Source organism: Erythrobacter sp. SN6-5, from assembly GCF_057364945.1.
The window spans coordinates 1938732-1996057 of record NZ_CP200282.1; the positions used below are offsets into that span (position 1 = coordinate 1938732).

The window sequence follows — 57326 nt, forward strand, 5'->3', positions numbered from 1 at the left end:
ATGTTCCAAGGGCGTGCGACAACGCGCTACTCCACCTCTTCAACGATCGAGCAAGCGATCACCGATGCGGACGTCGTGGTTGGCGCCGTGTTGATCCCCGGCGCCAGCGCCCCGCATCTGGTCACGCGCGAAATGCTGGGCTTGATGAAGAACCGCGCGGTTCTGGTGGATGTTGCGATTGACCAAGGCGGCGCGTTCGAAATGTCAAAGCCGACCACGCATGAGGCCCCGACCTATGAGGTTGATGGGATCATTCACTACTGCGTTGCCAATATGCCCGGCGCGGTGCCGCTCACGTCGAGCTATGCGCTTAACAATGCGACCCTGCCATTTGGATTGGCGCTGGCGAACAAAGGCGTTGCTGCTTGTGAAGAAGACCCGCACCTCGCGACCGGTCTGAATGTGCATCAGGGTAAGATTGTGAACCAAGCGGTGGCGGACAGTCTCGGCTTCTAATTCAGGCTTGCCGACGGGCTGGGGCCGTCAAGATTTGACCTTCGCCAGAGGCTGTGAGGACTTGCAAAAAGCTGAACATATGCTGCCGTGAATCCTATGTTTATTCTGGATCAGAACGACCATTTAAGCGTTGGATACACGAAGCATGTCTGACTATGGTCGCGGCGCACGGAGGGGATTCAACTCCCCAGACGCTAAGCGGTTCTAAGGAGGTGGTAAATGAAACATTTCAACACCGCACCACAGGTTCGCGAAGTGAACTTGGACGCAGAGTTGGATACTCATATCGCGCCGGTAACGACCAGCGACAAGATTGCCTTTGCATTTGTCAAAATGCTGCGGTTCTTCGCCGACAAGTTCTTTGCAAAACGATATGGCCACCGAGCGGTGGTGCTGGAGACTGTCGCCGCTGTGCCTGGAATGGTGGGTGGCCTGTGGCAGCACCTAAAGGCGCTACGCTATATCCGCGATGATGAGGGTTGGATCCGCACTTTGCTCGAGGAAGCAGAGAACGAGCGGATGCATCTGATGACCTTTATCAAGATCGCTGCTCCCAATCGGTTTGAGCGCGTGCTGATCATGGTGACGCAGCTGATCTTCTACAATTTTTACTTCTGGCTTTACCTGTTCGCGCCGCGCACTGCGCACCGCGTGGTCGGCTATTTCGAAGAAGAAGCGGTCATTAGCTACACCCAATATCTGGCTGAAGTTGATGCAGGGCGGCATGACAATGTGCTTAGCTCCGCAAATCGCTATCGACTACTGGCAATTGCCAGAAGATGCGCGGCTGCGTGATGTGATTATCGCCGTTCGCGCTGATGAGGCGGAGCATCGCGACGTCAACCACGATTTTGTGACTGTGATCGACCGCAAGCGCGCTGATTGATCTGAGCGCTTGACGCGGCGACCGTGCTGGTGTTGCGTCCTTCTCGATTTGACCGAGAGAGACGCACCATGAAAACCAGAGCCGCCGTTGCATTCCAGCCCAAGCAACCGCTTGAGATTGTAGAGCTAGATCTGGAGGGCCCAAAGGCGGGTGAAGTCCTGGTCGAGATTATGGCGACTGGGATTTGCCACACCGATGCCTACACTTTGGACGGGTTGGATAGCGAAGGCCTGTTCCCGAGCATTTTAGGCCATGAAGGCGCTGGCATTGTGCGAGAGGTTGGCGCGGGCGTGACATCGGTTGTACCCGGCGATCATGTCATTCCGCTCTACACGCCGGAATGTCGGCAGTGCAAAATGTGCCTGTCTGGCAAGACCAATCTGTGCAGTGCGATCCGCGAGACGCAGGGCAAAGGCTTGATGCCCGATGGCACCTCGCGCTTCAGCTATAAAGGCGAGGCGATTTACCACTATATGGGATGCTCGACCTTCTCTAACTTCACCGTTCTGCCGGAAATCGCGGTCGCCAAAATTCGTACCGATGCACCGTTTGAAAACGCGTGTTATATCGGTTGTGGCGTGACGACAGGCGTGGGCGCAGTCACCAATACGGCGCAGGTGAAGCCGGGCGATAATGTCGTCGTGTTCGGTCTTGGCGGCATCGGCCTAAACGTGATCCAAGGTGCAAAGATGGCTTAGCGCAGACCGGATTGTCGGCGTGGACTTGAACCCCGCTAAACGTGAATGGGGCGAGAAGTTCGGCATGACCGATTTCGTAAACCCCAAAGAGACATCTGATGTGGTGAGCCATTTGGTGGAAATGCTGGACGGCGGCGCAGACTATTCGTTTGATTGTACCGGCAATACGGATGTCATGCGGCAGGCATTGGAATGCTGTCATAAGGGCTGGGGCACCAGCATCGTCATCGGTGTGGCGGAAGCGGGGAAGGAGATTACCACGCGCCCGTTTCAACTGGTGACAGGGCGCAATTGGCGCGGTTCCGCCTTTGGCGGAGCGAAGGGCCGGACCGATGTTCCGAAGATCGTCGACTGGTACATGCAGGGCAAAATTGCGATCGATCCGATGATCACTCACACGTTGACGCTGGAGGAGATCAACAAAGGCTTTGACCTGATGCACTCTGGCGAGAGCATCCGAAGCGTGGTGCTGTATTGATGGGGAGTGAAACCCCGAGCAAGGTGAATCTGGCGGACAAGTTTGCGCTTTTCGAAGAGACATGGGCGCCGCGAATTGTTGCGCACTATGGCGGTCATGAAATCCGCATCGCTCGTGCTGAAGGTGAGTTTCCTTGGCACTCGCACCCGGACAACGACGAATTGTTCCTCGTGATAGAAGGAGAGCTGTGTATCGATTTTCGTGATCGCACTGAGCGGCTTTCTGCTGGAGATTTGCTTGTCGTACCGCGAGGCGTTGAACATCGTACTCGCACCGAAAATGAGCAGGCCAAGGTGCTGATCATCGACCCGAAGGGCACAGCCAACACCGGCGATGAGGCAACGGCTTTCACTCCGATCGAGGTTTGACGATTTGAAAGAACAGCGGCGGTGTTATCGCCGCGCTCTTAAGTAGGAAAGTGGCTTTAGACCGCCACGACCTTCTGCTCGATCGCGCCAAAGATCGAATGGTTGTCCTTATCGCGCATTTCGATCTTCACGCTGTCACCGCCCCGCATGAAGCGCGTTGTCGCCTCGCCATTTGCAATCGTTTCGATCATGCGGATTTCCGCGATGCAGCTGTAGCCAAGCCCACCTTCAGCAACCGGCTTACCTGGGCCGCCATCTGCGCCCTTGTTGCTGACGGTGCCGGAGCCAACGATAGAGCCGAGCACACAGACTGCGGGTCTTGGCCGCATGGGCGACCAATTGCGCGAGGTTGAACGTCGCATCTCTGCCTGCTTCCGCTCGGCCAAATGCCTCGCCATTGTAGTCGACCATCAGCGGCAGATGCACGAGGCTATCGGCCCATGCGTCGCCGAGTTCATCCGGTGTCACCGCAACCGGTGAGAATGCACTGGAAGGTTTGGACTGGAAGAAGCCAAAGCCCTTGGCGAGCTCACCTGGGATCAGCCCGCGTAGGGACACATCGTTTACGAGCATGATTAGCTTGATATGGCTGCACGGCCTCCTCCGCCGACACGCCCATTGGCACATCATCGGTTACCACGGCGATCTCGCCCTCCATATCACAACCCCATGCCGGATCGCCCAGCGGGATGTTGGCGCGCGGCGGCAGGAAGCTGTCAGAGCCGCCCTGGTACATTAGAGGATCGGAGTAGAAGCTTTCTGGAACTTCTGCACCGCGCGCTTTGCGCACCAACTCAACGTGATTGATGTAGGCGCTGCCATCGGCCCATTGGTAAGCGCGCGGTAGCGGCGAATGCGCCTCACGCTCGTGAAAGCGTTCGCATGGAACGGCTTGATGCTCGACATCGGTGGCGAGCACTTCCAATTGCGGGGCAATCCGTTCCCAATCATCAAGTGCCGCCTGCATGGTCGGTGCGATGTACCCCGCCGCACAGCAGCGCGTGAGATCCTTCGACACAACGACCAATTTACCATCGCGGGTGCCATCATTGAGCGTTGCTAGTTTCATGCGGAATTCTCCGGGTTGTCGGGTTGATTGTCTGGGTGGGCGCGTTGGAATGCAGGCAAGGCAAGGCACGCCGCCTCAATCCGTGCGATGTGCCCATGTGCATCAACGTCGTATTTGAAGCGTCGCGCGTTGTAGACTTGCGGCAGCAGCACTGTCTCAAACAGGCCCGGCGCATCGAGCAGGAATTCGCCTGTATCAAGCTGAGCCAATCGCGCCTCGACTGGTTCCAGCGTGCGCGCCAGCCAGTGGCGATACCACGTGTCGATGGCTTCTTGCGATTGTCCGTATTCGTTCTTGAGGTACTTCAAGACCGGCAGGTTGAGCGGCGCGTGCAGTTCTGTCGCGATGGCATAGGTCAGTTCACGCACGGTATAGCGTGCCTCAATATCGCCCGGCATCAGCGGTTTGTCTGGATAGGCCTCGTCTAGCCATTCTAGCAGAGCCATACTCTGCGCGCGGTCGCGGCCATCAGCCTCTAGCATGGGCACAGAGCCGAACGGATTGCGGCTAGTGAATGCCTCACCCTTTTGCTCAGAAGCGAGCAAGTTCACGGGCACACTCTCGTAGCCGAGACCTTTCAACTCCAGCGCAATGCGCAGGCGGTAGCTGGTGGAGCTGCGGAAGTAGCCATGCAACTTCACGGTGTTTTGTCCTCGGCGAGATCGAGCCACCCACACCCTCCACCCTTCCACCCGGATGGTATCCCGGCAGGCTCCGGGGGAAGGGTGGAGGGTGTGGGTGGTGCAGCCATCATGACTAGAACGCCGCTATGCCGGTGATCGCGCGGCCCAGGATCAGCGCATGGACATCATGCGTGCCCTCGTAGGTGTTGACCGTCTCTAGGTTCACAGCGTGTCGGATCACCTGGTATTCTTCCGAGATGCCATTGCCGCCGTGCATGTCGCGCGATTGGCGCGCAATGTCCAAAGCCTTGCCGACATTGTTGCGTTTGACGATGCTGATCATGTCTGGCGCGAACCGCCCCTCATCTATCAGGCGGCCGACGCGCAGGCTCGATTGCAGGCCCATGGCGATATCGGTCATCATATCAGCCAGCTTCTTCTGGAACAGCTGCGTTGCCCCCAAAGGCTTCCCAAACTGCTTGCGATCAAGGCCGTACTGTCGCGCGGCATGCATGCAGAATTCCGCTGCACCCATCGCTCCCCAGCTGATGCCGTAACGCGCGCGGTTGAGGCAGCCGAACGGTCCCTTAAGACCCTGCACATCGGGCAGCAAAGCGTCGGCGGGCAGCTTCACATCGTCCATCACGATCATACCGGTGGTCGATGCGCGCAGGCTGATCTTGCCTTCGATCTTGGGTGCGGACAGCCCCTTCATTCCCTTTTCAAGCACAAAGCCACGAATGCCGCCGCCATGCTCTTCGCTCTTGGCCCAAACGACGAACACGTCGGCAAAGGGCGAGTTCGAGATCCAAGTTTTGGAGCCATTGATGACGTAGCCATCTCCGTCCTTCTTCGCGACGGTCTTCATTCCCGCCGGGTCGGATCCGGCGTCTGGCTCTGTCAAGCCAAAGCAGCCGATCAGCTCACCAGAGGACAGGCCGGGCAGGTACTTGCGCCGCTGCTCCCCTGATCCGTATGCGTAGATCGGGTGCATCACTAGGCTCGACTGGACGCTCGCCATAGAGCGATAGCCGCTGTCCACTCGCTCAATCTCACGCGCGATCAGGCCGTATGCGACATAGCTTGCGCCAACGCCGCCATATTCCTCCGGGATGGTCGCGCCGAGCAACCCAGCCTGACCCATCAGCGGGAACAGCTCTGGCGCGGCGGTCTCATTGCGATAGGCCTCAATCACGCGCGGCTGCAGCTCACTCTGCGCGAAGGCATGGGCGCTGTCGCGGATCATCCGCTCGTCTTCGGTCAGCTGCGTTTCGAGATCGAAGGGATCTTCCCAATTGAAGGGCGCCATTCCGGCCATTAGTTACTCCTGAAACCAGTTGAGAGGGTCTTTTGCAGGCTTCGCCGCGTCCTGCAAGTTTTGCTTTGGCCGTTTTCGGCTTTGGAACACATACGCCTTTTTCAAATGTGTGACTTTTGAAATTATCACCTGTTTATCAGAGGCTTGGAGGCGATCCACTGTTGCAATGTGTGACTTTTGGAAAATGAGCATGTTCCATGCTGTTTTGGCGTCCCTTGGTACACTAGGCACGATCCCCGCTGTAGGACAGCTTTGCGCCCCTCGCACCACTATGCAGGCGGCCTGTTCGCGACCAGATCATCGACGACGCTAGGGTCCGCCAATGTCGAGGTGTCACCCAGGCTGCCCATATCATTCTCAGCAATCTTGCGCAGAATCCGCCGCATGATTTTGCCGCTGCGTGTCTTAGGCAGGCCAGGGGCAAATTGCAGCACATCTGGCGTCGCAATCGGGCCGATTTCCTTGCGCACCCATTGCACCAGTTCGCGGCGTAAATCTTCGCTATCGTCAGTGCCTGCATTGGTCGTGACATAGGCGTAGATACCTTGCCCCTTTACGTCGTGCGGCATGCCAACCACAGCGGCTTCTGCGACCAGTGGATGCTCGACCAGCGCGCTCTCCACCTCGGCGGTGCCCATGCGGTGGCCAGAGACATTGATCACATCGTCGATCCGGCCCGTGATCCAGTAATAGCCATCTTCATCACGGCGGCAGCCATCGCCGGTGAAATAATAGCCGGGATATTGGCTGAAATAGGTGTCAAAGAAACGTTGATGATCGCCGTAAACGGTGCGCATTTGCCCGGGCCAACTGTCGGTGATCACGAGCGCGCCAGAGGTCGCCCCTTCCAGAATATTGCCCTTTTCTGCATCGACCAGAGCGGGTTGTACTCCAAACATTGGCGTGCTCGCGCTGCCGGGTTTTAGTGCAGTTGCGCCGGGCAGGGGAGTGATCATCGCGCCCGCCGTTTCGGTCTGCCACCAGGTGTCGACGATTGGACAGCGGCGTTCGCCGACGACGCGGTGATACCAGTCCCAGGCCTCTGGATTGATTGGCTCTCCAACGCTGCCCAGCAGGCGGAGCGAGGAGCGATCCGTCTTCGTCACAAACTCATCGCCTTCGCGCATCAGCGCGCGCAGAGCAGTGGGCGCGGCGTAGAAAATCTCAACCTTGTGTTTGTCGATGACGTTCCAGAACCGCGAGTGGTCGGGGTAGTTCGGCACGCCTTCGAACATGACTTGCGTCGCGCCATTCATCAGCGGTCCGTAAACGACATAGGAATGCCCGGTGACCCAGCCAACATCGGCGGCGCACCAATAGATGCTACCCGGTGTATAATCGAACACATATTCATGCGTCATGCTGGTCCAAACGGCATAGCCGCCAGTGGTGTGTAGCACGCCTTTCGGCTTTCCCGTGGAGCCTGAAGTGTAGAGAATGAATAGCGGATCCTCCGCATCCATGACCTCCGTCTCGCACTGGTCGCTCGCCGCACTAATGGCGTCATGCCACCAGATGTCGCGACCCCCGCTAAAGCCGACATCGCCGCCAGTGTGCTTAAGCATGATGACCCGGCTGACATCGACCTTTTCAAGAGCTGCATCGACATTCGCTTTGAGTGGGACTTTCTTGCCGCCGCGCAGGCCTTCATCAGCGGTCAGAACGATATCGGATTGGCAATCCGAAATGCGGCCCGCGAGCGCATCTGGAGAGAAGCCCGCAAACACCACCGAATGCACCGCGCCGATGCGCGCGCAGGCGAGCATCGCAATTGCGGCCTCTGGCACCATGGGCAGATAGATGGTGACCCGATCGCCTTTTTTGACCCCGTTGGATTTCAGGACATTGGCAAAGCGGCAGACTTCTCGGTACAGCTCTCGGTAAGTGAGGGTGCGCCCCGGCGTACTGGGATCATCAGCCTCCCAAATGATTGCCGCAGTGTCGCCGCGCTCTGCCAAATGCCGGTCGAGTGCGTTGACACAAATATTGAGCTTTCCGCCGAGGAACCAGCCAATGCGGAAATCGTCTTTGTGATAGCTTACGTCTTTGACTGTTTCGAATGGCGCGATCCAATCGATCCGCTGCGCTTCTTCACGCCAGAAACCGTCAGGATCGCTGATCGAACGGGCGTAGTGAGATTGATATCTGGCTGCGTTGAATTTTGCGTTTGTCGCCCAATCATCTGGTACCGGAAACAGGTCTTGGCTCACGTATCACTCTCCGTCTTTTGTGACGAACAGGGATAAGCGATGCGAAGGCGCGTGGGAAGCGCCGCTTTAGCGCATGCGCAATTATTGGTCTTCGAGGACCTTGACCACCGCCCGCAATATTTCATTGGGCGGGCAAGGTTTCAGCAGGGTCGTTGCCTCAGGAAACCGTTCTTTCACTTCGTCGCGAGTGAACTGGCCAGAGTGGAAGATGATCGGCACGTCTTCGTCGCGCAATTTCTGCGCGAGTGGATAGACCATGCCATCGTCCAATTGCACATCCAAGATCGCAAGGTCAGGCTTGTCTTTCTGAAATGAAAGCATGGCCGAAGAAATATCGGTGTGCGGACCGGCAACTTCGAACCCGGCTTCTTGCACCGTTTCGCAAAGGTCAAAGCCGACGATCTCGCTCGTCTTCAGCGACCAAAATCCGTGCCTGCGTCATTGCCTTCTCCAGCGTTGCATATTCCTATGTAACACAGATTGGGCAAATGTTTCCTATTTATTTCAACCGTTTTGGCCGAACTTTCCGGAAAAGCCCGCTTCATCGCCCGCAGCTAGCAGCTTGGCCTGTTCGACCCAGCTATCACGGCGAATGCGTCCTCTGAAGCGATCGAGCTTCTCATCGACGCGGTCGATATCAGCCTCGTCCCAGCTGGCGATCTCGGCAAATGTTGTCACTTCAAGAGTGTTTAGCAGGCCAGCGAGCTTTGGTCCGAGGCCTTTGATCTGGGTCAAATCATCCGCCGCTGCCGCTGCAGGAGTGGGCGCAGGTGTTGTTGTTGTTGTTGTTGTTGTTGGAGTGGGGGCAGGTGAAGGGGCCGCAGGGGCCGGTGCAGCCGCAGGCTCGGGCGTTTGTTCCGCCTCGGGCAGTTCCACGCCTGTCTCTTTGGCGGCGGCATTGGGGGCATCGATCAATGCTTGATTGCGCGCAGCGGGCGCAGCGCCTTCATCCAGAACATCTTTTGTGTCTTTGTCGACAACCGATGCCTTACGGTTCGCCGACAGCCAGAAGAAGGCCAATAGCAAGACCACAATGGCGACAATCAGAATGTAGGGCCAATTGGCCTCAAAGAACTCAGGTGTCATCTCTCAATCCCATGATTTGTCAGTTTGCCCGCACGCCATAGCAGCGACACGCGCCGCATTCCAAGCAGACATCATAAGTTTTGAGGACGCTGTGGCCGTCAGCCGCCTTTCATGCTGCCTGCAAGCGCGTTTAGGCGGATGAATTCCTGCCGCCAATAATCGTCCTGGGAGCCAGCAAGCGTCTCGATATCGCTGTGGCCGAAGCCTTTCATGAGAGTGTCGCCGCGCAGCAATTGACCGTAGGCGGCAACGGCGCTGGCAAAGGCGAAGTCGCCAGACGGCTGTTTCGCTTGCAGCAGCTCGCTGCGCTGTACCAAGCGTTCAATCAGACGAGATTTTTTCCCATCGGGCAGTTTATAGCGCAGCTTTACTTGAGCCACTTCAGCTTCGCGGCTTAAAGCGGTTTGCGAAGGCTTGTCGTCATAGCGGCGCGGCGCGATCCAGCCTTCGCTTCCTGCGGGCACGATCTCGTAAATTGCGGTCACCTGGTGGCCTGCGCCAATGTCGCCAGCATCGACTGCGTCATTGTTGAAATCTTCCTCGCGAAGGGCGCGGTTTTCATATCCGACCAGGCGATATTGGCTGACGACCGCCGGGTTAAATTCGACCTGAATTTTCACGTCCTTTGCAATCGTGAAAAGGGTGGAACTCATCTCTTCACCCAATACCTTTTTCGCCTCCAGCGCGCTGTCGATATAGGCGTAATTGCCATTCCCGTGATTGGCGACCTGCTCCATCATCGCTTCGTTATAATTGCCCTGACCAAAGCCTAACGTGGTGAGCGTGATACCGCTGTCGCGTTTTTCCTCGATCAGCTCAATCAAGGCATCCTGGCTCGATACGCCAACGTTGAAATCGCCGTCAGTGGCTAGGATTACGCGGTTGACGCCGCCTTTGATGAAGCTGTCCTCGGCAATGTTATAGGCGAGCTCCAACCCTGCGCCCCCGGCGGTTGAGCCGCCTGCGGAAAGCTCGTCCAAGGCACGGCGGATTTTCCGTGTGTCATTGGTGGGCTCGAGCACCATGCCTGCAGCGCCTGCGTAGACGACGATGGATACGCGGTCTTGCGGGGACAGCTCACCGGCGAGGCCTGCCAGTGCGGTTTTAACTAGCGGCAATTTGTCCGGCCTGCCCATCGATCCCGACACATCCATCAGAAATACGAGATTGGCGGGTGGGCGATCTTCGCGCGGCAAATCGTAACCGCGCAGGCCAATTCGCATCAGATAGGTGTCTTCGTTCCATGGCGTGCGGGCAATGTCTGTGTTCACACTAAATGGCTGAGAGCGGTCTGCCGGCTTCGCGTAATCATAGCGGAAGTAGTTGATCATTTCCTCCGTGCGCACGGCGGCGCGCGGGGGCATCTGCCCTTGCGTGAGGAAGCGGCGCGCATTGGCATAGGCGCCGGTGTCTACGTCGACGCTAAAGGTAGAGACTGGCTCTGCGCTGGTCAGTTTGACTGGTGAGACTTCTTCACCGTCGTATTTCTCACGGCCAGGATCGGTTGGCACCCGCACAGGCGGAACACCGATAATCCCGGGCGCCGGGCGACGAGAGACCGATGCGAAATCCGCTTCTGAAACTCGTGATCCCGTGACGACTACCGTCTGTTCGGCGACGGGTGCTGGTGGCGGCGGAGGAGGAGGTGGTGGCGCTGCAACAGCGACATTGTCGTCTGGCTGGCCTGTTTTGGCGACATTGCCCTGACTGGCTGCACAGCCCGCTATCATCAGGCTGAGCATACCTGCACCCGCCAGTTTGAACGTTAGGTTTGAATTCCGCATTTTCACGACTCCCCACAATAACCCACGAAGCACAAAGCTCTGCTTTTGGGCGTTAATCGTGACTGAACGTGCAGAAGGTGCGGTCAAACAGGCAGGGTTTGAAGGCTTTCTATCCGCCAACATTCTTGCGGAACAACAGGCGATCTTCCTCGCCAAATCCGCGCCGCCAGATGACCCAACCGAACGTAAGCAAGATCGCCGGAATACCGAACAACAGCTCGGCCCATTCCGGCAGCCATGTTGCCGCTGTGCCAACCACCACGGCGGGCGCAGCGGCCCAGACCAAGGCCCAGCGCCAATTGCTGACTGGGGCCTTCAGCAATTTCTTGAGCAGCAGCGCTTTGACCAGGCTCGCGCAGCCCAACGCGATCAGCAAAGCGAGCGCTGCGCCAGCGGCTTTGAATGGCTCGGAAAACCCGAGGTGCTCAACGCCTTTGATAATCCCGATGGTGAGCGCGGCCTGCAGCGCAATCGTGCAAACTGAGATCAGCAGGTTCCGCTTGCGCGCAATATAGACCAGCACGCTTTCGGAAACGACCGCCATAGCCGCGGCGACCTCTGCGGCAAGCAGGAAGGCCAATGCGCCGGTGCCGCCAACATATTGCGGCCCGATCAGGCCCATAACGCCTTCGCCCGGTACGCCTAGCGCGAGGGCAATGGCAGCCTGAGCGGCGATGATCCAGAAGCCAACCTGGCGCACTTGCGCAGCGATAGCGGCATAGTTCTTGCTCTTCAGATTTTTGGTAATGACGGGGCCAAGCACCGGTTCAAAGCTGGTTTTGAGCTTCTGCGGCAGGCTCGCGATCTGCTGAGCCATGTAATAGACCGCGACGGCGGCGGGCGAGGCGAAGAAGCCGAGGATGAAGATATCGACCCGGCGCGTGCCCCATTCGACCGCATCTGCTCCCATCAGCGGCAGAGCGCGGGCGGTCACTTTCCACATATAGCGTGGGCGAGGGCGCCAGCCGCTGGGCAATCCATAGCTGCGCAGGAATGACCATGCGGCGGTCAACAATGCGGCGTAAATCGAGCAGATAAATGCAAGCGCTAGGCCAGCTTCCCGAAACTCAGGTATGCCGCTGTAGAGCGGTAGGTAGAAGAACACACCTGCCATGATCGATATCGTCCACGGCTCCACAACGGCGCGGGCGCGCACAGTGGTGGCGATGTCGTACTTGTATGCCTGCGCGGCCAGCAGAATTTCTGTGAGTGCGAAGGCCGGGATCGCCGCGATCAACCAGATATCATATTCGCTGTTCATTCCGTTCGGGAACATCACGACCGGGAACAGCCACAGGAACAGGCCAGCGAATGCGGACAAGATCAGCGCGATGAGCATCCCGTCGAACACGAGGTTGACCTTGGCTCGCTCGGCCTCTGGGCCTTCGCCATCTGTGCCTTCGGTCAGGCGCTGAGCCAGCCCGCGTTTCTCGCCAAGAGAGCAGACAAGCCCGAGGATTTCGATCAGGACAAGCGCGGAGGCGAACCGTCCAACCGCGTCAATTCCGTAAAGCCGCCCAGCGATAAATAGAAAAGGAAGCCGGGCAACCAGCCTTAGAATGAAGCCAAAGAAATTGGTTCGGCCACCTTTGGCCAACGCCTGCATATCAGCGTTATCATCGCCGGGTGTGCTGGCTGCTCCGCTGGCTGGCGGCGGAGATGAGACTGGGGGTAGGCTCAAGCCTGATGGTTCCTGTGCTCGCGTTCTTGCTCCGCCTTTAGCGGACGAGCGAGCAAGTTGGCGACTGCGGCGCGCGGGCTTTCCCCGGCGAGGATTGCGTTGACTGCGATAACGATGGGCATTGTGATACCGCGTTCCTCGGCCAGACGCTTGAGAACGGGCGCGGTGTGCGCGCCTTCTGCGACTGTGCGGCGATCCGCCATCAGTTCAGCGGCGGACCCGCCTTCGCCCAATGCCTTACCGAGCGAGAAATTGCGGCTGGAGGTGGAGGAACATGTGAGCACCAGATCGCCGAGTCCGCACAGTCCTGCTAGCGTTTCAGCCTCTGCGCCCAGCGCCTCGCCAAACCGCAGCATTTCGGCATAGCCCCGCGCGATCAGGGCGGCGCGCGCATTCTGGCCCAGCGCCAGGCCGTCCACCACGCCGCAGGCAATCGCCAGGACATTCTTGATTGCGCCGCCGATCTCTGCGCCGGTCACATCATGGGTGTAATAGGGGCGGAAGGAAGGCCGAGCGATTTCTGGTGAGAGGCGCTCCCACTGCGCATTGCCTCCGCCGCACGCGAGCGTGACCGCCGTGGGCAGGCCGTCTGCGACTTCGTGCGCGAAGGTGGGGCCGGATAGGACGGCGATGTCGCTCGCCGGACAGGCGGCTTTGGCAACCTCATTCATTAGCTGACCCGTGCCCGCATCAATGCCTTTAGAACACAGCACCAGATCACGCGGCGCCTTTGGTAATTGCGACAGGACCGCGCCAAGGTTTTGCGCCGGGGTCACCGCCAGTACCGTGTCCAGCTCTGCCAGATCGTCAAGGTCATTGGTCGCGTGAATGCTGGGCGAAAGCGAAGCCGATGGCAGGTACAGCGCGTTGCTGTGCTCTGAATTGATCGCATCGACCAAGTCCGCCTCATAGGCCCACAGCAGCACATCGCGCCCATCAGTGCTGAGCATTTGCGCCAGAGCTGTTCCCCAAGCGCCTGCGCCAATCACGCCAACCGTGGAAAGAGCCGTCATTATGCTTTCACTCCTGCGCCGCGGGCCTTTTCCGCTTCCGGATCGAGCGGCCAGCGCGGACGCGCCTTGAAATCGAGCGGATCAGATTGCTCCAGCGGCATGCGTTCACACCCGGCCCAAGCGATCATCGCGGCGTTATCTGTACACAGCGCCAAGGGCGGCGCGGCAAAGCGCATGTGATGTTTGCTAGCGAAGGCTTCAAGCGCGGATCGGATCGCGGTGTTGGCGGCAACGCCGCCGGCAACCACCAGGGCAGGGGGTGTTTCCAGGCCTTTGAGAGCGTGGCTTAACCGGTCAATCAGGCAGTCGATCGCTGCCTGCTGAAAACTCGCGGCGATGTCTTCGGACCGGTGCTTACCGCTGTCATAGGCCCGCAAGACCGCGCTCTTGAGGCCAGCGAAGGAGAAATGTGGTTCCTTTGATCCCTTGAGCGGGCGGGGCAGGGAAACAGCCGAGGCATCGCCGGTGAGCGCGAGCTTCTCCACTTTCGGCCCGCCGGGATAGCCGAGACCTAGGATCTTCGCGGTCTTGTCGAACGCCTCACCCAAGGCATCATCAATCGTGGTTGCGAGGCGGCGATACTCGCCGACGCCTTCCACCAACAGGATTTGGCAATGCCCGCCCGATACGAGCAGCAGCAGATAAGGAAAGCTGAGCTCAGGATCGGCGAGGCGCGGTGACAACGCGTGCCCCTCCAGATGATTGACCGCGATCAACGGCTTGCCTGATGCCATGGCCAGCGCCTTTGCACTGACCAGGCCGACCATCACCCCGCCGATCAGACCGGGGCCAGCGGTGGCGGCAATCGCATCGACATCCTCCAGCGTCATATCCGCATCCGCCATCACCGCCTCCAGCATAGGGGCGAGGCGCTCTGCATGGGCGCGGGCTGCAATTTCAGGCACGACCCCGCCATAGGGCGCATGCTCTGCCTCTTGGCTGGCGATCCGCTCAGCAATGATTGTTCGGTCGCCGCGCACGATTGCAACCGCCGTCTCATCACAGCTGGACTCGATCCCAAGCACCGTGGGGTTGTCTGTTATGATTGACGGCAATTCACTCATGCCGCTTTTCCTTAGTCGCTTAGGTGGTTAGAGCAAGCATGCCTATGAGCCAGCCTGACGATCACAGCACAGCGGCGAGTGCCGCAAACCCCATTCACATGCGGCTTGGAACGCGCGAATCTCCGCTTGCAATGGCGCAGGCTTATGAGACGCGGCGGCGGCTGTGCGAGGCGCATGGTTGGAGCGAGGACCAGGTGGAGCTGGTGCCGGTGCGCGCCAGCGGTGACAAGATACAGGATCGCCCGCTCGCTGATATTGGCGGCAAGGCACTCTGGACCAAGGAACTGGATCAATGGCTGGGCGAAGGGCGGATCGACGCCGCAGTGCACTCGCTTAAAGACGTTGAGACGATCCGGCCTTATGACTTTGTAATAGCAGCATTTTTACCGCGCGAGGACCGTCGCGATGTATTGATCGGGGCAAGCAGTATTGCCGCGATCCCGCCCGGATCAAAAGCCGGCACCAGTGCGCCGCGCCGCGCATCGCAATTGCTCAATCAACGCCCCGATCTCGAGGTGGTGATGTTTCGTGGGAATGTCGCGACACGGCTGGCCAAGCTGCAAGCAGGCGAGGCCGACGTGACCTTCCTCGCAGCGGCCGGATTGGAGCGTTTGGGCGAGACGGGTGTAGGCACTCCGCTGGAGACAGACGAATGGATCCCGGCGGCCTCTCAGGGCGCGATTGGGATTGAATGCGCGCTGGGCAATGAAGCTGCTTTGAAAGCGATTGCCGCGATTGATCACCCTCATACCCGCGCTGAAGTTCTGGCGGAGCGCGCGCTGCTGGAGGCGCTAGGCGGAACCTGTCACAGTCCGGTTGCAGTCCTGTGCGAGGCTGATGGAGACAGCATCGCAATGCGCGCGGCCCTGTTCAGCCCGGATGGGGCAGAGCGAGTAGAGGGCGAAGCGCGCTTTGCTATTGGTGATAGTGCTGCGGCAAAGGCGCTGGCGGCGGACCTGCTGTCGCGCGCTGGGCCGGGGACACGTCCGCATTTTGATGGCGCTGGCTAGGCTGGATGAGCCGCCCATGAGAGCACAGACGATCATTGCGGTTCGGTCAGAGCCGGGACTGTCATCAACGATGGACCTGTGCGAGGAATTGGGCCTGCCTATCCAGGGTTTCGCGCTTTCTGCAGCTGAGCCAGTCGCATGGGATATGCCTCATGGCAGTCAGGTGCAGGCGCTTCTCGTAGGCAGCGCCAATGCGTTTCGTCATGGCGGAAGCAAGCTGAGAGAGCTCACACATTTGCCGGTTCATGCGGTAGGACAGGCAACCGCGGAAGCTGCGCGCGATGCGGGTTTCAAGGTGGCGCGCTCTGGCGAGGGCGGTTTGCAACATGTGCTGTACACTCTTTCAGTCGCTCCGATCCATTATCTGCGGCTCGGCGGTGAAGAGCGGATCACTCTGAACCTGCCCGAAGGCGTCACAATCACCGAAAAAGTGGTCTATCGGATGCATGAAATTGCAATGACCAATGAGCAGGCAAAGCAGTTGTCTGATCCTGCCCTTGTGCTGCTCTATTCGGCATCCTCAGCGCGGCATTTTGCCAAGGAATGCGACCGCTTAGGTCTCGATAAGTCGCACATTTCCCTCGCTGCGCTTGGCCCACGAATTCTCGCTGCCGCAGGCTCCGGATGGGCCGAGACGCGCGCTGCACCGCACCCTAGCGACGCCGAATTGCTGGCCATGGCGCAGGACATGTGGCAATAGCGGCGCAAATATAGCGGTGGCCCGCCCCCAAATGGGCCGCGCGCAATGGATCGCAGAACGGACTACAATGGAATCGAAATTCGGCAGTCGCCGCAAAAGCGGCTCATCCAAAGGAATAATGCTGGCCGCCCTGTTCTCCTTCATCGCTGGAGGAGCGCTGATCGGCTACATCGTTTGGTACAATGCCAATAATGAAAGCGCTGCGGTTGAAGCGACAGACGAGCCAGTCGCGATCGCCAGCCCGGAAGAAACGCCGGGGCTAGAACTGCCCACGTTGCCCACGCCAACCTCTGAGGCAAGCGAAGCAATCGAAGAGCAGGTTGAGGCTGTCGAAGGTCTGGCTGAGCAGCAAGGTGGTCTCGACCAACGCTTGGCAGCAGCGGAGCAGCGCCTCTCCCGGCTGGACCTGCAAGCACAGGCGGCGGCTGGCAATGCTGCGCGGGCCGAGGGCCTGCTGATCGCCTTTGCGACCCGCCGCGCGATTGAACGCGGGGCAGAGCTTGGCTTTCTTGCCGATCAATTGCGCCTGCGTTTTGGCGACAATTGGCCCAATGCGGTGCGCACCATCATCTCGTTCTCGCGCCGCCCGATCACGCTCGATCAATTGCTTGCGCGCCTAGAGGGCCTTGGCCCTGATCTGGCCGAGCCTGATGAGGTGTCTTCTTGGGCGGACATTCGCCGCGAGTTTGGCGAACTGTTCGTGATCCGCCGCGAAGACACACCTTCGCCCCAGCCAGAGCGCCGTTTGGACCGGGCCCGTCTGTTCCTGGAAAGCGGCCGGGTGGAAGCGGCGATTGCTGAGGTGCAAAACCTGCCCGGTGCAGCCAGCGCGGAAAACTGGATCGCGGATGCCACCCGTTTCAGCAATGCAATGGACGCGCTAGACACGATTGAAACCGCCGCCGTGCTTGAACCGCGCCGTTTGCGTGATGGCGCCGGCAATGCGGTGGAACAATTGAGCCCGGTTGAGGCGACCAGCGAAGATTAAGCGCGCAGCAGCTCGGGCAATTCGCCGGAGACGCCGCGTGCCTCGTCCATAAACCAGTGCTTCAAAGCGCCGCTGCGCTGCACCCCAGCCATGCCCAATCGCCGCACGGCAGAGGCCGCCTTGCCCGGCACGCCGAACAATCGCGTCAGCCCATCGGTGGCGGTGGCGACCATAAAGGCATCAAGCCCGCGCCAGTTCTCATAGCGCATCAGGCTTTGATGATCTCCGGGGTCAAGGCCAATTCGGCGGCCTTCTTCGAGAACTTCGACCAAAGTCGCGGCATCGCGCAGGCCAAGGTTAAGCCCCTGCCCAGCGATTGGGTGAATACCGTGCGCTGCATCACCGACCAAAGCCAAGCGCTCGCCGGTAATTTTGGCGGTGTGGTGAAAACCGAGCGGCCATGATGAGCGTGCGCCCGCGCTGGTGACCGCGCCAAACATGCCGCCCATACGCTTTTCCAGCTCGGCCAGAAACGCGCGGTCGGACAATTTCAAAAAGCCTGCGGCGTCACCTTCGCTGACGGTCCACACCAGCGAGGACCGGCGGCGTCCCTGCTCGTCGTCCAGCATTGGCAGCAGCGCGAATGGGCCAGCAGGATAGAATATCTCCCACGCGACATTGTCATGCGGTTTTTCGTGCGTCAGCCCGGCAATAATCGCGCGGTGACTGTATTCCCAATTGGCGACCACCAGCCCGGCCTGTGTTCGCGTGGGTGAGCTGCGGCCCTCGGCGGCCACCATCAGGCTGGCTTTGAGTTTCGTCCCATCGCTCAGCTCCACGGCGACGCCAAACTCGCTGCGCTGGCGTTCGCTGATCTCTGCCTCGGACACCCAATTGATCAGCGGTTCTTTCGCCGCCGCTTCAAACATCGCCCGGCGCAGGCTGAGATTGGGCAGCATCCGTCCGAGCGACCCCTCGTGCGGCTCAGGTTGAAAATCGATCTCGCCCCGGCTTCATTTGGTCAGTGACGGCAATGCTCGCAATCGGGCAGGCTAACGGCTCTAGCGTTTCCGCCAGGCCGATATTGCAGAACAATTGCCAGCTCGCGGTAGAGATCGCGGTGGCGCGGTCGTCAAAGCCTTCCTTCAGCAGATCATCGGGATTGGCGCGGTCAACGACATGGCTAGAAAAGCCCTTGCGCGCAGCGGTGAGCGCCAGGGTCATACCGACCAGCCCGCCGCCAAGGATCAAAAGATCGCGCGTGTCATTCGTCATTCTGCCTGCCTCTATGAAACCTATCCCGCCGTGATTGCGAATAGTGTTCGACAGTCCTAGAGGTTCGATCGTGATAGACGCAAGAATGTTCCCGCTTACAAAGCTATGGTTTGCTGCATTGGTGCTTGCATTTGTGGCTGCTTTGTCGCCGTCACACGCGCAAGATGGCGCGATCCCGGCAGAGGCGCGGTTTGGCGATGAGAACATCAGCGTGGAATTGCGCGCGGATGGCCTGCCGAAAGCGGGCGAGGAGTGGCTGCTCGCTCTGAGGTTTACGCCAGACCCGAACAGCAATGAGGAATGGCACGGATATTGGTCCAACCCCGGCGATGCGGGGCAGGGCATGCAATTGCGGCTGAACCTGCCGGATGGTTGGGAGATGGGCGAGCCGCTCTATCCCGTGCCAGAGCGGTTTGTTCAGCAGCTGGTCGATACCGAGCTGATGAATCACATCTACAAGGGCGCATACACGGTTCTGGTGCCGATCCGCGTGACCGGTGAGGTTGATAACACCACTCGCGAACCGATCACCGGTTTTGTGGAATATCTCGCCTGCACTGACAAAGTGTGCGTGCCGCAGGATGCTGTCCTGCGAGAAAGCCAGGGCGGGGATTTTGCCCGCTGGCGCGCAGAAATTGCGCCGCTGCTGGATGCTGAGGCGAGCTTTGCCGTTGAGGGCAAGAACCTGCGCTTGGCGATCCCATTGCCTGCTGAGGTGAGCCTCAGCGATCCGCATGTTTTCATCGAGAACACGCAGCTGGTTCAATATTCGGTCGCCCAAACCTTTCGCCGCGATGGCGACATGGTGAGCGCTGAGATTCCCCTGTCCGACTGGGTGGAAGAGGGACAGCCTGCGGACGGCGTGAAAGGCATCTTGTCTTTCGGCAATGGCGCTGGCGTCAGGTTTGAGGCGAGTGAAGGCGAGGTGGCGCTCACGGGCGAGCGGATCGTCACTTCTTCTGCGCCGCAGACCCCGCCGCTTTGGACGCTTATTCTAGGCGCATTGGTGGGCGGATTGATCCTCAATATCATGCCATGCGTTTTCCCAATCCTGAGCCTCAAAGCGATCTCGCTTGCACGCGCTGGTGAGAGCGAGGCCAAGGCGCGCTCAGAGGGGCTCGCCTACACTGCTGGCGTTGTGCTCGCCTGTGTTGGACTGGGTGCGCTCATGCTCGTGCTGCGCGCGGGCGGAGAGCAAGTGGGCTGGGCGTTCCAGCTGCAAAGCCCCGGCGTGGTCATTGTGCTGCTCGTGCTCGCCAGCGTGATCACCGCGAATTTTGCCGGCGTGTTTGAGCTACCTTCCATTTCCATCACACGCGGCGGGCAGCCTGCCAGCGCTTTCGCCACGGGCCTGCTCGCGGCCTTCGCGGCAACCCCATGCACCGGGCCGTTTATGGCGGCGGCGCTCGGCGCGGCTCTGTTGTTGCCGGTGCCACAGGCGCTGCTGCTGTTTGCAATGCTGGGGCTGGGCTTGGCCTTGCCGTTCCTGCTTATCGGCTTTGTGCCAGCTCTGCGGCGAATGCTGCCAAAGCCAGGTGCGTGGATGGAGCGTTTTCGCAGGATCATGGCGATCCCGATGGGGCTGACCGCGCTTGCGCTGATCTGGCTGACAGCGCGGCTGGGCGGGCAAGGGTTTGCACTATTCGCGCTGGTTGTCGTGTTTGGTCTAGTCGTCGCTTTGCTGGTGGTTGGCCGGTTGCAGCGCGCGGGCAAAATGGCTTGGCCCGCATTTGGCCTGATCGCCGCGCCGTTTTTGATCTTCGGTGCCTTCGCCTTACCCGCCAGCTTTGCTGCGCCAGTGACGAACCTAACCGAGGAATCGATTCATTCGCCTCAGACTTACAACGCAGAGGCACTGGCAAAGGCCCGCTCCAGCGGCCAGCCAGTGTTCCTGTGGTTCACCGCCGATTGGTGCGTCACCTGCAAAGTGAATGAGAGCGTCGCGATTGAGCGCGAGGCAACGCGTGAGGCGTTTGAAGCCGCTGGCGTGGTCACCATGGTGGGCGATTGGACGCAGCGCGACGAGGCGATCACCATGTTCTTGTCTGAGCAGGGCGCAGCGGGCGTGCCGCTGTACCTATGGTATGAGCCTAGTGAACAAGGGGCCACGGAGGCGGAGCAATTGCCGCAGGTGCTGACGCCAGATTTGCTTAAGGAGCGGGCTGAGCGGGCTCGCTAGCGTCTGGCGAAGGTGCCGCATCGTCTGATGCGGCTTCATCCGATGTCTCACTTGCGACTTCAGTGACTGCTTCATCCACAATGGTACCCTCAAGCGGTTCCAACCGGCCCCCACGACATCCCGTCACCAGATCAACCGGCAGCGGACTGGGGTTCAGCGTTACCATGCCAGCGCCCGGTACAGTCAGCGTCACTTCCTCTGGCCCGATCAGCGGCTCCCAATCCTGATCAATCGCGGGATCTTCACCGCGCCAGAGAAAGCCGGTGTTGGTCTCAATCGCATCGACCTTCATCCGCCCGATCTCATCATTGCCAACAAAGGCTAGGATGGCGCCTGCGCCTTCGTCTGCCACGGCAAAGCGGGTGACGCGGAGGTTCGGATCGGCAGGTGTCTCAACGCATTCGAGCGAGACCAAGGGCGCTTCACCGGGCTTGCCATAGATGATCCGCCAAGGGGTCGCGCTCGCGGCCCAAACCGCGCCTTCAATATCGGGCGAGTCAATGGGTTCTGAGGGGCCTTGCGGCATCTCGGCTGGCATATCGCGGGCGATATCGGCATCGGTCGGCGGCGGCTTGCACGCGGCAAGTGCAATGGCCGTCAAGCCAAGCGCTGCGATGGCGGCGTTCCGGCTCACGGCTTGCCGCCCATAAACTTCGCTCGTTTCTTGCCATAGCGGGTCTTGCGCGTTCCGGGGCGGCCAGCGTCAGAGCGGCCAACCTTAGGGGCTTTCTTCTCGCCATCGGGCAGGCCCAGCTCGTCATTTTCGAGCCTGCGGATTTCATCGCGCAGTCTGCCTGCTTCCTCAAATTCGAGGTTTGCAGCGGCATCGCGCATCCGTTTCTCAAGGTCTTCGATATAGGCGCGCAGGTTGTGGCCGACGAGGTTGTTGACCTCTTCATCGCCGGTGTCGACCGTCACCCCATCTTGCGCGGCGCTGTGCGCGACAATGTCCGCAATGTCGCGCTTGATCGTCTGCGGCGTAATGCCGTGCTCTTCGTTGAAGGCGCGCTGCTTCTCGCGCCGGCTGCTCCGTCTCGGCCATGGCGCGTTCCATGCTGCCGGTGATCCGGTCGGCATAGAGAATGACCTTGCCATCGACATTACGCGCGGCTCGTCCAATCGTCTGGATCAGCGAGGTTTCGCTGCGCAGGAACCCTTCCTTGTCAGCATCCAAAATCGCCACCAATCCGCATTCGGGAATGTCGAGCCCTTCGCGCAGCAGGTTGATCCCGATCAGCACATCATAGACCCCCAGGCGCAGGTCGCGGATCAGTTCAATCCGCTCCAGTGTCTCAACGTCAGAGTGCATGTAGCGCACGCGCACACCTGCCTCGTGCATGAATTCGGTAAGGTCTTCGGCCATACGCTTGGTCAGTGTGGTGACTAGCGTTCGGTAGCCCTTCTTGGCCACCGCGAGGCATTCCTGGATGCAATCCTGCACTTGATCCTCGACCGGGCGGATTTCGACCGGCGGATCGATCAATCCGGTGGGGCGGATCACCTGCTCGGCAAAAACGCCGCCGGTCTGCTCCATCTCCCAGCCGCCGGGTGTCGCCGACACGGCAAAGGTTTGCGGGCGCATCGCGTCCCATTCGTTGAAGCGCAAAGGGCGGTTGTCGATGCAGCTCGGCAAGCGAAAGCCATGTTCGGCCAGCGTGATCTTGCGGCGGTGATCGCCTTTCGACATCGCGCCGATCTGCGGCACGGTCTGGTGGCTTTCATCGACAAACAGCAGTGCATTTTCCGGTAGATACTCGAACAAAGTGGGCGGCGGCTCACCCGGCAGGCGGCCGGTGAGGAAGCGAGAATAGTTCTCGATCCCGGCACAGCTGCCGGTCGCGGCAATCATCTCTAGGTCGAAATTGGTGCGCTGCTCCAGCCGCTGTGCCTCCAGCAATTGCCCCTCTTCCTGTAGCTCCTTGAGGCGGTGCTGCAGCTCAAATTTGATTGCGGCGGCGGCCTGTTTCATGGTCGGGCCAGGCGTCACATAGTGCGAGTTTGCATAGACGCGAACTTTGTCGAGGTTTGCGCCTTTCTTACCCGTCAGCGGATCAAACTCCGCAATCTCTTCGATCTCATCACCAAAGAAGCTGATCCGCCATGCCATGTCTTCATAGTGCGAAGGGTAAAGCTCCAGATTGTCGCCGCGCACCCGGAAGGTGCCGCGCTGAAAGGCGGCATCATTGCGCTTGTATTGCAAGGCGACCAGCTTGCGGATCAGTTCGCGTTGATCAACGGTTTCATCCTTTTTGATGTCGAAAATCATCGCCGAATAGGTTTCGACCGATCCAATACCATAGAGGCACGAGACGGAGGCGACGATGATCACATCATCGCGTTCCAGCAAGGCGCGGGTGGCCGCATGGCGCATCCGGTCGATCGCCTCGTTCACCGAGCTTTCTTTCTCGATATAGGTGTCGGAGCGCGGGACATAGGCCTCTGGCTGGTAATAGTCGTAATAGGATACGAAATACTCGACCGCATTGTCAGGAAAGAAGCTTTTAAACTCGCCGTAAAGCTGCGCGGCAAGGATCTTGTTGGGCGCCAGGATTAATGCGGGGCGCTGGGTTGCCTCGATCACTTTCGCCATGGTGAAGGTCTTGCCCGACCCGGTCACACCCAGCAGGGTCTGCGTCTTTTCGCCTGTGGTCGCGCCTTCCACCAGCTCTGCAATGGCTGTTGGCTGATCGCCAGCGGGTTCATAATCAGAGACGATTTTGAACGGCCTGCCAGGATCGCTCTTTTCCGGACGGTCCGGGCGGTGCGGGGTGAAATCCCCAGAGGTGTCGGGTTCTTCTAACCCTCGGCGGATGACGAGTTCTGACATGTTAAGACATATGCGGCGCGGATGCGCGCTTGTGAAGTGGCGCTCTGACAGATAGCACCATGAATGATTTTTCTGGAGGGAATTTGGATATGAAGCGGATTGTTAGTGTGTTGGCGCTCGCCGGGGCGATTGCAGCGTGTTCGGGGCCGACCGATGCCGATGCAGACGGTGATGGAGTTGTTTCCAGCGAAGAGATGGCTGAAGTTGCAGGCGAAGTGATCAAGCCAAAGGCGGGGCAATATCGTTCCACGACCAAACTCATCAGCGTTGAAATGCCCGGCGCGCCGCCAGAAGTTGCCGAGATGATGAAAGGCGGCATGGCCGATCAGGTAACCGAGACCTGCATGTCGCAAGAAGACGCCGACAAGGGGTTTGAAGAGCTCGCAAAAGGCCCGCAAAACGGCGAATGCGAAACCAGCAAGTTTAACGTTAATGGCGGCGACATCAGCGCGGAAATGACCTGTAACGTACCCGGCCAGGGTGAGATGGTGATGACCTTGAATGGCACGGGCACCGAAACCAGCATGGATATGACCATGTCGATGGAAGGCGAAATGGCGGGCATGGGCGAAATGAAGATGACGATGAATATCGCCAGTGAACGCATCGGCGATTGCCCAGCGGGCTAAGCCGCTTTGAGGCTATGATCTATGAACCGTTGCAGAGAGATGGTGGAGCGAAAATAGGCTTCACCAAGCGTTCACGCGCGCAGCCTAATTTCCGTGAGTGACGACCGTTTCACTCCGTAAGTCTCGCTGCTTTGCCAAGGGATTTGATCATGGCCTCACTCGCTACTCTTGCCGAATTGAAATCCTCGCTTTGGACGCGTGATGAGTTTGCGCGCCGGATAGCTCTTGCGCGCCAGCCAGAGGAAGAACGTGCGCCGCGTCCCGGTATACTGCAACTTCTGGGCGAGGCTGAGGTTCTGGCGGAGGTTGTCAACCGCCCGCGCCGCAAGATTGCAATTGAGCGCGCCAAGCATCCGCGCACCATCATGGTGCTACCCGGCTTTATGACGCACCCACTGCGCATGCGCTTTATGGCCCGGCAATTGGAGCGCGCAGGCCACACCGCGAAACGTTGGGGGCTGGGTTTTAACCTGGGGCCGAGCGAAGAAAATCTGGCCAGTCTTGAGGAACGGCTGCTCAATCTGAGCGAGCGGGCGGGAGAGCCGGTGGTGCTGCTTGGCTGGAGCCTTGGCGGGATTTTTGCTCGCGAGCTGGCCAAGCGTCAACCGGACGCTGTCGCTAAAGTGATCACCATGGGATCGCCGTTTTCGGGCGATCCACGGGCGAACAACGTCTGGCGCGCCTATCAGTTTGTTACCGGACATTCAGTCGATGATCCGCCAATCGACACAGATCTGGGCGAGAAGCCGCCGGTTGAAACAATTGCCCTATGGAGTCCGCGCGACGGGATGATTGCTCCGCGCGCTGCCTGCGGCACCGCGGAAGAGCGCGACCGTGCGGTCGCCTTGCGCTGCACCCATATCGGCTTTTCCTATTCGGAAGAGGCAATTTCCGCGGTTCTTGAGGAACTTGATCGGGACTGAACCTTTGCTTGTGAGACAGCGCAATAATGCTTAGCATCCTTGCATGGCGTGCAATTCTTAGGGGTAATTGGTTCTGTCGGGTTCCCAATTTGATGAGATGTTTGGCCCTGATGGGGCGCCGCGTCCGGCCTATGCCGATTATTCATCATGGTATGGAGAGCAGACGACAGATCTGCTTCGCCGCAAAGCCAAGGATGCGGATGAGAGTTTTCGCCGAACGGGGATTACTTTCAATGTTTACGGCGAGGATGAGGCTGAGGAGCGCCTGATCCCGTTTGACATGGTCCCACGCATTATCACAGCGGGTGAATGGCGGCGGTTGACGAAGGGTATTGAGCAGCGCGTGCGTGCCCTCAACGCCTTCCTCTACGATTTGTACCACCGGCAAGAGATCGTTCGCGCTGGCTAAGCTGCCAGAGCGCCTGCTGCGCAACAATGACGCATGGCTGGCCAATATGGTCGGTTTCACCCCGCCGGGCGGGATTTACACGCACATTGTTGGCATTGATCTGGTACGTACAGGGCCGGATGAGTTCTTCGTTTTGGAAGACAACGCACGCACGCCATCAGGTGTGTCTTACATGCTCGAAAACCGCGAGACGATGATGTCGATGTTCCCCGATCTCTTCTCTCGCATCGGGGTTGAGAGCGTATCGAACTATCCGCGCCGTCTTGCGCGCAGTCTGGCCGCATGCGCGCCTGAAGGAACCAGAGGCAAGCCGAACGTCACGGTCTTGACGCCGGGTATCTACAATTCGGCCTATTTTGAGCACGCCTTTCTGGCTGATCAAATGGGCGCAACATTGGTCGAGGCGAGCGACCTGCGCGTGGTCGATGGCAAGGTGCAAATGCGCTGCACTGATGGCTATGCCCAGGTGGATGTGATCTATCGCCGAGTTGATGACGATTATCTCGATCCGCTGACCTTCAATCCAGACAGCGTGCTGGGTATTCCCGGCATCATGGATGTGTACCGGGCGGGCAATGTCACCATCGCCAATGCGCCGGGTACGGGCGTGTCCGATGACAAGGCGATTTACAGCTTTATGCCGGAAATCGTCGAGTTTTATACTGGTGAGAAACCGCTGCTGCCCAATGTGCAAACCTGGCGCTGCGCCGATGATGACGGCTTGGCCTATGTGCTCGACAATCTGGACGAGCTGGTGGTGAAAGAGGTCCACGGTTCGGGCGGCTATGGCATGCTGATCGGGCCAACCGCATCCAAGCGTGAGATTAAGAAATTCCGCGCCAAGTTGGAGGCCAATCCGGAGAATTACATCGCCCAGCCGACGCTGGCTTTGTCGACCTGCCCGATCTTCACCCGCAAGGGTCTCGCGCCGCGTCACGTTGACCTGCGTCCGTTCGTGCTGGTGTCACCCGACGGCATCGACATAACGCCGGGCGGCTTGACCCGCGTGGCTCTGAAAGACGGATCTTTGGTGGTCAATTCCAGCCAGGGCGGCGGCACCAAAGACACTTGGGTTTTAAAAGACTGATGGCGGAGGCACGATGTTAGGACGTACCGCCAATGGCATGTTTTGGATGTTCCGCTATCTGGAGCGGGCCGAAAACACCGCGCGGCTTTTAGAGGCGGGACTGCGGATGGCGCTGACCCGGGATACGGCGACGGCTGAGGAAGAATGGCGTTCTGTCATTGCAACCTCCGGTCAGCGGGCGGCCTATGAAGCGGCGCATGAGGATTACACCGGGCAGCAGGTATGGAACTTCATTCTGCGCGGTCGCGACAACCCGGCCAGCGTACGCGAAATGTTTGGCGCCGTGCGGACCAACGCACGGATGGCGCGGACCAATATCTCCAGCGAAGTGTGGGGCGCGGTGAATGAAAACTGGATGGCGCTGGAAGACGTGCTGAAACGCCCGATTGGTCAAAACTCTGTTGGCGATGTGGTCGGCATGATCCGGCGCGCGGGCACGCTAGTGCATGGAGCAGTCGAAGGATCGATGTTGCGCAATGAGGGTTATCACTTTGCCCGCGCGGGCACCTTTATAGAACGCGCGGAAAGCACGGCCCGCATCCTCGACATGAAATACTACCTGCTGCTCCCGACGCTTGGCCATGTCGGTTCGCGGATCGACAGCGGGCAATGGGAGCAAGTGTTGCGCTCCGTCGCTGGGGCAAGCGCATACAGCTGGCTACATGCTGGGCGTATCGAAGCGCGCAGCATCGTTGAATTTTTGGTGCTGGACGACCGCTTCCCGCGCAGCCTAGCCTTTTGCCGCAGCGCGCTGCGCGACCAATTGGCCGCATTGGCCCGTATTCATGGACGAGAGGGAGAGTGCAACTCGCTGATGCATGAGGCCGATATGGAGATTGCGGAGATTACCGTGGACCAGATCTTTGATCAGGGTCTGCACGAATTCCTGCTGAACCTCATGCACCGTAATGTCGCGATCAGCACGGCGATTGCTAGCGACTACAGGTTCCACCACTGATGCGCCTGTCGATCCGTCACACCACCCGCTACAGCTTTACCGATCCCGTGGTTCACGCGCTCCAGAGGCTGCGCCTGACGCCGAAGGAGACGCAGGGCCAGAAGATTGTGGATTGGCAGATGGAGTATGAAAACGCGCATAGCGAGCTGGAATATGAAGATGAGCATTTTAACACTGTCACGCTGATTGCGCTGGATCCCGGCGCGCAGGAGGTAAGCGTGACCTGCCGGGGCGTGGTGGAGACCGAGGACAATGCCGGCGTTATCGGGCGGCACTCGGGCCATCTACCGTTGTGGAGTTTTCTGGGTCAGACACGGTTGACCAAGCCGGGCTCGAAGCTGCGCGCGCTGGTACGGGAAGTGGATGCCGACGAGGGTGATGATCAAAGCGGCAAGCTCGACTTCTTGCATGCATTGTCCGCGAAAATCCGGGATCAGGTTGCTTATCGCACAGGGGCAACCGCAGTCAGCACCACGTCAGAGGAGGCGATTGAGGCGGGCGTGGGCGTGTGCCAGGATCACACGCACATCTTCCTTTCCGCAGCTCGCATGGCGAATATTCCTGCTCGCTATGTTAGCGGCTATCTGATGATGAACGACCGGATCGATCAAGAGGCAAGCCACGCCTGGGCCGAGGCACATATCGATGGATTGGGCTGGGTCGGATTTGATATCTCTAACGGGATCAGTCCCGATCCGCGCTATGTTCGGGTCGCCACAGGCAGAGATTACCGTGATGCTGCGCCGGTCACCGGAATCAGTTTTGGATCGGCCCGGCAATCGCTCAAGGTCGAAGTGGCTGTGGAGCAGCAAAGCCAGCAATAGGCGCTGCACAATATCGCTTTGCTGCGCGCCGCATCTCTTCTATCGCGGCGCTTCGATAGATATAAGAGAGCTGTATGACATATTGCGTTGGCATGGTGCTGGACCGCGGCCTTGTTTTGATGAGCGATACGCGCACCAATTCAGGCGTCGACAACATTTCGGTGTTCCGCAAGATGTTTCATTGGAGCGTCCCTGGCGAGCGTATGATCACGGTCATGACGGCTGGCAATCTGGCAACCACCCAAGCGGTGATTGGTAAGCTGGAGGAGCGCACCAAAGAACCCGACGAACGCGAGAACACTTTGTTCAAATCGCCGACCATGTTTCAAGTTGCCTCTGACATCGGCAAGATGTTGCGCTCTACAATCGAAGAACGCCAGAGTGCCAATGGAGAACGTGGGCGCGGCAAGTTTACAGCGACAATCATCGTTGCTGGCCAAATTGCTGGCATGGAGCCGCGATTGTTCATGATCTATCCAGAGGGCAACTTTATCGAGGCCAGCCTCGACACGCCGTTTTTCCAGATTGGTGAGACCAAATACGGACGACCGATTTTGCTGCGCGGATATGACCGCGACATGAGCTTTGAAGATGCGGTAAAATTGCTGATGGTGTCATTCGACAGCACGCTTAAGGCCAACCTCTCCGTTGGCCTTCCGCTTGATCTAATGGTGATCGGCCGGGATGAATTTGCACCCACGCATCAACATCGAATTACTCACGAAGACCCCTATTTTGACTCGATCTCATCGAGTTGGGGCGACGCGCTTAAATCGGCATTTCATTCTTTGCCGGACTACAGTTTCGGCCCCAAAACCTAGTGATTTGACCTGATCAGATAGAATACTGAGAGCTTGATGAGCTGTTGCATCCATTTTGGACCAAGCCGTCACCCGTAGCTAGAGTCCATCTACTCGAAATTGGTTCAGACTTGGGATGATTCCGTATGGGGAAATGCGCATTCATAATGAATGACACGCAAAGCAATCCTCCATTTCATCGACTCTTCCAGCCGTCATAGGGCGGAATTGTCTCGCGCAGGGTTCGCCTTAGGGCACCACTGCGAAGTCTATGGCGATCTCAGCGATCTTTCGGCGCATCCGCCGCGAGATGGGATCATTATCGCTCGCGATGCGATCGAGGAAGGCGGGGTGGCCATGATCTTCGAACGGCTCAGCAAGCTAGGCGTTTGGCTGCCGCTGATCGCGGTCGACGAACAACCAAAGCCGGGCCGTATTGTTGAAGCGATTAAGGCTGGTGCGCTCGACTATTTGTCGATCCCGATCGATCCAGAACGCTTCTCACGTTGTCTCACTCGAATTGAGAAGGAGGCTGAGGTTTTTGGTGCCGCCCGCCGCCGCATGATTGATGCGCGCAGCCGGATTTCAAGTCTCTCCAATCGTGAACGCGAAGTGCTTGATTGGCTGGCCGAGGGCAGCAGCAACAAAGTGATCGCAAGGGAGCTCGATATCAGTCCGCGCACGGTGGAAATTCACCGCGCCAATATGATGAACAAGCTTGGCGCGAGGCATGCAGCCGAGGCTGTTCGCCTGAAGATTGAAGCGAAGTTAGAGCCGGAGATGCCGGTCGAGTAGGGAACTGCTCCTGCAATATCCTACATAGCCCCCGTCGGATCGAAGCCGAGACGTCTCTAGCGGCAGAAGCTTCCGTCTGTGCCTTCAACGTGGAAATGATCCTCGTGTGCGCGGTTATAGTCCGGCCCGAGCACCGTACCGAATCGTTTGCAGGCGCTCTTGTGCACGACCCTCAGAAACTCGCGTTCCGCCGCGCTACCCCGAGACCAATCGCCTTGAACGCTTATACTGCGCCCGTCTTTGAGCAAGAACCCTGAGATGTCGATGGCCTCCGCACGGGCATGGGCGGAGCGGCGCGATGTGCCAGCCACATTGCGGCAAGAGTAAGATCCCATTGTCTCAATCCGCACCAGGCCGCTGCCCAAAATTTGCTTAGCCGCTCGGTCAACGCCGAACCTCGCCCATCCATTAAACGCGCTAGCCGTGCGGCATTGCACAGGGCCGATATTACTGATCCCAAAGCGGGAGCGATCACCGGCCAGAGCGGAGAGTTGAACAGTGCCCAGCTTGCTGCATCCAGGCGCGCCATAGGCATCTGGCAACGGATCAAACCGAACGCCCGATGCGCTAAGCTGCGCAAAGCAGGTGCGGTCCGCGGTGCGATTTGAGATATTGCCTTGGGTTGAGCTGACAGGCGGTTTGCTGCTTCCGCGCGATGGGGAACCGTTCGACGAAGGCAAGATACCGCAACCGGCGAGAGCGACCGCGCTGGCGGCTAGGATTATGGCGCGTGCGGCAAATGCGGTTTCCGCCTTGCGGTTAAGCGGAAGGTCTTGAGTGATTGAGGTGCGTTTCATGGTCCTGCATGCATGGCGCAGATATGGTTAACAACCCGCTAACCATACTGGCTTGGCAAAAGGACGGGACCTTGCGCCTAAGCAGTCTGGCTTGATGCTGAGTTGGTTTGTCGCAGAGCTGGGGAAGCTAAGTGCAGGTTTACGGCAATTCTTCTGCCACCTGCTCCCATAATTCGATCTTGATGCCATTGGGGTCGAGCAACCAGGCAAACTTGCCGTATCCCTCATCTGCCGTATCGAGGATTTTTACCTCCTTCTTTTTCAGCTTGGCGATGAAGCCATCGAGATCATTGACCCGCAGATTGATCATGAAGCCGTTCTTGCCGGGCTTGATATATGTCGCATCGGAAAAGTGACTGATCAAGGAATAAGGGTTGGCCTTTGGCTCCTCCGCCCAGGCGAGCTGCGGCCCGTACTCGCCATCTAAGCCTAAGGTGTCGCGGTACCATTCGCGCGTCGCCGCCGGGTCATCGACAATGTAAAAAACACCGCCCAACCCAGTAATGCGCGGCTCATCTGCTTCTGCCATTCTGCCCTCCGTCATTGTTTTGAGGGGATAGCATAGGAAGGTGGGCGCAAGCGGTCTAGGGACGGCTGCCGGTGCAGGTTTACGTTCAGCGCGCTGTGCACCCCCGCTTTAGAAACGGGTGGTGAATTCAATCAATCCCTGGGGCAGGGCATCCAGCAAAGCGATCTCAATCACTTTATCGAAGCCCGTGAGAACCATCAGGCCGACCAGCAACAGGGTAATGCCGAACAGGGGTTTGCCGTATTTCGCCAGTGCCATCATCGTCTTGCGGCGTTCCCCAATGGCCTTGCGCGAACCATAGGCGAAGGCGAGGATCGAGGTTGCGACGCCCAGTCCGAAGACAAAGAAGATGAAAAAGCTCGTAAGTAAATCCTTGCCCTGGCTGGCCGCCGCGATCGCGACGCCCAATGTCGGCCCAACGCAAGGTGCCCACACGATGCCGAGCAGCAGACCGATAGCGAACTGCCCGCCAGCGCCGTCGCCGCTCAATCTAGACAGCCGTTGATTGCCGAAATTGGAAATTGGTGCGGCCGCAGCGCTGATCGCAGTCTGCGCCTGCGGAATGAGCAAGACTATGCCTGCCACCGCCAGCAATGCGCCTGCGAATAGGCGGATCGCCTGCTCGTTGATCCCGATGGAATATCCAAACGCGATCACCGTAAAGCCAAACAGAGTGAAGCTGGTGACCAAGCCCGCAGCCAAGGCAAGTGGCCCAAACTTGCTCTTGCCCAGGGCTGATGCGACCAAGATTGGCACCAGCGGCAGCACGCAGGGATTCAGGATCGTCACCAGACCGGCGACAAAGGATAAAAGCGTGCTGCCTAGCATGGCGTTGCCTTCAGCTTTCTATGATGCGACTGCGCGCAATCGCAGAGATTAGAGCGCTTTCAGAATGGCGCTGCGTAGCCGAGTGCGGTTCGTTTCTGCGATCGTGCGGGCAACTTCCTTTTCGCCTTTGAACACGAGGACGGTCGATTGGCGCGGGATCCGGTGCTTGCGCAGGAACGCCTTTTCATCATCGAAATTCACTTTGACGAATTTCACGTTAGCGCCCGATTTTTCCGCACGAAGCTCGTCAAGGATCGGAGCTTGAGCGCGGCAGGTTGGGCACCAGTCGGCATAGACATCAACCACAATGGTTTTGCCTTTGCCTTGCGCCATTGTAAATTCTGCCGCGTCATACGTCTGCCATCCGGTTGTGTCGGACTTGGCAGAAAGTTGCATCGCTCCAATAACGATGGCGCCAATGGCGGCGATAAGGGCGAAAAAGCGCAGCATTTTTGTAGTCTCCAAGACGGATTATCGGCAGAATTGCCGACGTGCTGGTATTAAGTTCGCGTCGGCGCGATGCTTGGTTACACAAAACGAAGAAGTTTCTCCGTCAGCATGGAAAGAGCCCCAAGCGCGAGATGCGCTCAGGGCTCTTTTTTGTTCTAACTCAGGCTGAGCCTAGGTTTAGCCAGCAAGTGTTGGCTTAGAATTCAGCAACCAGACCGACGGTGCCCACGGCGCCGCGCGGATCGGCAACCCGGCTGTCAAAGCCACCGTTGGTCGCCACGCGAGGGGCGGTCACACCAAAGACGTTCCGAACACCAGCGGTCAGCGTAACGGTTTTGTCGCGGTCAAACAGCTCGTTGATGGCGAGGCTGTATTGAACGTCGACCCGGAAATCGCTGTCGATGTCCGCTCCGCCATTTTGATCGTCGATATAGCTATCGATGTAGCGGCCAAAGACGTTGAAGGAATGCGCACCGGCTTCAAACTGGAGGCCAGCGTTGAAACGCAATTCCGGCGTTGGGGAGCCAAAATTGGTGAAGTTGCGGTTTCCTGCCCCATCGATTTCTGGGCCGCCTACGGTTTCCTGCAAGTCATAGCTGAGGACGTAGTTGCCTTCGAAGCTTGGTGTGATCGTCGCGAAGTCGGTGTCGATCGCATAGCGGATCGAGAAATCGATCCCCGATGTCTCAACACTGGCAGCATTCGCAAAGCTGTTGTTGACCTGAATGATCGTACCAGCTGGGCTGCGAATGATGTTCGGGCCGTTTGGATCGGCGTTTACCAGAGCCTGTGCAGATGTTTGAACAATCGCGTTTTGGAAATCGAAATTGTAATAGTCCGCGCTGATTTCGAGGCCGCTGATTGGCTGGAGTGTGAAGCCCAGGTTGTAAGCGGTTGAGTCCTCTGGAACCAAGTTCGGGTTACCGACAGCTCGAACGGCGACAAACGCATTGCCTGCGAGGGGGTCTGCGACCTGTTGCAGCGTGGTCGACTGACCTTGCTGTTGGAAGGTCGATGGTGCGCGGAATGAAGTCGAGAACGATCCACGCAGCGAGACCCAATCGGTTGGACGAAGCAGCAATGCGATCTTTGGATCGAGCGTGTCGCCGCCATCCGTGCCGTAATCTTCGAAACGAAGTGCCAGCTGTAGATCGGCCCATTCGGTTACTGGAACGGCCAGTTCTCCGAAGATTGCATAGACGTCTTGCGCACCGGAGAACGCTTGTTCACCGATCAGGAAGGCAAAGCCATCGCTCTGCGTAATGTCGTCAAACGTCGCTGAAATTCGCTGTTCGCGATATTGCACGCCGACTGCGATGCCGATTGGCCCTGCGGGAAGTTCAGCGATCTCACCAGAGACATAGCCTTCTGCGACGAACAATTCGGCATCACGATTAGAAACCGAGAATTCGGTAATGTAGTCGAGCAGCGCTGCATTGGTGTTGCCACCGCCAGCAAGCGCTGAGGCGAAGGGGTTAAAGAAGGTGCCATCGGCAGGGATTGCTGCGCCATTGGCCGTCAGGAACGGGTTGGCGGCGGTGCAATCGAGGCCAGTCGCTGCGTTGAACGCCGGAACCGCATTGAAACCGCGCAATGCGCATGCAAACCGGTCACGCACAGTGTCTTCGGTGTTTCCGGTGAAGTCATTGTCAGCGAAGGTCAGATTTACGTTCCAACGACCGTTTGCGAGCAGGCCGGATTCAAAATCGCCTTCCAGAGTGGAAGAGATGCGAAATGTCTGGGATTCAAACAGAGCGGGAGAGACCTCGCCGCCATTTCCGCTCGCGCGCCCGAAAAAGACCACGTTCTCTCCGAAAATATTGCTCGGATTGAAGCTGGGAACTACCGCTTGGCCAAGTTGCAGGAACGGGAAGGTTGGCGAGTTGCCGCGCCGCGCCGTGTTGTCAGCGTAGCTTACCTCGGCACTGAAGCGCACCGAGTCAGACAAGTCAGCTTTGGCCGATACGAAGGCCGTGATGCGCTCTTCGTCCGGCACGAGGTTGAAAAACTCACCGAAGTCGAAACCACAAAAGCCAATACCAGTCGGCAAAAGCGGCGCCGCAGCGGCACTTGCAGGCAATGGTGTGCCGCCCGCATCTGCGCAGCCTGGGTCAAACGTTGGTGCGCCAGCAGGGGCGCCCGTGACACCGAAGAATGCCCCGGGGTTGCCTAGTGCGGATGTGTCATCGGCTGGCACAGAAAGGCGGCGCTCAGCGGTGGTGAGCGGCGAGCGGTTCACATAGCTGATTGCGCCAACAAGGTTGAGATCGCCAAAAGCGGCGCCAGCCAGTGCCTGGATGTTGTATTCGCTGTAATCGCCAGTGCTAAGGTGCTCTGTGTATTCGCCAGAGACGAGCAGGCCTTCGTAGTCATCGCGGGTGATGAAGTTCACCACGCCAGCAACTGCGTCGGAACCGTAAAGCGAAGAGGCACCATCTTTCAGGATTTCTACGCGTTCAACCGCAATCAGCGGGACCAGCGAGCTGGTGTCGACGAAGTTAATGCCATCATTGGTTGGCGACGCAGACAGTGTCTGGCGCTTACCGTTTAGTAGGATCAGTGTCGAGGCGACGCCCAGGCCGCGCAAGTTGATGTTTGAGGTGCCGGTCGTGCCACCTTGGGTGAAGGCGTCCGGGTTGTTTTGTGCGCCGCTGTTGATTGTCAGCGATTGTGTAATCTCACCGATGTTTTGCGCGCCGATATCTGCGATTGCGCCGCTATCAACTGTTGCCAATGGCGATGCCAGGTCAGCTTGAGACTGGCGGCGGATGAACGAACCGGTAACAATGATCTCGTTATCGCCGCTGGTTTCTGCGGCGGCATTATCACTGGTTACTGTCTCTTGCTGCTGCGCAAGAACCGGCGATGCAGCACCAATGGCGGCGATCGCACAAGACAATTTGAACAAAGTTTTAGAGCTTTTCATAGTGGGGGGTCCTCTTTCTTGTCCACGTTAATAGGCGCAGATTGAACGAAGGGAAGGGGCAGTAGGATCCGCGATGCAAATTTTCATGCACACGAATGCATAGATTCAGTTTCGAATCGTGAACCTATTTTCAAAACTTTTGAAAATCAGTTATTTAAGGGTAATTTGGCATGAATCTTCTGGCTGTAGCAAAACTGCAACAGCCTAGGCGGCATCTTTCTTACGCTTCAGTTTCTTGCGCTCGTGCGGGCACAAGGAAGACTTGCGAAGGCGAATGGATTCCGGCGTTACTTCAACCATTTCATCGTCATCGATATAGGCAATCGACTGCTCCAGGCTCATGCGCCGAGGCGGCGTGAGGCGGATCGCATCGTCCTTGCCCGAGGAGCGCACATTGGAAAGCTGCTTGGCCTTCATCGGGTTGACTTCAAGGTCATCCGGCTTGGCATTTTCGCCAATCACCATGCCCTCATAAACTTTCACCGTTGCTCCAACGAACAACTCGCCGCGTTCTTCAAGCATGTTGAGCGCATAGGCGTTGGTCTCGCCATTGCCGTTAGAGATAAGGACACCATTATTTCGGCCCCCAACGGTGCCTTTGTAAGGGCCGTATTTCTCAAACAGACGGTTCATAATGCCTGTGCCACGTGTGTCGGACAGGAATTCGCCGTGATAGCCAATCAGACCGCGCGACGGAGCAGAGAAAGTTATGCGGGTCTTGCCCGCGCCAGACGGACGCATTTCGGTGAGGTCCGCTTTGCGTTTCTGCATTTTCTCAACAACGGTGCCGGAATGCTCGTCATCCACGTCGATGACGACAGTTTCATATGGCTCCATGCGCTGACCTTCTTCTTCGCGGAACAGCACTTTCGGGCGCGAAATGCCGAGTTCAAAGCCTTCACGGCGCATGGTCTCGATCAGAACGCCGAGCTGCAGCTCGCCGCGGCCAGCCACTTCAAAGCTGTCCTTATCGTCGCTTTCAGTGATGCGGATTGCAACATTGGTTTCTGCCTCGCGCAGCAAACGGTCTCGGATCATCCGGCTCGTCACCTTGCTGCCTTCCAGCCCGGCCAGCGGACTGTCGTTCACGGCAAAGCGCATCGCCAAGGTTGGCGGATCGATTGGCTGTGCAGCGATTGGCTCTTTCACCTCTGGATCAGCAATAGTGTTGGAAACCGTTGCCTTCTCAAGCCCAGCAAGTGCGATGATGTCACCAGCCTCCGCGCTTTCAACCGGAACGCGTTCCAGACCATCAAAGCTCATAAGCTTGGTTGCGCGGCCAACTTCGACAACATTGCCGTCGACATCGATCGCGTGGATTGGATCATTGACCTTGAGGCTGCCCGATTGGACGCGGCCAGTTAGAACGCGGCCCATGAAATTGTCACGGTCAAGCAAGGTCGCAAGGAAGCTAAACGGGCCTTCGGTGTCTAGGCCAGGTGCGGGCACATGCGCGATGATGCGCTCAAACAGCGGGGCGAGAGTGCCATCGCGGGCCTCTGGATCTTCACTGGCATAGCCATCGCGGCCTGAAGCGAAGAGCACTGGGAAATCGAGTTGTTCATCATTGGCATCGAGCGAGACGAACAGGTCAAATACTTCGTCCAGAACTTCCTGGCCGCGCCCGTCCGGACGGTCGACCTTGTTGACGACAACAATCGGCTTCAGGCCAAGTGCAAGCGCCTTGCCGGTGACGAATTTAGTTTGCGGCATGGCGCCTTCTGCGCTGTCGACCAGCAGGATAACGCCGTCGACCATGCTGAGAATACGCTCAACCTCGGCGCCAAAATCGGCGTGTCCGGGGGTATCGACGATGTTGATGCGAGTGGTTTCGCCATTGGCGCCGTCCCACTCAACGCTGGTGCATTTTGCAAGAATGGTAATGCCGCGTTCTTTTTCCAGGTCACCTGAGTCCATCGCGCGCTCTTCGATCCGCTGGTTGTCGCGGAATGTGCCTGACTGGCGGAAAAGTTGGTCGACCAATGTGGTTTTGCCGTGGTCGACGTGCGCGATGATGGCGATGTTGCGCAAAGCGCGAGGTTGAGAGGCGGACATTGAAAAACGCTTTCGAATAAAGGTCAGCGGCAAGGCCGGGTGACCAGAAACACAGAAATTGGCGGACACTGGCGTCCGATTGACGCCCCAAATTCCCGCCTATTTTATAGTAGAGCATGTGCTGCGATGCAGCATTGCTGGCGCGCCTAGCGCAGGCTCGCCGTTACGGCAAGCGATTGCGACGCGAAAAATCATCGCAATGCAGCAATTTTTCACTGTGTCACCAATGCAACACCAGCTGTTGCAAGCCACGGTTTGTTGGGGTTTCTCGCTTGTGGCACGGCAGGTGCTGGCCTAACACAATAGCCACTTAGTCCGGTGTATAACGCATTTGGAGATGCGACCGCGGCTGATCGAATTTTTGGAGAGGAGTTCCTATGCGTTCGATTTCGACCGGTTCTGCTTGGCCTACAACGTCTTGCCCTGATGACAGGTGCTGCAGCGATCGCGCTTGGTGCGCCAACAATGGCCGCAGCGCAAGATCAAGAAGTTCCAGAAGCCGATGATGGCTTCAGCAGCAATCAGATCATTGTTACCGCGACCAAGCGAGAGCAGACACTGCAAGAGACGCCGGTTTCGGTCTCTGTAACCTCAAGCGAAACACTCGAAAACGCGCAGATTCGCGACATACTCGACCTGCAAACCGTCACTCCGTCGCTGCGGGTGAGCCAGCTTCAAAACTCGTCGAGCACAACATTCATCATCCGCGGTTTCGGTAACGGTGACAACAATTTCGGTATCGAACCATCGGTCGGCGTATTCGTTGATGGCGTATTCCGGTCACGTTCGGTTGGTTCGCTTGGTGATTTGGCAAATGTACAGCGCATCGAAGTTCTTCGCGGTCCGCAGTCCACTCTGTTCGGCAAGAATGCATCGGCAGGTGTGATCTCGGTTGTTACTCGCGAGCCCCAATTTGAGTTTGGTGGTTCAGGCGAAGTCACTTACGGTAATTTCAACGCGCTTACTGTTAAAGGAGATGTCACGGGACCAATCACCGAAAACATCGCTTTCTCGATCGATGGAAGTTATAATTCTCGCGATGGGATTGGCGAGATTGTTAATCTTGATGAAGATATCAATGATCGTGACCGGTATAGCCTCCGAGGCCAATTGCTATTTGAAGTCTCGCCTGATCTTAGAATCCGTGCGCAGGCCGATTATTCCCGGATTGATGAAGTTTGCTGTACAGTTAATACAATTGTCGCAGGCCCGACAGCGCCAGCGGTTTTTGCCGTGGGTGGCGCGCTGAATACTGATTTCTTTAGCGATGAAGTGTTCCTCAACCGAGCTCCTGTCAACGAAGTTGATAACTATGGTGGTTCAGTTCAAGTTGACTGGGATATCGGCGCGATTTCGGTAACGTCTATTACCGCATACCGCGAATTGAAGAACTTTGTTGATCAGGATGTCGATTTTACAAGCGCCGATATCGTCAATGAAATTCGCGATCAGGAAGTTGAAACCTTTACTCAAGAATTCCGAATTGCTTCGGATTTCGATGGTCCGATCAATTTCTTGCTCGGTGGTTTCTACTTTGATGAAAGTATCCAGCAAAATAGCGAGTTGAACATAGGGGGTGCCAGTCGCACATTTTTCGAGCTGCTGACGCCTACTGGCCCAGGTACGTTCTTGGGGGTAGAGACAGCATTGGGTCTGCCGCTCAATAGCATCTTTTCCGAAGGCGCGTTTACGGTCGAAGATTATTCGCTCGACAATACGTCATTTTCGATTTTCGGGACGGTTGATTTCGAACCAGTGGATGGTCTCGTATTCACAGGTGGTTTCAACTACACTGATGATGAGAAAGATTTTGCCCTCAGCCAGACGTCGTTTGATGAATTGGCGAATGTGAATTTGGCAGACGCCTTCATTACTGGTGCGACCATGGGCGGAGTTACCACACGTGAGCAGTTCCTTGCGCTGCCTCAGGCTACGCAAGATGGTTTGGGTGCGGCGGCTCTCGACCCTGCACAAAACCCGCTACTTGGGCTTGCTCCGTTCCAGTTCCAACCGCCATTCTTGAACATTCCTAATGGTGTGGAGCAATCAAGCACGAGCGACACCGATTTCTCGTACACGTTGCGAGTTGCTTATGATGTATCGCCGGAAATCAACATTTACGGTTCATTCGCAACTGGCTTCAAGGCAAGCTCAGTCAACTTGTCGCGCGACAGTCGACCGGCGCTCGGGGACTTCGTCCCAGCGACTCTACCGGCAGGGGTTTCTGCGGTTGTTGGTGGCAGCAACTTCTTGGCTCCGTCGTCACCTATTACGGACGCTGGTTTGCCAATTACCAATCTTGGTATTGGCGCTCGTTTTGCCGGGCCAGAGGAAGCTGAAGTGTATGAAATTGGTGTGAAGGCTCAGTTTGATGGCTTTGGTTTCAACCTTGCGCTGTTCGATCAGACCATCGACAACTTCCAAAGCTTCCTGTTCACAGGCACAGGCTTTGCCTTGGTAAATGCTGGACAGCAGTCGGTTCAAGGTTTTGAGTTTGATACGACGATCGTTCCAACGGATCCGCTCGTTCTGACCTTCTCGCTAACCTATCTGGACCCGTTCTTCGATAGCTTTGAAGAAAGCCCAGTGGGCAATCTTACTGGTGAGCGACCTGCAGGCATTCCTGCGATTAGCATCTCGACTTCGGCGACATACACGCATGAATTCGGTGACAGTGGCAATCGCCTGGTCAGCCGACTGGATTATTCGCATGAGAGCAATACGCGGATTAACAATGGCCTGCCGACATTCGGTGACAATGACTTCCAGCGCGAAGTTAACCTCGTCAACGGCTCCGTGACCTTGCAGCTCGACAACGGCCTGGAAGTGGGGGCATTTGCGCGCAACTTGCTAAATGATCGTTATATTTTGACTGTGTTCGATGGTGTTGCACAGGCTGGTACGGTCTCAGGTTACCCGAGCGTACCGCGCACCTATGGCGGCGTCGTACGCTTCAAGTTCTGATCCCTGCGAATCAAATTTAAGACAATGAAAGGGGGCTCGCAGCACGGCGGGCCCCTTTTTTATTGCGCTAAACACCTAGGTATGGTGCAAAAGGCGCGTGTCCCGTGGATCTGGGGCTAGAACTTCTACTAGAGGGGATCACTTACATGGAATGGATGATTTTACCGCTGAAACGCTATGCCGATTTTCAGGGACGCTCCCGGCGCAAAGAATATTGGATGTTCGCGCTGCTTAACCTGATCATCAGTGCGGTGCTGATTGGTCCTTTCTTCTTCTCGATGATGTCAGCCTCTTTTGCTGCAGGCGCTAGCGGTGATCCGATGGCCGAAGCAGCAGCAATTGAAAATGCGTTGTCTGGCGGCGGGGTGATGAGCACTTTGCTGCTTGGTATCTTTGGTATTTATGCCCTGGCGATTTTCATCCCGTCGATTGCGGTTGTCGTCCGCCGTTTGCATGATCGCGATATGTCGGGTTGGTGGTATCTCGGCGTCATGGTTGCGAGCCTGATCCCATTTGTTGGTTTTCTGGCTAGCATCGGGTTTTTGGTGCTTATGTGTCTGCCAGGTACGGCAGGACCAAACCGGTTTGGTCCAGACCCAAAGAACCCGACCAGTTCCTCGGTTTTCGAATAGGCTCGATAAATACTAAGAGGGGGGCTTGCTGGTGCAAGCTCCCCCTTTTTCTTTGCCTAAAGTTCCCTCAGCGCCTGCGCCGGTTTTGCGCGCAGCAGCGGCAGAGACCCGCCCAGAGCGAATGCCAGCACCATAAACAGACCTAGGCCGAGCACGCTCAGCACTTCGCCCCAGGCTGGCAACCAATCGAATTCAAATAGCTGGGTGATAATCACCCAAGCGAGCGCCGAACCAAGGCCGAGCGCAACCAACGCCAGCAAACCGGCGATCAGGCCATATTCCGCCAGCTGCATCAGCAGCACCTGCTTACGGCTTGCTCCAAGCACGCGCAGAACGACGGTGTCGTGCATCCGTGCGGCCCGTGCTGCTGCAATCGCGCCCATCAACACTGCCAGTCCGGCGAGGACTGTGACGGCAGCCGCAGCCAAGGTCGCGAGGCCCACCTGCTGCAGGATTGTGCGCGCTTCGGTCAGCACGTCCTTTACCTCGACCACGGAGCTTGAAGGGAACTCGCGCACCATTGCGCGGAGCAATTCGCCGCGCCCTTCATCGCCTGCGGAGGCGGGCAGCTCAATGGTCGCCGCTAGATTGTGCGGCGCGTCGGAAATCGCGTTTTCGGAGAAAACGAGAGCATAGTTGAAACCCATGCTTTCCCAGTCGATTTCTCGGATATTAGCAACGGTGACGGTGCGCTCAATCCCGAGCACGCCAATCGTCAGCTTGTCGCCAATGCCCAGATCAGCTCCCTCGGCCAATTGCGCATCGATCGACACCAGCGGGTCACCTGAATGGCCTTCGTTCCACCATTCGCCTTCGGTTAGGCTGTTTCCGACTGGCAACTCGTCGGCATAGGTGAGGCCGCGCTCGCCGCGCAGCGCCCATGCGCCTTCTGGTATCTCTTCAAGGTCGGCCACGCGCTGCATCGCGCCTTCAGGGCCAAAGGCAAGCACGGAACCGCGCAAGGTTGGCACGGCGCGGATATTGGAACCGGGGAATTGCTCATCGATTAGACCGCGAAAGGTCTCCTCCCCTTCGCGCGGCACGTCGAGCACGAAGTAATCGGGCGCCTCTGCTGGGACGCGGCTTTGGATATTGCCATCAATCGCGCTTTGTACAGCGGCCAATAGGACAAACGCAGCCAAGCCAAAACCAAGCGCGGTGACCAAAGAGCCGGTAGGCGCGCCGGGGCGATGCAGATTGGTGACTGCGCTGCGGAGCAACGGATTGCTGGGCCGGGGTGCACCGCGCGCGAGCTTTTGGATCGCGATGCCCAAGGCTCCGAGGGCGAGCAACGCGCCGCCCGCGCCAAATAGGAATCCAGCGGTCAGAACCAGCTGGTTGGTGCTGATTAGAGCCAGGATACAGACGGCACCAATGCCTGCGCCGGTCCAGAGCAATGGCCGCCAATCGGTGTTCGACAGCGGAGTGCTGGAGCGCATCAGAGCCATTGCGGGGAAAGTGCGTGCTCGCAAAAGCGGCGCTGCGGCAAAGGCAAAGGCAACGAGCAAGCCGTAAGCCGCCGCGAGCAGTAGCGGTGCAGGCTCAATCACAAAGCCAGCTTCGACCGGCAGCAAGCCTTCAAGGGCGGCGCCAAGCACCGGGGTCACCAGCACGCCTACGGTCAGCCCGGCTGCGCTGCCGATAGGCGCGACAACCGCGATTTGCATGGCGTATATGCGGACGATGTCGGTGGATGATGCACCCAGCACCTTTAGCGTAGCAATGCTGCCTCTGCGGGCCTCCAGATAGGACGAGACGCCGCCAGCAATGCCAATGCCGGCAATAACCAGAGCAGCCAGACCAACCAGCGTCAGAAAGTCACTCATGCGCTGGACAAAACGGTCTGCGCCAGGCGATGCGCGGTCTCGGGTACGGAAGTCGAAACCGGAATTGGGGAAGACTTCGGTCAGCTCTTCTTCGACCTCGCCGGGGTCACGGGCTTGGTTGGCAAAAGCGACGCGATATTTGCTTTCATAAAGCGAACCCGGCTCTAGCAAGCCTGCACGGCCTGGCACGTCCTCTGCGACGATAATTGTCGGCCCCAATTGGAAGCCTTCAGACAGGCGGTCAGGCTCGTTCTCGATGACGCCAGCGGCAATCAGGTCGACTGTGCCGACGCGGAAGGTCTCGCCAACAGCGATGTCGAGTCGATCCATCGCGCCTTGGCCGAGATAGGCATTATTGCCGGACGGCGCGCCGGTCGTGCTGCCATCGTTTAAAGTGAGTGTGCCGTAGAGCGGCCATTTCTGATCCACGGCCTTCAGCTCAATCGGCGCAGCGTTTTCGCCGCTGGAGGCCATGGCTTGCAGGCGGGTGCCGCCCGATATCTCGCCATATTCGCCGATCGCGCTGAGCTCTTGCTCGTTGAGGCTGCGCTGCCAAATCTCAATTTCCAGATCGCCGCCGAGCAGTTCTTGCCCGTTCGATTCCAGCTCACGCTCAATCGCCGCCGTCAGCGTGCCGATGGCGGCGAGAGCTGCCGTGCCGAGGAAGATGCACACCAGCAGCAGGCGAAGCCCGCGAAAGCGCGCGTTGAGATCGCGCCGGGCAATCCGCCATGCGCCGCCCCAAGAAAGCGTGGCCGAAGATATCTCGGTGCTCACGCGGCAGAAGCCCCAACCGCAGTGTCCGACGTATCAGACGCAATGATGCCATCAGCCATGGTGATCACCCGCTCGCATCGTTCGGCAAGCTTGGGATCGTGGGTGATGATGAGCAGAGTGGCGCCGGTTTCTGCGCGGCGCTCAAACAGCAGGTCGATAATCTCTTGGCCGGTCGCTGCATCAAGGTTGCCGGTGGGCTCGTCCGCGAAGATCAGGCTTGGGCGGGGCGCGATTGCGCGGGCAATAGCCACGCGCTGTTGTTCACCGCCAGACAATTGCGTTGGATAATGGCCTATCCGGTGGCCAAGTCCAACCGCTTGCAATTCTGCTTCTGCACGCTTTCGTGGATGCTCGCCGCCAGACAGCTCCATCGGAGTGGCCACGTTTTCTGCCGCTGTCATGGTTGGGAGCAGGTGGAAAGCTTGCAGCACGATCCCGATCCGTCCCCTCCGGGCGCGGGCAAGGCCATCCTCATCAAGGTTGGCAAAATCCTCGCCTGCGACATCGAGACTGCCGCTGGTTGCGCGCTCCAGCCCGGAAAGCACCGCCATAAGCGAACTTTTCCCAGAGCCGGATGGGCCGAGCAGCGCAACGACTTCGCCAGTGGCAATGTCGAGGTCGATACCGCGCAGGATATCGACCGGCGCTTGGGCCGAACCGAGGGTGAGTTTAAGGTTACGTGCGGAGATCGCGAGAGAAGGGTTTTTCACAAGGTCCAGATGGCATAGGGGTGGGTTGCAAACAAGATACTGAAGTCGGAGGCTCATAGATGCGCATCAGCGTTTGGTCGAAGAAACCGCTAAAACTGGCAGCACCCGTGTTGGTGCTGGCTTTGGCGGCATGTGGCAGTGAGGCTCCTGATACGGTCGCTGCTGGCGCAGGGAATGGTGATATTGCCATTGCTAACCCACAAGCGGGCACTCCAGTTCCCGTCGAAGGTCCAGAGCGACGCATTGTCGCGTTTGGGGATAGCCTGTTCGCTGGGTACAACGTAGCCAAAGAAGACAGCTATCCGGCAAAATTGCAGGGCGCTTTGCGCGCAGCCGGTATCAATGCGCTGGTCGCCAATGCGGGCATTTCTGGCGATACCAGTTCTGCCGGGCGGCAACGGCTCTCCTTTACGCTGGATGCGCAGGAAGAACAGCCGGACCTGTTTATTCTGGAGCTTGGCGGGAATGATCTGCTGCGCGGGATCGAACCGGATGAAACGCGGGCAAATTTTGTTGCAATGCTGGATGAGCTGAAAACACGGGAGATCCCGGTTCTGCTGATGGGGATGCGCGCGCCGCCCAATTATGGCCCAGAATATCAGGCCGAGTTTGATGGCATGTATGGTGAGCTGGCGCGCGAATACGGCGCGGCACTGATCCCGTTCTGGTTGGAGGATATCTATCAAGAGCCCGACCTGTTCCAATCCGACCGGATCCATCCGACCGAGGAAGGGATTGACCGCTTGGTCGCGGCGACTTTGGATCAGGTGTCTGCCGTTTTGCCTCAGGACGAGGAAGTGAGCAGCGGCGCGAACTAGAGCCGCTTTAGCGTTCCCTTGCTCACCTGCCAGACTGCCGCCTCTGCTGTGACCTCTTCAAATGGCGATAGCTCCGTGCCGGTCATCCAGACCTGCGCGCGGCCTTGACCCAAACGTTCAAACAGCGTCGCGCGGCGCACAGGATCCAGGTGAGCGGCTACTTCATCCAGCAACAGCACCGAAGGCCGTCCTTCAGCAGCCAAAACGCCGTGCGCCAATGTGATGGCGATCAGCATCGCCTTTTGCTCGCCAGTAGAGCACGAGGCGGCGGACTGCCCAGAGCCTAGCCATAACCACATCTAGCTCATCGCGGTGCGGCCCGGTCAGTGCGCGTCCAGCGGCCCTATCGCGCCTGCGTTGACGGCCAAGCTCATCGCACAGCGCCTGCGCTTCCATTGGTCCGCCGGGGCGGTAAGTCAGGACCGGGCGAGCGAATGGCTGAGCGGGAAGGGCGGACAGCTCCACGCCCAATGCTTCGATAAGAGCCATACGATTGCCCGCAACATCGGCGCCATGCTGAGCGGCCTGAGCCTCAATCGCATCAAGCCAGCGTGCATCGCCGCGTTCCTCAAGAAGCTTGTTGCGTTCGCGCAGGGCAGTTTCGAGCTGTGATACCGATTTGGCGTGGCCTGGCTCTATCGCCAGCGTCATGCGGTCAACAAAGCGGCGGCGCGCGCCAGCTGAATCCATGAATAGGCCGTCCATTGCTGGGGTCAGCCAGGAAATGGCGAGCCATTCGCTGAGCGCGCTGGCGCTCGCATCGGCGCCATTGATCCGCACCAGGCGGCGGCGCGGTTGGTCAGGCTCCACATATGTGCCGATCCGCGCGCTGATCAGGCCTTGCTCGGTCAGGCTCGCGCCGATCGCAAATCCGCCAGCGCTCGGCCCTTCCGAGTTCTGCCGCGCCAATTCGGTCAGAGCCGCACGCCGGATACCGCGCCCCGGACTGAGCAGCGATAGCGCCTCCAATATATTGGTTTTGCCAGCACCATTGTCGCCGACCAAGAGATTGAACTTGGCGGTCTTTGAGAGCTCACTGCCCGCATGATTGCGGAAATTTTCGAGGGAAATCTTCTCGAGCGCCATAGAGCGCGCAGGGTTAGCATGGGCGTGAAGAATGGCCATGAAAATCCACCGGAAAATATAAATCCCAATAGATGGTGAAAATTCCCAACCTTTCGGTTTGATGAACATGAAGTTAAAACTTGTAAACTCAAGAAACGGCAGAATTCCCCCGTTTTTTGAGTTTGGCACGGCTCCTGCAATGTATTTGGCATCCAGTGATACAAACTCACCAGGAACGCAACAAAGACCAAGGAGACCAACAATGTTCGCTACCGATACTTCAGACCGCCTCTTCGCCGCAGCTTTCTCACTTGCCATCTCGGCAGTGTTCATGGCCACAGCGATCCTCCCAGCCAGCCCACAATTGTTCGCTTAGTTCCAAGCCGAACGTTTCATTAAAAAGGACCACATCATGTTTAGCAACGACATCGCTTCTCGCCTGCTCGTAGCCGCTTTCTCAGTCGTAATTTCATCCATTGTAATGGCCAGCGCGATTGTCCCCGGCTCACCTGGAATGTTTGCCTGATTTTCTGATCGAACCAGAACCAACCAATCAATCTAATCAAAGGAAACCCAATCAAAATGTTCGCTTCAATTGACCTTAGCAGCCGTGTGTTTGCAGCCGTCTCGGCCATCGCAATCTCCGCTGTGTTCATGGCCACGGCGATTATCCCAGCCTCTCCTGCACTCGCATTTGGAGTGATGGCATGAACAACGTAACCAACTCCCCCAATGGCAAACCGCCGCGCGCTGGATTTCGCCTGGATAAGCACAATGGCAAACTGATGGGCGTTAGCGCTAGGCATCGCAAACTACACCGGCATCGATCCAATCATCGTTCGGATTGGCTTTGTAGCGGCAACACTGCTTGGCTTTGGCCTGACCATTCCGATCTACATCGCAGTTGGACTGATTGCCGACTGATACGCAGCAACGACAAGCGGATAACCCGGTTTTTCGGACCGCTGCGTATCGAATATAAAAAAACCGGGAGGGGCCAAACGGCCCCTCTTTTGTATCTGGGCCAGAGGCCAGGGGCTTGCCGCAGTGAGCAGAAAGCCCCGCCAAACATCACATCGCTGAGATACCGCCGTCGAGCTTGATTTCCGCTCCGGTAACAAAGCGGCTTTCGTCGCTGGCAAGGTAGAGCACCGCATTGGCGATATCATTCGGCTCACCAACGAATTTCAGTGGAATTTGCCGCGCGAGCTTATCAAGCAGTACATCCTTTTCGATCCCGGCATGCTGCGCCGTTCCATCAAGGATCGGCGTATCAACAAAGGTCGGGTGCACTGAGTTACAGCGGATTTGCATATTCTTCTTTGCACAATGCAGCGCGATTGATTTTGACAGCATCCAAACGCTTGCTTTCGACGCGTTGTAGGCTGGCATCGTGTCGCTCGCGATCAGACCTGCGATTGAGCTGATGTTAATGATCGAGCCTGGCGCGTGTTCGCGCATCAACGGCAAAGCCTTTTGACAGCCGTGAAAGATGGAATCGACATTGATCGAGAAGCAGCGCTTCCAATCATCAAAATCGCACGTCTCAATATTCCCTGCGACACCAATCCCGGCATTGTTGACCAGCACGTTGAGGCCGCCGAGTTCCTCGCGAGCTGCATCGACGGCGGCCTCCCAGGCCTGTGGGTCGGTGACGTCATGGGTGATGCCAAACGCGTGGCCTGAGCCGACTTCGGAATTGATCAAAGCGGCGGTGTCCTGCGCGCCTTGCCCGTTGATGTCGGTGCAAAGCACACGCGCGCCTTCTTGAGCGAGCCGCATGCTGTGCGCCCGGCCAAGGCCCTGCGCCGCGCCAGTTACCAATGCGAGCTTACCCTCTACGCGTCCGGGGCGGGTGGTTGGCATGTGATCAATCCTCTCAAGTGTTTTGTGCTGTTAGAAGCCCGCTCATCATGAACAGGGATATGCGCACATCGACCCCATGCCCGGCTGCTCGCCAATCGGCAACGAAGCATGGCAATTCGCTCAGCGCAACGCGGTGGGTGATGATATTTTCGCTGTCTGTGCCGCCGCCAGCGCTGACCTTCTTGAGGCCATGCGCGCGCAGCAGAGTGAAGCATTCGCTGACCATTCCTGGTGAGGAGTAAAACTCACCGAGGTTTTCCATACGCTCGGCGGTGTAGCCGGTCTCTTCTTCGAGTTCTCTCAGCGCCGCCTCTTCCGCAGCTTCCCCCTGCTTGCCTTCGTCATCGCCGACGAGGCCTGCCGGGATCTCAAGACAGAACTGACCGAGCGGGACGCGATATTGGCTGACCAGAATGACGTAAGGTTCGCCGTCTGGGTCTGTGTCGATGGCGATGATCGCGGCGGCGCGGATACCGCGCGAACGCCCAACGTATTCCCAGCGGCCGCGGCGTTTGGCGGTGATGAATTTGCCTTCCCACATGACTTCTTCAGGCTTGTCCGCGTCCATATCGCGAACAAGGCCTGCAGTGTCAGGGATATCGAATCCGGGGGTGTCGGCGCTCATGGCGGCTATGCTTAGACTTCGATCAAGCGGTCGGGAAGCTCGTTCTCGTCATCTTCGGCGCGTTCAAAATGCTCGGACAGCACTTGTCCAACGTCGCGCACACCGGCTGCCATGCCTTCGGCGATATGGCCCCGCCTGATTTCAACCAGCATATCGGCCATCGCCTCGCCCCAGATCTCGGCCGGGACTTTCTCCGCTATCGGCTGGTCTGCGACGATTTCTGCGCGGTGCTCGCGCATCGACAGATAGATGAGGATACCGGTGTGGCCATGGGTCCGGGCTTCCGCGCCCACTTTAAAGTGTTTGACCGCCTGGCCGTGGACACGCGCGGTTTTGACCGGGCCGGGGATCAGTGCAAAGCGCAGCGGGTCCCACAATTGCGCAGCCCAAGCGATCACAAATGTGATGAGGCCGAGCGCGATTGTCATGCTGGCCAATTCACCAGTGCTCCATTCATGACCCCATCCGCCGAACAGACTGTCCCAGAAATCAAGGAAAGGCTGGGGCAGGGCGGCAAACAGGCTCATCATCGTGAATGATAGCGCGGCTGCCCAAAACAAAGAGATGTCGGAATAACCGTCGGACCGGTCCGCGAGGACGGTCAGGATTTCGCCTGAGGTCGTGAGTTCAGCTTCGCCAACCGCGTCTGAGACAATTTTGTGCTGCGCGTCGGACAGATATGACATCTACCAACCTCCTCCTGCACCGCCACCATTAAAGCCTCCGCCGCCTCCACCGAAGCCGCCGAAGCCTCCACCTCCACCGCCGAAGCTGCCTCCGCCGCTCCAATCATCGCCGCCGTTCATTGCCCCGCGAACGATCGCGCTGCCAACTTCCCACAGGATGATGTCACCGACCGTATTGCCCCAGTCACGGTCATCACTGCGCCGACCCCACGGACCTCTGCCCTTTTTCGCGCGATATTTGCGGCGCCGTCCGCGTCCGCGTAAAATGGGCAGGACGAAGAAGAAAAACATGAAGCCAAGCCAGATCAATGCGCCGACTGGAAAACCGCCATCAGATTGACGCTTGCGTTCGGCTGCGGCCTCAGCTTCGGCAATGGCTTGAGCCTGGGCTGGTGCCATATCCAGCCGCTCGACTATTTGGTCCACTGCCGTATTAATTCCACCGACAAAATCGCCTGCACGGAAAGCAGGACGTAAAGTGTCTCGATAGATCCGACCGCTGCTAATATCGGTCAATCTATCTTGTACACCGCGCGCAGTACTGATCCACATTTCACGTTCATTAGGAGCTATTAAAAGTACTACGCCTTCTTCCGTTTCTGCTCCGCCGACACCCCATTTTTCTCCAAGGTTTCTGGCGTACACATCCACCGGTTCGTCATTTAACGAGGCGACAATAGCCACCACAATGGAACGTCCAGTTTGTTCTGTGTAGCTGCGCAGCCTTTGATCAAGAACAGCTTCTTCAGAAGCAGGGATTAGGTCGACCTGATCCAGAATTGGTCCGTCTGGACTGTCTGGCAATCCCTGTGACATGGCAGGGCTTGCTACAAACGCCAGCATTAGCGCGAAAAATCTCAGAAATCGGAGCATGAACAAGTTGTTGTTCGCGTTCAATCGTCACTACCGAAATTGACCTCTGGTGCAGCTTCGGAACCAGGCTGTGCTGTGAAGGACTCCATTGGCTCAGCACCATGAATGATATTCGCTCCTATCGTGTCGGGGAAGGTGCGGATCGTGGTGTTATACTGGCGCACTGACTCGTTATATTTTGTGCGTGCATTATCGATGCGGTTTTCAGATCCCTCGAGAGCAACCATCAAGTCTGCGAAACGAGCGTTGCTTTGAAGTTGTGGGTACTGCTCAACTACTGAGCGGAACTGTCCAAGCGCTTGCGTTAGCTGGTTCTGACCTTCTTGAAACTTTGCAAACTCTTCTGGGTTTGACAGGTCATCAGTATTGATGGTGATACCCATCGCCTTTGCACGAGCCTCGGTCACTTGAGTGAGGATTGCCTCTTCGGACTCGGCCGCGGCTTCGACTGTCGACACCAAATTTGGTATGAGATCAGCACGGCGCTGGTAGGCGCTTTGTACATCAGCCCATTTTGCCTTCGCATTTTCTTCAGCGGCGGGCACGGAGTTGATACCGCACGCGGCCAGACCCAAAGAAGCAGCCGCGACCAGCGCAAAGCGGCGAATATTCCTAAAATTCATGAATGTCCCTTTCCCTCGCGCAGCCAGATCGGCGCGCGCACCATCAATAAGAAGTGTGTCCTGTACTATATATATAGCACACCTAAATCCGCTTTCAAGCAGTGGACGGGCGGCGCTGTGTGCTTGGCAAAGGCTGAAATTGCTGCAAAATAGGGGCTGAATTCGGGTCTAGGGAGAAAATAACATGTTTTCGGATTTCAAAGATTTTATCGCCAAAGGTAACGTGATGGAGCTGGCCGTTGCGGTCATTATCGCGGGCGCATTTGCTGTCATTGTCGCATCGATGACCTCTGATCTGATCATGCCGATCGTCGGCTTGATCTTCGGTGATGTTGATTTCAGCAACAAATACATCGTTTTGTCTGGTGAAGTTGAGGCGGGTATGAGTCTTGAGGCAGCGCGTGAGGCAGGTGCCAATGTGCTCGCATGGGGCTCTTTCGTTACGGCAATCATTAATTTTGTGATCCTCGCCTTCATCATCTTTCTGCTGGTGCGCTACGCCGAGAAAGCAAAAGCGAAGTTTGAGAAGCAGGAAGAGGAAGCAGCGGAAGACGCAGGCCCTAGCGAGATCGATCTGCTGACGGAAATTCGCGACGCGCTGAAAAAATAGGGTTTTAGCAGGTGCGCTCGGGGTTTCGGTCCCGAGCTCGCCTAGCCACCCGCGCCCTCCACCCTTCCACCCGGATGGTATCCCGGTAGGCTCCGGGTGGAAGGGTGGAGGGCGCGGGTGGCTAGGACTGCCGCAAATAAGCATATACTTCACATTAAGCGGGCAGGGTCTATATAGGTCCTGCCCGTTTTTGCGGGATATGGCGATAAATTGCTGCGTATAATAGATGCAACGGACCCGGGGGCAGTACCCGGCGGCTCCACCATAACTCTCGGTTTTTACGAGGTTTTTGACGGGGCCGAACTAGGATCGACGTGTGTTGAAAGGCGTAGTTTTTGCCCGGGTTGAGAAACCCCGTAAAAGGCTCATTTTTATAAGTGCAAACGATAACGAAGCACTCGCAATCGCAGCGTAATGTGACGGCTTAACGGCCTGAATTTACAAAGCTAAAGCGCGGTTGGACCCACCGGGCAACAGAAGCGGATTCCGGGGGCCTGGGGGGGCCTAGCAACAGAACCCCCCACCGATTTCCTTATATCGGCCTAAACGGCACCTTTTGCCTCTCCAGTGATGGCCTCAATGGCCGCAGGGCGCCGGTCTTCGAACAGCGCAGTGTTCGCTCAATCTGAAAAATCTGATCTTGAATTACCGGTGTCAGCCCTCCGAAATAGGTAGGCGGACCTAACGATAGAAACCTCACTTTTCCTGCATAGGCATGGACGTGCGGGGTTTATCGGAACCGCATTCTTTCAATTGATCTTCCGCTCCTTTTGGCTCACAAAACGGCTGCTCAGATAGCGACTTTGACAATGAGGATGTAATGCCATGACGCGATTGCTGGCCTGCTTTCTGGTTCTGTGCCTGCCCACCCTTCCACTTGCCGCAGAAGAGACAAGGATCGCGGTGCGCGCGCTGACTCAAGATGCGAAGTTCATCGGCACCAGCATGTCAGGCATGGCAGTGACAATTGAAGATGCGGACACTGGTGAAGTTCTGGATCAGGGGATCACGAGCGGCACCACTGGCAATACTGAGCGCATTTTGCTGCGTCCAAAGCTGCGATATGATACTCGCTCGGATGCCGACAGCGCTGTTTATCGTGCGACATTGGATATTGCCGAGCCGCGCCGTATCCGCGTGACAGTTCGCGGGCCACGTGGCCAACCGCAAGTCCAGGCAGAGGCATCGTCCACGCGCTGGGTGCTGCCAGGGAAACACATTGAGGCAGGGGATGGCTGGTTGCTGATTGTGCCAGGCTTTGCAGTCGATATTCTGTCGCCAGGCGCACACAGTTATGTCGATGATAACCCGTCTATGATGCGGGTGGAGGCAAATGTGATCATGATTTGCGGGTGCCCGACCACTCCCGGTGGAACGTGGGACGCTGACCAGATAGAGGTGTCTGCTCTGATCAAGCATAATGGTCGAGAGGTCGATACATATACGTTAGAATATGCCGGTCAGACGAGCCGGTATGCCGTTGACATCCCGTCCGCCGAAAAAGGGGTGTATGAGATTTTGGTCACGGCCTTTGATGCGCGTACCGGAAATAGCGGTGTCGACAGGTCCAGCTTTATCATTCGGTAGACGTAAGCAGGCTAGAGACAATCGCTCTAAGGCATGGGATCAGAAGATGCCTGGCGTTCTCGCTCAGCCTTTTCGTATTTCAAGCAATCGAGAATTTTTGCCCCGGCCAGAAACACGGCGCCAGTGGTTGCCAAGAACAGCAGCTGTCCGCCCCATCCGGGATATTGCTCAAGATAGGCTGCGCCGCGCGATGTCGCGCCCAGAGCTAGCGCGTAAATGATCACGAAGGCTTCGAACCTTGTCTTGATGACAAACAGCCTTCCGATCTTACGCAGCATGGTTTCTCCGCCGTTAAACACTTCGCATTTTTGACTGCAAGTGCCGTGCCAGCAACGCTTTTTCGTGTGGCTGATTGGTTAACGATGCGGGAAGTGTAAGCATGCCCGACGCAGCCGCCAAGCGCGTTAACTTTGTTTAACCAAGTTCTTTGAGTTCCAGCGCGTTGAGCAGTGCCGTTCTTGCGGTGATCACCGAATTGGCGAGTGTATCGCTGCCAATATCGGCTGGATCGATTTGCTCGGGCCAATTGGCTTCGATCACACCCGCCATCATGTCCGCTTTGTTCTCGTTTAAGAGGAAGCGCGGATCGACAGTTGCCGGATCGCACACGACGCGCAATCTCAGACAGGCCGGGCCGCCGCCATTGGCCATGCTTTGGCGCACATCAACGGGAACGACTTGGCGGATCGGGCCATTGCTGGCCAGCATATCCTCACACCATGCCCAGACACTGGCGCTCTCGCGGCATTCCTCTGGCACGATCAAAGCCATGCCGCCGCTGGGCTGAGTAACAAGCTGAGCGTTGAACAAATAGGTGCGAATTGCCTCGGCCAGACTGACGGCGCTGCTCGGTACTTCGACCACTTCGAGCGCAGGGAAGGCGGTGCGCATCGCTTGATAGGCGCCTTGCTGATCGGCGAAGGCTTCTGCGTGGGTGAACAGCACATGCTCATTCGCCACAGCGACGACATCATTGTGAAACGCGCCGGCTTCGATCGCGGCCGGGTTCTGTTCAATGAAGACGCAGGCGTCTGGGTCTAGACCATGTAGGCGGGCGACTGCGCGGCTGGCTTGTTCATGTTGGCGCGCGGGGAATTTGCCGCCCGACCGACCATAGACGAACACTTCCACGCCTTTGCTGCCGTGCCCTTCGCACAGACGCATATGGTTGGCTGCGCCTTCATCGCCAAAGCTTGGCGGAACAGCGTCATGCACAGCGAAATGCGCGCTGTTGCCAAAGGCGATGTCGAGCATGCGTTTGGTGTCGGGCCATTCCTGTGCCCGGTGCAGCATAGTTACGAGATTGGCGGGCGTCAGATGGCATTTGCCATCTCTCGTGTCCGGCGCTGGGCTGACCGTGGTAGCGTTGGCGGTCCACATGCTGGAGGCCGACCATGCCGCAGCTAGAAGCTGGCGCGGAGTGTTTTTATCCACCGCCAGCTGCTGGGTTAGAGCGTTGTTCGGCCGGGGTAGAGGGAGTAGAAAACCTTGATGCCCAAACCGCGCGAGGTTGCCGCGCATCTTCTCCAAACCTTGCAGCGCCGCTGCGCGGGGATAGGAGACATCACCGCCGTGGCTGGCACTGGCAATGTTACCTAGGGAAAGACCGGCGTAATTATGGCTTGGCCCAACGATGCCGTCGAAATTGATCTCTACCAGATTGCTGTTTGGAACGCTCATCGCGCGACGCTCCACACAGTGTCGCCAGTGCTCACGTCAAGCGTGTCGGCGGCCACGGAATCGATCGCAATTGTGCTGTCTTCCGTGGCTGAACGAGCGCCATAGCAAGCCCGGAAATCACCAAGCGTGCCGGTGGCAATCAACGCTTTTTCTCCTTCCGGTTGGTCAATCCCGCTGAGGGTTGCCGGGGAGGAGCCTGAAACGCTTTTTACCTGGTCCGTTTTTGCGAGCATGCCGGGGCCGCCGTCAAATATGTCGACATAGCCCTCATAGGCAAAACCTTCCTTCTCCAGCATGCGCATGGCCGCACGGCCAGTTGGGTGGGGCAGACCAATCACCTTCTTCGCCTCTTCGTCTAGCATCGCGACATAGACGGGATGTTTGGGCATCAAATCCGCGATAAACTGATTGCCATTGATGGCGTTGAAATAGTCGGCCTCTTGAAATCCCATCCCAAAAAAACGTCCGGCCACGCCGTCCCAAAACGGCGATCCGCCGCGTTCATCAATGATACCACGCAGTTCAGCCAGCACTCGGTCTGCGAAACGTTTGCGGTGCATCGCGATGAACAGATAGCGGCTGCGTGCAAGCAGTAAGCCAAGCCCGCCCGCGCGCTCATTCGGGTGTAGGAACAACCCGCCAACTTCGCTCGATCCTTCTAGATCGGTTACGAGGCTTAGCATTTCAGCGCGAACCGTGCGGTCCAATTCCTGACTGTATTGGGTCAGCGTGTTGAGGCGGTAGGAATAAAACGGCCATTGCTGTCCAACCTGCGTCATCAATTGGCATGTACCGCGCACCGCGCCGGTGGTGACGTTTTCGAGCACGAGGACGAAGGTTTCAGCGGTCAACTCGTCGCCGGTGTTGGCAAATGCTGCGGCCGAGGTTTCCAGCTTTGCTGACAGTGCGTCACGGTCAGCTGGAAGATTGGTGAACCCACCGCCTGTTAGCTTTGCCATTTCGTACAAATGCTCAAGATCGGACGTGCGCGACGCGCGCATGCGAAAGGTCAATGCATGTCTCCAGCAGCAATACGAGAAAGAACAAGAGTGGACAGAGCAGCGCGCTCTGTCAGGCTCGAAACGATGAGAAATTCATCCGGTGAATGGATACTGCCCCCGCGCACGCCCATGGTATCAACCACGGGCACGCCGCATGCTGCAATGTTGTTGCCATCGCACACGCCGCCGGTCGATTTCCAGGCGATTTTCTGACCCAATTGTGCGCCGCATTTCTGCACCAAATCGAACAGTTTTTGTGCGCTTTCATCAACCGGTTTGGGCGGGCGCGTTACGCCGCCATGCCTGTGAGTGGATACGTCGTGATCGCTCTCAATGCTGCGCAGCAAAGCTTTGATATCGTTGTCGAAGTTATCCATCGCCTCTGTGCTCTTCGGGCGAATATTGAATCGTAAAACGGCGTGATCCGGCACGACATTATTCGCTGCCCCGCCTTCCAGCTTTGCAGGGTTTACGGTGATGTCCTCACGCTCCATCGCCTTTAGACGTAGGATCAAGTCTGCTGCCGCAACAATCGCATTGCGGCCCTCGTGCGGATTGCGCCCAGCATGGGCTGATTTGCCGGTGATGATTATGGAGTAGTTGCCCGTACCGCCGCGTGCGTGAGCCAGTGTTCCATCAGGCAGAGCTGCCGGTTCGAAGGTAAGAGCCGCAAGTTTGCCCCGCGCCATCTCGGCAATCAAAGCGGAGCTTGCGAGAGATCCGGTTTCCTCATCAGAATTGATCATCACATCATAGCCGAGCGCGGAGGCACCCGGCATAGTTTCAAACGCCATGAGCGCATGGAGAATGACAGAAATTCCGCCCTTCATATCGGCGACGCCAGGGCCATTGAGCACATCGTCTTCCAGCCATGTCAGGCTTTGAAACGAATGCTCTTTGGGAAAAACCGTATCCATGTGCCCGGTCAGCAAGATGCGGGCATTGGCCTGGGGGCGAACACGCAGCACCATATGCTGGCCGTTGGGCTTTTCAAACTCGTTGCCATCGGCAGCAATGGCGGTGACGGGCGCTGGATCTATCAGTTCAACTTCGCCTGGCAGAGTTGAGAAGGCGCCGACAAGCTTACTAGCCTGCTGCGCAAGCCCTTCAATATTGCCGGTGCCGGTGTTGATCGCGCACCAGTCTTGCACTTGGGCGAGCATTGCAGCGGCATCAAATTTTTCAAGAATGTTGGTTGTCATTGATGTCTGCTCTAGCGGCGCGAACGCGATCATCCAAGCGGTGGTTTTGAAGTCTGCCGTTCACCCGTTGCAATCCGCATTGGCTTTGGCCATAGGCTGCGGTGTCCTCCTCCCCCAG

Annotated in this window: 49 protein-coding genes, 1 other RNA gene and 6 pseudogenes (1 of these 56 only partly in view); 24 read left to right on the forward strand and 32 right to left on the reverse strand. The window is 57.8% G+C overall.

Annotation, left to right across the window (positions count from 1 at the left end):
* The 4 genes and pseudogenes from ald to AC0V6Z_RS09600 form a co-directional block, all read left to right on the forward strand.
* Window positions 1–456, forward strand: the final stretch of a protein-coding gene (gene ald / locus AC0V6Z_RS09585) for an alanine dehydrogenase (RefSeq protein WP_472638290.1). It extends 627 nt beyond the left edge of the window; the window shows 456 of its 1083 coding nt (coding positions 628–1083); its start codon lies beyond the left edge, outside the window; it ends in the stop codon at window positions 454–456.
* A 219-nt stretch (window positions 457–675) separates the two neighbouring features.
* Window positions 676–1342 (forward strand): annotated as a pseudogene (locus AC0V6Z_RS09590) (alternative oxidase).
* 68 nt (window positions 1343–1410) lie between these two features.
* Window positions 1411–2518: pseudogene (locus tag AC0V6Z_RS09595) on the forward strand (S-(hydroxymethyl)glutathione dehydrogenase/class III alcohol dehydrogenase).
* Complete coding sequence (locus AC0V6Z_RS09600) at window positions 2518–2886, forward strand: cupin domain-containing protein (RefSeq protein WP_472638291.1); 369 nt, start codon at window positions 2518–2520, stop codon at window positions 2884–2886. The pseudogene AC0V6Z_RS09595 and the gene AC0V6Z_RS09600 overlap by 1 nt, the downstream one beginning before the upstream one ends.
* A gap of 56 nt (window positions 2887–2942) precedes the next feature.
* Here the strand turns inward: AC0V6Z_RS09600 and AC0V6Z_RS09605 are convergent.
* From AC0V6Z_RS09605 to tsaD, 10 genes and pseudogenes are all read right to left on the reverse strand, one after another.
* Window positions 2943–3955: pseudogene (locus AC0V6Z_RS09605) on the reverse strand (fumarylacetoacetate hydrolase family protein).
* The gene (gene maiA / locus AC0V6Z_RS09610) at window positions 3952–4596 is read right to left on the reverse strand and encodes a maleylacetoacetate isomerase (protein ID WP_472638292.1); all 645 of its coding nucleotides are present in this window, start codon (window positions 4594–4596) and stop codon (window positions 3952–3954) included. Before maiA ends, AC0V6Z_RS09605 begins: the two are co-directional and overlap by 4 nt.
* 115 nt (window positions 4597–4711) lie before the next feature.
* Window positions 4712–5887: an acyl-CoA dehydrogenase gene (locus tag AC0V6Z_RS09615; protein WP_472640886.1), complete on the reverse strand. Its 1176-nt coding sequence runs from the start codon at window positions 5885–5887 to the stop codon at window positions 4712–4714.
* A gap of 278 nt (window positions 5888–6165) precedes the next feature.
* Window positions 6166–8106 carry an acetate--CoA ligase gene (acs, locus tag AC0V6Z_RS09620; protein WP_472638293.1) on the reverse strand — a complete coding sequence of 647 codons (1941 nt, stop codon included), beginning with the start codon at window positions 8104–8106 and terminating at the stop codon, window positions 6166–6168.
* 81 nt (window positions 8107–8187) lie between these two features.
* Window positions 8188–8481 carry a response regulator gene (locus AC0V6Z_RS09625; protein ID WP_472638294.1) on the reverse strand — a complete coding sequence of 98 codons (294 nt, stop codon included), beginning with the start codon at window positions 8479–8481 and terminating at the stop codon, window positions 8188–8190.
* Between the two features lie 129 nt (window positions 8482–8610).
* Entirely contained in the window at window positions 8611–9192 is a 582-nt protein-coding gene (locus AC0V6Z_RS09630) for a hypothetical protein (RefSeq protein WP_472638295.1), read from the reverse strand.
* A 98-nt stretch (window positions 9193–9290) separates the two neighbouring features.
* Complete coding sequence (locus tag AC0V6Z_RS09635; protein ID WP_472638296.1) at window positions 9291–10976, reverse strand: vWA domain-containing protein; 1686 nt, start codon at window positions 10974–10976, stop codon at window positions 9291–9293.
* A 109-nt stretch (window positions 10977–11085) separates the two neighbouring features.
* Window positions 11086–12582: a lipopolysaccharide biosynthesis protein gene (locus AC0V6Z_RS09640; RefSeq protein ID WP_472640887.1), complete on the reverse strand. Its 1497-nt coding sequence runs from the start codon at window positions 12580–12582 to the stop codon at window positions 11086–11088.
* Between the two features lie 71 nt (window positions 12583–12653).
* Window positions 12654–13670 (reverse strand): NAD(P)H-dependent glycerol-3-phosphate dehydrogenase, encoded by a 1017-nt coding sequence (locus AC0V6Z_RS09645; RefSeq protein ID WP_472638297.1) that lies wholly within the window; start codon window positions 13668–13670, stop codon window positions 12654–12656.
* Entirely contained in the window at window positions 13670–14734 is a 1065-nt protein-coding gene (tsaD, locus tag AC0V6Z_RS09650; RefSeq protein ID WP_472638298.1) for a tRNA (adenosine(37)-N6)-threonylcarbamoyltransferase complex transferase subunit TsaD, read from the reverse strand. Before tsaD ends, AC0V6Z_RS09645 begins: the two co-directional genes overlap by 1 nt.
* A gap of 98 nt (window positions 14735–14832) precedes the next feature.
* On the opposite strand from tsaD, the gene hemC reads away from it, so the two are divergent.
* The 3 genes from hemC (at window position 14833) to AC0V6Z_RS09665 (ending at window position 17432) form a co-directional block, all read left to right on the forward strand.
* Window positions 14833–15744 carry a hydroxymethylbilane synthase gene (hemC, locus tag AC0V6Z_RS09655; protein WP_472640888.1) on the forward strand — a complete coding sequence of 304 codons (912 nt, stop codon included), beginning with the start codon at window positions 14833–14835 and terminating at the stop codon, window positions 15742–15744.
* Between the two features lie 16 nt (window positions 15745–15760).
* Window positions 15761–16444 (forward strand): uroporphyrinogen-III synthase, encoded by a 684-nt coding sequence (locus tag AC0V6Z_RS09660; protein WP_472638299.1) that lies wholly within the window; start codon window positions 15761–15763, stop codon window positions 16442–16444.
* Between the two features lie 67 nt (window positions 16445–16511).
* On the forward strand, window positions 16512–17432 hold the full coding sequence (locus tag AC0V6Z_RS09665; RefSeq protein ID WP_472638300.1) for a hypothetical protein: 921 nt from the start codon (window positions 16512–16514) through the stop codon (window positions 17430–17432).
* On the opposite strand, the pseudogene AC0V6Z_RS09670 reads toward AC0V6Z_RS09665, so the two are convergent.
* A pseudogene (locus AC0V6Z_RS09670) lies at window positions 17429–18647 on the reverse strand (FAD-dependent monooxygenase). The gene AC0V6Z_RS09665 and the pseudogene AC0V6Z_RS09670 sit on opposite strands and share 4 nt — an antisense overlap.
* An 85-nt stretch (window positions 18648–18732) precedes the next feature.
* Between AC0V6Z_RS09670 and AC0V6Z_RS09675 the strand changes: the two are divergent.
* Window positions 18733–20826: a protein-disulfide reductase DsbD family protein gene (locus AC0V6Z_RS09675; protein ID WP_472638301.1), complete on the forward strand. Its 2094-nt coding sequence runs from the start codon at window positions 18733–18735 to the stop codon at window positions 20824–20826.
* Here AC0V6Z_RS09675 and AC0V6Z_RS09680 read toward each other — a convergent pair.
* The gene (locus tag AC0V6Z_RS09680) at window positions 20798–21460 is read right to left on the reverse strand and encodes a hypothetical protein (protein ID WP_472638302.1); all 663 of its coding nucleotides are present in this window, start codon (window positions 21458–21460) and stop codon (window positions 20798–20800) included. The two genes, AC0V6Z_RS09675 and AC0V6Z_RS09680, sit on opposite strands and share 29 nt — an antisense overlap.
* Window positions 21457–23653 (reverse strand): annotated as a pseudogene (gene uvrB / locus AC0V6Z_RS09685) (excinuclease ABC subunit UvrB). Before uvrB ends, AC0V6Z_RS09680 begins: the two are co-directional and overlap by 4 nt.
* Window positions 23654–23742: 89 nt before the next feature.
* On the opposite strand from uvrB, the gene AC0V6Z_RS09690 reads away from it, so the two are divergent.
* From AC0V6Z_RS09690 to AC0V6Z_RS09720, 7 genes and pseudogenes are all read left to right on the forward strand, one after another.
* Window positions 23743–24282, forward strand: coding sequence for a DUF3617 domain-containing protein (locus AC0V6Z_RS09690; RefSeq protein WP_472638303.1), 540 nt, complete (start codon window positions 23743–23745; stop codon window positions 24280–24282).
* Window positions 24283–24431: 149 nt separating this feature from the next.
* On the forward strand, window positions 24432–25205 hold the full coding sequence (locus AC0V6Z_RS09695; protein WP_472638304.1) for an esterase/lipase family protein: 774 nt from the start codon (window positions 24432–24434) through the stop codon (window positions 25203–25205).
* 97 nt (window positions 25206–25302) lie between these two features.
* Window positions 25303–26701: pseudogene (locus AC0V6Z_RS09700) on the forward strand (circularly permuted type 2 ATP-grasp protein).
* Window positions 26702–26714: 13 nt separating this feature from the next.
* Window positions 26715–27659, forward strand: a complete 945-nt coding sequence (locus tag AC0V6Z_RS09705) for an alpha-E domain-containing protein (protein ID WP_472638305.1) — start codon at window positions 26715–26717, stop codon at window positions 27657–27659.
* On the forward strand, window positions 27659–28483 hold the full coding sequence (locus AC0V6Z_RS09710) for a transglutaminase family protein (RefSeq protein WP_472638306.1): 825 nt from the start codon (window positions 27659–27661) through the stop codon (window positions 28481–28483). The genes AC0V6Z_RS09705 and AC0V6Z_RS09710 overlap by 1 nt, the downstream gene beginning before the upstream one ends.
* 74 nt (window positions 28484–28557) lie before the next feature.
* Entirely contained in the window at window positions 28558–29304 is a 747-nt protein-coding gene (locus AC0V6Z_RS09715) for a proteasome-type protease (protein WP_472638307.1), read from the forward strand.
* A gap of 150 nt (window positions 29305–29454) precedes the next feature.
* The gene (locus AC0V6Z_RS09720; protein ID WP_472638308.1) at window positions 29455–30078 is read left to right on the forward strand and encodes a response regulator transcription factor; all 624 of its coding nucleotides are present in this window, start codon (window positions 29455–29457) and stop codon (window positions 30076–30078) included.
* Window positions 30079–30134: 56 nt separating this feature from the next.
* Here the strand turns inward: AC0V6Z_RS09720 and AC0V6Z_RS09725 are convergent, their stop codons facing one another.
* The 6 genes from AC0V6Z_RS09725 to typA form a co-directional block, all read right to left on the reverse strand.
* Complete coding sequence (locus AC0V6Z_RS09725) at window positions 30135–30875, reverse strand: extensin-like domain-containing protein (protein ID WP_472638309.1); 741 nt, start codon at window positions 30873–30875, stop codon at window positions 30135–30137.
* A 139-nt stretch (window positions 30876–31014) separates the two neighbouring features.
* Window positions 31015–31404, reverse strand: a complete 390-nt coding sequence (locus AC0V6Z_RS09730) for a VOC family protein (RefSeq protein ID WP_472638310.1) — start codon at window positions 31402–31404, stop codon at window positions 31015–31017.
* Between the two features lie 108 nt (window positions 31405–31512).
* The gene (locus tag AC0V6Z_RS09735) at window positions 31513–32232 is read right to left on the reverse strand and encodes a cytochrome c biogenesis CcdA family protein (protein ID WP_472638311.1); all 720 of its coding nucleotides are present in this window, start codon (window positions 32230–32232) and stop codon (window positions 31513–31515) included.
* Window positions 32233–32280: 48 nt separating this feature from the next.
* Window positions 32281–32682: a thioredoxin family protein gene (locus AC0V6Z_RS09740; RefSeq protein WP_472638312.1), complete on the reverse strand. Its 402-nt coding sequence runs from the start codon at window positions 32680–32682 to the stop codon at window positions 32281–32283.
* Between the two features lie 196 nt (window positions 32683–32878).
* Complete coding sequence (locus AC0V6Z_RS09745) at window positions 32879–35608, reverse strand: TonB-dependent receptor domain-containing protein (RefSeq protein WP_472638313.1); 2730 nt, start codon at window positions 35606–35608, stop codon at window positions 32879–32881.
* A 204-nt stretch (window positions 35609–35812) separates the two neighbouring features.
* On the reverse strand, window positions 35813–37663 hold the full coding sequence (gene typA, locus AC0V6Z_RS09750) for a translational GTPase TypA (protein WP_472638314.1): 1851 nt from the start codon (window positions 37661–37663) through the stop codon (window positions 35813–35815).
* A 426-nt stretch (window positions 37664–38089) separates the two neighbouring features.
* On the opposite strand from typA, the gene AC0V6Z_RS09755 reads away from it, so the two are divergent.
* Together AC0V6Z_RS09755 and AC0V6Z_RS09760 are read left to right on the forward strand one after the other, a co-directional pair.
* Window positions 38090–40627: a TonB-dependent receptor gene (locus AC0V6Z_RS09755; RefSeq protein WP_472638315.1), complete on the forward strand. Its 2538-nt coding sequence runs from the start codon at window positions 38090–38092 to the stop codon at window positions 40625–40627.
* Between the two features lie 104 nt (window positions 40628–40731).
* A complete protein-coding gene (locus tag AC0V6Z_RS09760) occupies window positions 40732–41259 on the forward strand; it encodes a DUF805 domain-containing protein (RefSeq protein WP_472638316.1) in 528 nt (175 codons plus the stop codon).
* A gap of 56 nt (window positions 41260–41315) precedes the next feature.
* Here the strand turns inward: AC0V6Z_RS09760 and AC0V6Z_RS09765 are convergent, their stop codons facing one another.
* Complete coding sequence (locus AC0V6Z_RS09765; RefSeq protein ID WP_472638317.1) at window positions 41316–43862, reverse strand: ABC transporter permease; 2547 nt, start codon at window positions 43860–43862, stop codon at window positions 41316–41318.
* A complete protein-coding gene (locus AC0V6Z_RS09770; RefSeq protein ID WP_472638318.1) occupies window positions 43859–44572 on the reverse strand; it encodes an ABC transporter ATP-binding protein in 714 nt (237 codons plus the stop codon). The genes AC0V6Z_RS09765 and AC0V6Z_RS09770 overlap by 4 nt, the downstream gene beginning before the upstream one ends.
* 59 nt (window positions 44573–44631) lie before the next feature.
* Between AC0V6Z_RS09770 and AC0V6Z_RS09775 the strand changes: the two genes are divergently transcribed.
* Window positions 44632–45390 (forward strand): arylesterase, encoded by a 759-nt coding sequence (locus AC0V6Z_RS09775; RefSeq protein WP_472638319.1) that lies wholly within the window; start codon window positions 44632–44634, stop codon window positions 45388–45390.
* Here AC0V6Z_RS09775 and AC0V6Z_RS09780 read toward each other — a convergent pair.
* Both AC0V6Z_RS09780 and AC0V6Z_RS09785 read right to left on the reverse strand, forming a co-directional pair.
* Complete coding sequence (locus AC0V6Z_RS09780) at window positions 45387–45626, reverse strand: DNA replication/repair protein RecF (protein WP_472638320.1); 240 nt, start codon at window positions 45624–45626, stop codon at window positions 45387–45389. The genes AC0V6Z_RS09775 and AC0V6Z_RS09780 overlap by 4 nt on opposite strands.
* Window positions 45583–46515 carry an AAA family ATPase gene (locus tag AC0V6Z_RS09785; RefSeq protein WP_472638321.1) on the reverse strand — a complete coding sequence of 311 codons (933 nt, stop codon included), beginning with the start codon at window positions 46513–46515 and terminating at the stop codon, window positions 45583–45585. Before AC0V6Z_RS09785 ends, AC0V6Z_RS09780 begins: the two co-directional genes overlap by 44 nt.
* A 202-nt stretch (window positions 46516–46717) precedes the next feature.
* Here AC0V6Z_RS09785 and AC0V6Z_RS09790 point away from each other — a divergent pair, with 202 nt between their 5' ends.
* The 3 genes from AC0V6Z_RS09790 (at window position 46718) to AC0V6Z_RS09800 (ending at window position 47379) form a co-directional block, all read left to right on the forward strand.
* Complete coding sequence (locus tag AC0V6Z_RS09790; RefSeq protein WP_486138683.1) at window positions 46718–46831, forward strand: enoyl-CoA hydratase; 114 nt, start codon at window positions 46718–46720, stop codon at window positions 46829–46831.
* Window positions 46832–47037: 206 nt separating this feature from the next.
* The gene (locus AC0V6Z_RS09795) at window positions 47038–47166 is read left to right on the forward strand and encodes a recombination protein F (protein WP_472638322.1); all 129 of its coding nucleotides are present in this window, start codon (window positions 47038–47040) and stop codon (window positions 47164–47166) included.
* Between the two features lie 132 nt (window positions 47167–47298).
* Entirely contained in the window at window positions 47299–47379 is an 81-nt protein-coding gene (locus AC0V6Z_RS09800; protein ID WP_472640889.1) for a hypothetical protein, read from the forward strand.
* A 147-nt stretch (window positions 47380–47526) separates the two neighbouring features.
* On the opposite strand, the gene AC0V6Z_RS09805 is transcribed toward AC0V6Z_RS09800, so the two are convergent.
* The 5 genes from AC0V6Z_RS09805 to AC0V6Z_RS09825 all read right to left on the reverse strand — a co-directional run bounded on the left by AC0V6Z_RS09805 (window position 47527) and on the right by AC0V6Z_RS09825 (window position 51128).
* Window positions 47527–48321, reverse strand: a complete 795-nt coding sequence (locus AC0V6Z_RS09805; protein WP_472638323.1) for an SDR family oxidoreductase — start codon at window positions 48319–48321, stop codon at window positions 47527–47529.
* A 13-nt stretch (window positions 48322–48334) separates the two neighbouring features.
* A complete protein-coding gene (locus AC0V6Z_RS09810; protein WP_472638324.1) occupies window positions 48335–48946 on the reverse strand; it encodes an NUDIX hydrolase in 612 nt (203 codons plus the stop codon).
* An 11-nt stretch (window positions 48947–48957) separates the two neighbouring features.
* The gene (locus tag AC0V6Z_RS09815; RefSeq protein WP_472638325.1) at window positions 48958–49632 is read right to left on the reverse strand and encodes a TPM domain-containing protein; all 675 of its coding nucleotides are present in this window, start codon (window positions 49630–49632) and stop codon (window positions 48958–48960) included.
* Window positions 49633–50448: a TPM domain-containing protein gene (locus tag AC0V6Z_RS09820; protein ID WP_472638326.1), complete on the reverse strand. Its 816-nt coding sequence runs from the start codon at window positions 50446–50448 to the stop codon at window positions 49633–49635. It lies immediately after the preceding gene.
* A gap of 77 nt (window positions 50449–50525) precedes the next feature.
* Entirely contained in the window at window positions 50526–51128 is a 603-nt protein-coding gene (locus tag AC0V6Z_RS09825) for a LemA family protein (protein WP_472638327.1), read from the reverse strand.
* A 184-nt stretch (window positions 51129–51312) separates the two neighbouring features.
* On the opposite strand from AC0V6Z_RS09825, the gene mscL reads away from it, so the two are divergent.
* The 3 genes from mscL (at window position 51313) to AC0V6Z_RS09840 (ending at window position 53325) form a co-directional block, all read left to right on the forward strand.
* Window positions 51313–51738 carry a large conductance mechanosensitive channel protein MscL gene (gene mscL / locus AC0V6Z_RS09830; protein WP_472638328.1) on the forward strand — a complete coding sequence of 142 codons (426 nt, stop codon included), beginning with the start codon at window positions 51313–51315 and terminating at the stop codon, window positions 51736–51738.
* Window positions 51739–51882: 144 nt separating this feature from the next.
* Window positions 51883–52226, forward strand: a transfer-messenger RNA (tmRNA) gene (gene ssrA, locus AC0V6Z_RS09835).
* A 337-nt stretch (window positions 52227–52563) separates the two neighbouring features.
* Window positions 52564–53325, forward strand: a complete 762-nt coding sequence (locus AC0V6Z_RS09840; RefSeq protein ID WP_472638329.1) for a hypothetical protein — start codon at window positions 52564–52566, stop codon at window positions 53323–53325.
* A gap of 26 nt (window positions 53326–53351) precedes the next feature.
* Here the strand turns inward: AC0V6Z_RS09840 and AC0V6Z_RS09845 are convergent, their stop codons facing one another.
* The 4 genes from AC0V6Z_RS09845 to AC0V6Z_RS09860 all read right to left on the reverse strand — a co-directional run bounded on the left by AC0V6Z_RS09845 (window position 53352) and on the right by AC0V6Z_RS09860 (window position 57208).
* A complete protein-coding gene (locus AC0V6Z_RS09845) occupies window positions 53352–53603 on the reverse strand; it encodes a hypothetical protein (RefSeq protein ID WP_472638330.1) in 252 nt (83 codons plus the stop codon).
* 136 nt (window positions 53604–53739) lie between these two features.
* Window positions 53740–55005 (reverse strand): N-succinylarginine dihydrolase, encoded by a 1266-nt coding sequence (locus AC0V6Z_RS09850; RefSeq protein WP_472638331.1) that lies wholly within the window; start codon window positions 55003–55005, stop codon window positions 53740–53742.
* A complete protein-coding gene (locus AC0V6Z_RS09855) occupies window positions 55002–56018 on the reverse strand; it encodes an arginine N-succinyltransferase (protein WP_472638332.1) in 1017 nt (338 codons plus the stop codon). Before AC0V6Z_RS09855 ends, AC0V6Z_RS09850 begins: the two co-directional genes overlap by 4 nt.
* The gene (locus AC0V6Z_RS09860; RefSeq protein ID WP_472638333.1) at window positions 56015–57208 is read right to left on the reverse strand and encodes a hydrolase; all 1194 of its coding nucleotides are present in this window, start codon (window positions 57206–57208) and stop codon (window positions 56015–56017) included. The genes AC0V6Z_RS09855 and AC0V6Z_RS09860 overlap by 4 nt, the downstream gene beginning before the upstream one ends.
* Window positions 57209–57326 lie beyond the last annotated feature (118 nt).

Bases quoted from the DNA above. Each gene is read 5' to 3' on its own strand.
- AC0V6Z_RS09600 (WP_472638291.1), top strand. From the start codon at position 2,518: ATGGGGAGTGAAACCCCGAGCAAGGTGAATCTGGCGGACAAGTTTGCG.
- hemC (WP_472640888.1), top strand. From the start codon at position 14,833: ATGCGGCTTGGAACGCGCGAATCTCCGCTTGCAATGGCGCAGGCTTAT.
- AC0V6Z_RS09660 (WP_472638299.1), top strand. From the start codon at position 15,761: ATGAGAGCACAGACGATCATTGCGGTTCGGTCAGAGCCGGGACTGTCA.
- AC0V6Z_RS09710 (WP_472638306.1), top strand. From the start codon at position 27,659: ATGCGCCTGTCGATCCGTCACACCACCCGCTACAGCTTTACCGATCCC.
- mscL (WP_472638328.1), top strand. From the start codon at position 51,313: ATGTTTTCGGATTTCAAAGATTTTATCGCCAAAGGTAACGTGATGGAG.
- AC0V6Z_RS09730 (WP_472638310.1), bottom strand. From the start codon at position 31,404: ATGGCAGAAGCAGATGAGCCGCGCATTACTGGGTTGGGCGGTGTTTTT.
- AC0V6Z_RS09845 (WP_472638330.1), bottom strand. From the start codon at position 53,603: ATGCTGCGTAAGATCGGAAGGCTGTTTGTCATCAAGACAAGGTTCGAA.
- AC0V6Z_RS09720 (WP_472638308.1), top strand. From the start codon at position 29,455: ATGACACGCAAAGCAATCCTCCATTTCATCGACTCTTCCAGCCGTCAT.
- AC0V6Z_RS09860 (WP_472638333.1), bottom strand. From the start codon at position 57,208: ATGACAACCAACATTCTTGAAAAATTTGATGCCGCTGCAATGCTCGCC.
- AC0V6Z_RS09820 (WP_472638326.1), bottom strand. From the start codon at position 50,448: ATGTCACAGGGATTGCCAGACAGTCCAGACGGACCAATTCTGGATCAG.
- AC0V6Z_RS09705 (WP_472638305.1), top strand. From the start codon at position 26,715: ATGTTAGGACGTACCGCCAATGGCATGTTTTGGATGTTCCGCTATCTG.
- AC0V6Z_RS09715 (WP_472638307.1), top strand. From the start codon at position 28,558: ATGACATATTGCGTTGGCATGGTGCTGGACCGCGGCCTTGTTTTGATG.
- AC0V6Z_RS09615 (WP_472640886.1), bottom strand. From the start codon at position 5,887: ATGGCGCCCTTCAATTGGGAAGATCCCTTCGATCTCGAAACGCAGCTG.
- tsaD (WP_472638298.1), bottom strand. From the start codon at position 14,734: ATGAGTGAATTGCCGTCAATCATAACAGACAACCCCACGGTGCTTGGG.
- AC0V6Z_RS09725 (WP_472638309.1), bottom strand. From the start codon at position 30,875: ATGAAACGCACCTCAATCACTCAAGACCTTCCGCTTAACCGCAAGGCG.
- AC0V6Z_RS09675 (WP_472638301.1), top strand. From the start codon at position 18,733: ATGTTCCCGCTTACAAAGCTATGGTTTGCTGCATTGGTGCTTGCATTT.
- AC0V6Z_RS09695 (WP_472638304.1), top strand. From the start codon at position 24,432: ATGGCCTCACTCGCTACTCTTGCCGAATTGAAATCCTCGCTTTGGACG.
- AC0V6Z_RS09745 (WP_472638313.1), bottom strand. From the start codon at position 35,608: ATGAAAAGCTCTAAAACTTTGTTCAAATTGTCTTGTGCGATCGCCGCC.
- AC0V6Z_RS09630 (WP_472638295.1), bottom strand. From the start codon at position 9,192: ATGACACCTGAGTTCTTTGAGGCCAATTGGCCCTACATTCTGATTGTC.
- AC0V6Z_RS09755 (WP_472638315.1), top strand. From the start codon at position 38,090: ATGACAGGTGCTGCAGCGATCGCGCTTGGTGCGCCAACAATGGCCGCA.
- AC0V6Z_RS09805 (WP_472638323.1), bottom strand. From the start codon at position 48,321: ATGCCAACCACCCGCCCCGGACGCGTAGAGGGTAAGCTCGCATTGGTA.
- AC0V6Z_RS09785 (WP_472638321.1), bottom strand. From the start codon at position 46,515: ATGGCCATTCTTCACGCCCATGCTAACCCTGCGCGCTCTATGGCGCTC.
- AC0V6Z_RS09810 (WP_472638324.1), bottom strand. From the start codon at position 48,946: ATGAGCGCCGACACCCCCGGATTCGATATCCCTGACACTGCAGGCCTT.
- AC0V6Z_RS09645 (WP_472638297.1), bottom strand. From the start codon at position 13,670: ATGACGGCTCTTTCCACGGTTGGCGTGATTGGCGCAGGCGCTTGGGGA.
- AC0V6Z_RS09850 (WP_472638331.1), bottom strand. From the start codon at position 55,005: ATGAGCGTTCCAAACAGCAATCTGGTAGAGATCAATTTCGACGGCATC.
- AC0V6Z_RS09775 (WP_472638319.1), top strand. From the start codon at position 44,632: ATGCGCATCAGCGTTTGGTCGAAGAAACCGCTAAAACTGGCAGCACCC.
- AC0V6Z_RS09740 (WP_472638312.1), bottom strand. From the start codon at position 32,682: ATGCTGCGCTTTTTCGCCCTTATCGCCGCCATTGGCGCCATCGTTATT.
- typA (WP_472638314.1), bottom strand. From the start codon at position 37,663: ATGTCCGCCTCTCAACCTCGCGCTTTGCGCAACATCGCCATCATCGCG.
- AC0V6Z_RS09735 (WP_472638311.1), bottom strand. From the start codon at position 32,232: ATGCTAGGCAGCACGCTTTTATCCTTTGTCGCCGGTCTGGTGACGATC.
- AC0V6Z_RS09815 (WP_472638325.1), bottom strand. From the start codon at position 49,632: ATGTCATATCTGTCCGACGCGCAGCACAAAATTGTCTCAGACGCGGTT.
- AC0V6Z_RS09840 (WP_472638329.1), top strand. From the start codon at position 52,564: ATGACGCGATTGCTGGCCTGCTTTCTGGTTCTGTGCCTGCCCACCCTT.
- AC0V6Z_RS09795 (WP_472638322.1), top strand. From the start codon at position 47,038: ATGTTCGCTTCAATTGACCTTAGCAGCCGTGTGTTTGCAGCCGTCTCG.
- AC0V6Z_RS09640 (WP_472640887.1), bottom strand. From the start codon at position 12,582: ATGCAGGCGTTGGCCAAAGGTGGCCGAACCAATTTCTTTGGCTTCATT.
- AC0V6Z_RS09635 (WP_472638296.1), bottom strand. From the start codon at position 10,976: ATGCGGAATTCAAACCTAACGTTCAAACTGGCGGGTGCAGGTATGCTC.
- AC0V6Z_RS09665 (WP_472638300.1), top strand. From the start codon at position 16,512: ATGGAATCGAAATTCGGCAGTCGCCGCAAAAGCGGCTCATCCAAAGGA.
- AC0V6Z_RS09690 (WP_472638303.1), top strand. From the start codon at position 23,743: ATGAAGCGGATTGTTAGTGTGTTGGCGCTCGCCGGGGCGATTGCAGCG.
- AC0V6Z_RS09780 (WP_472638320.1), bottom strand. From the start codon at position 45,626: ATGCTGATCGCCATCACATTGGCGCACGGCGTTTTGGCTGCTGAAGGA.
- AC0V6Z_RS09825 (WP_472638327.1), bottom strand. From the start codon at position 51,128: ATGAATTTTAGGAATATTCGCCGCTTTGCGCTGGTCGCGGCTGCTTCT.
- AC0V6Z_RS09790 (WP_486138683.1), top strand. From the start codon at position 46,718: ATGTTCGCTACCGATACTTCAGACCGCCTCTTCGCCGCAGCTTTCTCA.